This window comes from Cohnella sp., from assembly GCF_041641335.1.
GTDB lineage: Bacteria > Bacillota > Bacilli > Paenibacillales > Paenibacillaceae > Cohnella.
This window is the reverse complement of the sequence record NZ_JBEPYQ010000032.1, coordinates 1-57671: the sequence shown is the minus strand read 5'-3', so window position 1 is coordinate 57671 and position 57671 is coordinate 1. Positions and strand designations below refer to the sequence as shown.

Here is a 57671-nt window from a genome sequence, read left to right as displayed (position 1 = left end):
ACATGGAACGGAGGCACTCCGGCGTATAATGGCAGCCAACCCGGCACGTATGTTTTTGCGGGTACGCTGACGGTTCCTGAAGGTTCGAGTAATCCGGATGGTATAACGGCGAGCATTACTGTCGTCGTAGAAGACCCGATAATCACCTCGGTTGACCCATTGTCGGACATTCATGTTCCGTACGGAACAGAGCTGGAAGACGTTGAACTACCGACGACAGTGAACGTGACCCTGAGCAGCGGGGATACCGAGCAAGCAACGGTAACGTGGAACGGAGGCGTTCCGGCGTACAACGGCACTCTACCCGGCACTTACACGTTCTCGGGTACGTTAACGGCCCCCGTTGGCTCGACGAATCCGAATGGTATAACGGCGAGCGTCAATGTCATCGTAGAAGACCCAACAGTCATCTCGGTTGACGCGTTATCGGATATTCATGTTCCGTACGGAACAGAGCTGGAAGACGTTGGACTGCCGCCAACGGTAGACGTGACCCTGAGCAGCGGGGATACCGAGCAAGCAACGGTAACGTGGAACGGGAGTGTTCCAGCTTATAATGGCGATCAACCCGGCACTTACTCGTTCACAGGTACGTTGACAACTCCTGCAGGCTCGACGAACCCGGGGGGTCTAACAGCGAGCATTAATGTCGTCGTGGAAGATCCAATAGTCACCTCGGTTGATGCGTTATCGGATATTCATGTTCCGTACGGCACAGAACTAGGAGACGTCGGACTGCCGCCAACGGTAGACGTAACCCTGAGCAGCGGGGATACCGAGCAAGCAACGGTAACGTGGAACGGAGGCGTTCCGGCGTACAACGGCACTCTACCCGGCACTTACACGTTCTCGGGTACGTTAACGGCCTCCGTTGGCTCGACGAATCCGAATGGTATAACGGCGAGCATTACTGTCGTCGTAGAAGACCCAACAGTCATCTCGGTTGACGCGTTATCGGACATTCATGTTCCGTACGGAACAGAGCTGGAAGACGTTGGACTACCGACGACAGTGAACGTGACCCTGAGCAGCGGGGATACCGAGCAAGCAACGGTAACGTGGAACGGAGGCACTCCGGTGTACACCGGCAATCAGCCCGGTAAATATATGTTCACAGGTACGTTAACGGCCCCCGTTGGCTCGACGAATCCGAATGGTATAACGGCAAGCATTACTGTCGTCGTAGAAGACCCAACAGTCATCTCGGTTGACGCGTTATCGGATATTCATGTTCCGTACGGAACAGAGCTGGAAGACGTCGGACTGCCGCCAACGGTAGACGTGACCCTGAGCAGCGGGGATACCGAGCAAGCAACGGTAACGTGGAACGGAGGCGTTCCGGCGTATAACGGTACTCTACCCGGCACTTTCACGTTCACGGGTACGTTGACGGCCCCCGTCGGCTCGACGAATCCGAATGGTATAACGGCGAGTATTACTGTCGTCGTGGAAGACCCAACAGTCATCTCGGTTGACCCATTATCGGACATACGTGTTACGTACGGCACGAGGTTAGATAACGTCAAGCTGCCGACTACGGTGGAAGTGACCCTGAGCAGCGGGGATAAGCAGGAGGCGTCCATCGCATGGGATGGAGGAGATCCGGCCTACAACGGAACGAAGTCCGGCAAATACACATTCACCGGAATGCTGACACCTTCGGCCGGAGCGGCCAATCCGGACAACATGACAGCGAGTGTGAACGTCATCGTGGACAGCGCCCGGAGTTCGGAGACAGCCCCGGCCACGGGACCTCTTGCCACAAGTAAAAGGATCTATTGCGAAACTGGAGGCTGCACGATAAGTCTGGGTGACCAGATTGAGGTGTCTGTTCCGCCCAAGGCGGCGAATCTCCCCTTCTATCTAACGTTAGAGATGCTTGAGACGGATGAGGTGCAACTGCCCGATGGAGCGCAATGGCTGAGTCAGGTTTTCCGTCTGAGCAGGAATGTCGAAGATCAACCGCTCCAACTGCCGATGACTCTGCTCATCAGGCTCGAATCCACGAAGATCGGGGAAGGCCGCAGAGCCGCTCTGTTCGCTTACGATGAGTCGACTGGCAAGTGGACGGAGGTAATCGGCAGTCTTGCGGGAGAGGTCTTCACGGCTCAGACGGATAAATTTGCCGAATTCGCCGTTCTTTCCGTCGCCAAGCAGACGCCGCCGTCCCAACCGCAACCGGAAGAACCCGGCATCCTTCTTAGCGATATAACCGGACATTGGGCGGAGGCGGAGATCAAGGCAGCGGTTGCCAAAGGGATCGTGACGGGGTATCAAGACGGTACTTTCCGTCCGAATCAACAGGTGTCGCGCGTAGAGTTTGCGGCGCTGCTAAACCGTGCGCTTAAGCTGATCGGCAGCGAAGGCGCGAGCGAGAATCCGCAATCGGAGTTCACCGATGCGGCAAGCATTCCGACGTGGGCGCGTTCGTCCGTTACGGAAGCGACGGCGCAAGGACTGATCCGGGGGTTCGCGGACGGAACGTTCCGGCCGGGCGAGCTCATAAGCCGGACGGAAATGGCGGTGATCGCGGCGCGTGCGCTGCATCTGTCGGAAGCGCCGGATTCGAAGCTCGCTTTCGTGGATGCGAATGAAATTCCGGTGTGGGCGAGGGATGCCGTGGCGGCCGTGCAGCGAGCCGGGCTTATCAACGGGAAGAATGGGAACCGTTTTGACCCCCGTGCTCCCGTAACACGGGCAGAGGCGGCCGGCCTGATTATCAGGATGATGGAACAGGATTGACCGCATCACCGCTAAACCTCAAGAGGAAGAAGCGACATTAAGTTGCCGCTTCTTCTTTTCTTTTATCATAGGCGATACGCGTTTCTCGTCCGGACGTTTCAAAATCGGGTGAAGAGCGCAGCTTGCATTGGATTCGGCCGCTTCAAGGAACGCGGTTTTCCAATCTGGAGCAGAGCAAGCAGTCGGATCGATTTCATTCCCGGTCGGCCGCAATTCCAAACAGCATATGAACGCCCTGGAAAACAAAGCGCTAGCTCATCCCTTTAATATTCTAAATCCCATTGTAGCGAAAGGTGTCGGCCTGACGGCTATTTTCTCGCCATGATTTGCATGCAAAATATGGTTAAGCAGCGTCGTCTTTCCCGCCCCCAGAAAACCGGTCAGCACCGTAACGGGGATTAAGGCGCCATTTTTTTCAACCTTCATGCTTGTTTCCTCCTCCTAGGGGAATAAATCCTGAATTGAATGTAATTATTACGATTAATTATCGTACCGAATGAATATTATTGTCATCGAATCGTTGAATTTTAATTGCTTTATTGACAGTTCATAGCCCGATTGAGCTATATCTCGAATTATTCTCGCCCTATATAATCAAGTCGTAATCATTCCTGTAATGGCAATTACGCTTGAAGAAGAATCGGCTTGCTCTATAAGGATGAACATATTTGGGAGGAAAATAAACAGATGCAAATTGTAGTCAGGTCCAAAAAATGGGGATATCTTATTGTAGCGCTTGTCGTCATGGCGCTCGCTTTAGGAGCGTGCGCTTCCCCCGATCCCCAGTCAAGCAAAGAGCAGTCGGCTTCCCCAAGCAGCAGTACGACGCCTGCAAGTGCGAACGATTCGGAGCAGGCGAAGCGCGTAACGATAATTCATAGTCTTCCAGTCGACACTATGGATCCTCATATTGGCTGGATTGCCTTACGCGCAGGCGTTACAGAAACGCTTGTTCGATTGGACGAGAATATGCAGGTGCAACCATGGCTGGCAGCGGAATGGGAGCAACCCGGACCTACGACATGGGTATTTACACTGCGGGACAATATTCATTTTCAGGATGGTTCGATGCTGGACGCGCAAGCGGCGAAATTATCGTTTGAACGGGGGATCGCGGATAGTGCCTCCTTGGCCGCTTCGCTTAAGCTTGCCTCCATTGAAGCGGACGGACAGCGTCTGACATTCACAACCACTGAGCCGCATCCTGCATTTCCGACCGAGCTTGTGCATCCGACGGCGAGCCTGATTAGTGTCGCTGCGGAAGAAGAATTGGGCAAGGACAGATTTAATCTTGCTCCGGTGGGCACGGGCCCCTTCAAGGTAACCTCTTTCGTTCCAGGCAAGGAGATTAACCTATCCCGTTTTGACGAATATTGGGACGGTGCAGCGTTGTTGTCCGAGGTCGTCATTCAGTTCAACTCGGATGCGAATGTGCGTACATTGGCCTTTCAATCCAAACAGGCCGATATTGTGTATCACCTGGCGCCGGAAGCGCTGGAGGTGATCGACAAGGATGCGGAGCTTTCAGTCGAATCGGTAACCAGCATGAGAACTCACTATTTTACGTATAATCCAATGAGCGCTCAAGTGAACGACGCGAGAGTTCGCCAAGCCTTGGACAAGCTCATAGACCGTGACGCGATTGTGAAGGAAGTTATGCTGGGACACGCGCTTCCGGCAGCAGGCCCCTTTAATCCGCTTCTTCCATTCGGCAGCGAGCGCGACGCGCAATCACTGGATGTCGAGGGAGCTGTGGCTTTGCTGGCTGAGGCCGGTTATGTGAAAGGCAATGATGGCAAGTTGGCGAAAGACGGACAGCCATTATCGCTTAAATTGATTGCATTTTCCGGCATCAATCCTGAACTGCCGCTCATTCCGTTGGTTGTGCAGTCCGAGGCGGCCAAGGCGGGGATTGCCATTGACATCATTTCCGTCGAGTATCCGGAAACCTATATTAAAGAATCAACGGATTGGGATCTGTCGACGGCTACCTATTTGACAGCGCCCAGAGGGGATGGCGGTTCTTTCTTGAATGCGGCGTATATGCCGGGCGGCGCATACAATTCAGCCAATATTGAAGTCGAGGGCTTGGCCGAGGTTGTGGAGGAATTGAACGCAACTGATGAAACGTCCGAGCGGTACGCATTAACTAGAAGAGCAGTGGATACGATCAACGAGGCCCTTCCTCATTCCTATATCATTCATCCAAATATTCTCGTCGGTGTCCATAAAAGCATACAAAATTGGAAACCGGGTGCGGAGGAGTTTTATATTGTAACCAATAAGCTGGATGTGAACTAAAATGATGAAGCGTTTAGCTGGCCTGATCGGCCAGCTTTTCCTCCTTTTATTTGTGATTAGCGGGATCACTTTTTATTTGTTAAAGCTGGCGCCGGGCGATCCGGTGTTAGCTATTTTAGCTGCAAACGACAGTTCTCTCACTCAGTTGGCGCAGGAGCGATTGCGTGATGACATGGGACTAAACCTGCCAGTGCATGAGCAGTTTGCCAAATGGCTGACGCAAATGGCCAAGTTGGATTGGGGCAAGTCGATTGCCAGCAATCGTGATGTGCTGGGGCTGCTTCTAGAGCGGCTACCGGCTACAATTGTACTGACCTGCGGCTCTCTTATTGTACTGCTGCTCGTTACAGTGCCGCTTGGGGTCTTGGCGGCAGTATATCCCGGAAAGGGAATGGATGTAATTAGCCGCGGGGTTGCATTGCTCGGAGCCTCCATACCGAGCTTTTGGTTAGCGCTGCTGCTCATATATGCGTTTTCTTACCACCTTCAATGGTTGCCGACGATGGGGAGCGGAAGCTGGCGACATCTTGTTTTACCTTCCTTGACTCTCGGATTTGTGATGACGCCGGATTATATCCGTTTGCTTCGCGCAGGCTTGCTGGATGCCCTATCCCAGGATTATATCAGGGCCGCGCGAGCCAGAGGCGTCTCGGAATGGCGCATCACCTTTCGACATGCTGTTCGTGGAGCGCTCGTGCCTATTGTCTCGCTTTCCGGGATTCAGGTTGGCGCTTTGCTGGCGGGTTCCGTCGTGACGGAAACGCTGTTCGGCTGGCCGGGACTCGGAAGCTTGGCAATGGAGGCGATTCGCCTGCGGGACTATCCGGTTGTTCAGGGATATGTGGTGTTTTGCGGGCTGTTTTTTGTTGGCGCCAATTTCCTCGCAGATTTCACTGCAGCAGCATTGGATCCGCGTATACGTTCATGGAAGGGGCGGATGAGATGAACATTCTGACAGGGCTGCGAACTCGCCTGAGGGCGTTTCTAACGTATCCAATGCAGGTAGCCGGCGTTGCCATGCTATTGTTGTTTCTGGCGATTGCCTTGTTCGGCAAGGAATGGGCTCCCCACGATCCATTGCTCATTGACATGGGAAATCGGTTGCAGGCGCCTGATTGGAACTATCCGCTTGGGACGGATCATCTGGGGCGCTGCCTATTGTCCAGATTGCTTGTCGGCGCACAAGCGACGTTAGGCTTGTCGGCGGTTGTCATTATACTGGTTGCCATGATCGGAGTGCCAATCGGCGTATGGGCTGGCTATACAGGCGGTCGATGGGATGCGCTCTTGATGCGAATCGTGGATGGCGCTGGCGCACTGCCGGAGTTTCTGGTCGCAGTTGCAATCGCCGGCTTCTTGGGCCCGGGTCTCTCTCATGTGATGCTGGCTATTGCATGTGTGAAATGGATTGGCTATGCACGGCTGGCGCGCGGCATTGTTCAGGCTGAACGAACTAAGGAGTATATCGCAGCAGCAGTTGTTTCAGGCAGCACAGATCCTGCGATTATTCGTCGGCATGTGCTTCGTCATCTCGTTTCGCCGCTTGCGATTGTGGCGGCCGGAGACATCGGACGGACGATCTTGCTGATTTCTGCGCTTTCTTATCTGGGTCTCGGCGCGCAGCCGCCCGCTCCAGAGTGGGGGGCTATGCTCAATGACGGAAGATCGTATTTTCAGAAGGCGCCCGAGCTGATGCTGTATCCCGGATTGTGTATTTTGGCGGTTGTGTTGGCTTGCAACATGATCAGCGACTCTTTGCGTGACAGGCTGGATGTACGAAACAGAGCTAAGTTATCCGAAGCCGGAAGGTGAGAGAAGATGCAGGAGAGCCCCCTCCATAAAAAACAACAATCGTTATTGGAAATTCGGCAGTTGCAAATTGAAACAGCAGACGGAAGTAAGCTGGTTCATGACGTCAGTCTGACCATCGATCAGGAAGAAATGCTGGTGTTGGCAGGCGAAAGCGGCAGCGGCAAGAGCTTGACGGCCGCAGCGATAGCAGGGCTGCTTCCGAGGGGGATGCGAGCGAGCGGAAGGATCATGCTGAAAGGCAGAAATTTGCTGGAGCTGGCGTCCGCGCAACGAAGAAGTTTGAGGGGAAAGGAAATCGGATGGGTTTTTCAGGATTATCATGGCAGCTTTTCTCCATATTTGCGAATGGGGCCGCAATTGTTAGAGGTTCTTCGCTCACATATAAAGCTATCTCGACAAGAGGCGAAGGAGAGGGTGCTCATTTGGTTGGAAAAGGTAGGTTTGCCTGCCGAACGGGTGTATGACAGCTATCCCTTTCAGCTTAGCGGAGGACAGCGGCAGCGGGCGGCGATTGCTGCGGCGCTGCTTCCCGAACCGTCATTGCTGCTTGCCGATGAACCGACTACGGCACTGGATGTGCTGACAGGGGAAAGGGTAATGGAGTTGATGATGCATCTGCAAAGAAGCACAGGCTGCGCCATGCTCTGGATTACTCACGATTTGAGGCAAGTGTGGAAAAGAGCGAATCGAATGGCCGTTATGCATCGGGGAACCCTTGTGGAAACGGGAGGAATCGGGAGCATTCGAACCGCTGCTTCGCATCCCTATACGCGGGAGTTGCTTGCGTCCTGTCCAGTGCTGGACGTAACGGCTCATCTATCATTCAGATTGCGAGGAAGGAGGCATACATGATGAAGGAGGCGGTAAAGGTTGTCAATCTGTCCAAATCATATCCTAGTAAAAGCGCTAAGGAAAAGGGAAATGGAATTCATCGGCTTTCCTTTACTATTCGTCAAGGCGAATGCGTGGGTCTGGTAGGCGAGAGCGGCTGTGGAAAGAGTACGCTTGTCCGGCAATTACTGGCGCTGGAAACGCCCGATGAAGGGGAGGTTTACTGGCTGAGCCAGCGTCTTGCTAATCTGAGCAGATCGCGTCTTCGTCTCCTTCGACAGCATGTGCAGGCTGTTTTTCAGGATGCTGCGGCTGCGTTGAACGATCGATTGCCGATATGGCGATCGGTGATAGAGCCGCTCGATAATTATCCAGATGTGAAATCAACTATTTTTGAACGACAGGATCTGGAGCGAAGAGAGAGGGCTCAGTTTTTACTGGCATTGGTCGGGTTGTCCGGCGAGCACTTGGATCGATATCCACATGAACTAAGCGGCGGTCAAAGACAGCGAGTATGCATTGCCCGCGCCGTCAGCCTGTGTCCGCAGGTATTAATATGCGATGAGCCGACATCGGGACTGGACCCGACGATACAGCGGCAAATCCTGGAGCTATTGCTGAGATTACAGCGGGAATTGAAAATGTCCATGCTGTTTATTTCGCATGACATGGCCGTTATCGCTCAATTGTGTCAGCGGGTTATGGTGATGAAGAAAGGATTGATCGTCGATCAATTTGGGGTTGATCAGATGAATGAGGAAGCTCGACACGAGTATACAAAATTGTTAATAGCTGCGGCGCAGTAGCACATTTGCGGTAGTTAGAAGGGTTTCTTGCGAAGCGGCGGTTTCATAAGCGGATGTTGCTTACAGCTATTGACGTATCACCAGAGTATGGATACTATTAGATAGTAAATTTTACGAACTGAGTGGAGGCAGAGAAATAGATAGAGTCCAAAGGAGAAAAATCCAAGGAGGGGCACATGTGTGAAAGGTGCAATGTCATGGCCTTTTATGAGGCTGTATTTATTAACGCTTTCCTATTTTAGCGCGAATTCTATATTAAATGTAATTATCCCTCTGCAGGGAAAATCGTTTGGAGCTACTAATAGCACGATCGGCATCGTTATGGGCGCGTATTTGTTTACCGCGATGTTTTTTCGGCCATGGGCAGGACAGATGATCAAGAAATATGGGCCAATCCGGGTGCTGCGTACCATTCTGGTCATCAATGGGATTGCGCTGCTGCTATACACATTCGTAGGAATGGAAGGGTATGTGGTCGCCCGCATTCTACAGGGCATATGCACGGCGTTTTTCTCAATGGCCCTGCAGCTTGGTATCATTGACGCCTTACCGGATAAGGAGCGATCCCAAGGAATTTCCTTATATTCTTTATGCGCTTATATGCCGGGAATTGTAGGTCCGTTGCTGGCGTTAGGCATCTGGCAAGGAGGCGACATGAATTATTTCGCCATTACAATGATTTTACTTGCTGTGTTCACAGGCATGATCGGTTTTAGCGCGAAGATGGACAACATACCGGATGCCTCAATCACATCTGAAAAAGATGGAGAGGGAACGAGCATGTTCAAAAATCTGGGGCAGCTCATTCACAGTCCCCATTTATTCACATGCAGTCTCTTAATGCTATCGGCCTCTATTGTATTTGGTTCAGTGACGACCTTTATCCCGCTATATGCCGAAGAAGTTCATGGGGGACATGTCGGGTTATATCTGATGCTGCAAGCCGGCACTCTCGTTCTTTCACGATTTGCGTTACGGAAGAAGATTCCATCCGATGGCAGATGGCACTCTTCGTTTATTATGGGAATTATGCTTATGGTAGCTGTAGCAGCGTTATGTATAACCTTATCAGCTTCGGCTGGCGCTGTCTTGCTTTATACCGGGGCTGTTCTGATGGGATGCGCGCAGGCTTTGCTTTACCCCACGTTGACGACCTATTTGTCCTTTGTTTTACCGCAAGCGAGTCGTAATATGTCTATCGGACTGTTTATTGCCATGGCTGATTTAGGCGTATCGTTGGGCGGGGTTGTGATGGGACCTGTCGCGGATCTTGTGTCTTATTCTACAATGTATATGATTTGCGCTTTGTTGGGCGCTTCCATGATTCTGTTTACATATATTCGTCGATCGAAGCTGGTAGAAGCAGGCTCGGCGGCGTAATAGAGTAAAAGGAATAAAAGATAAAAAGGGATTGACATACTTGGTTGTAATAATTACTATTAATCGAGAGTGATAATCGTAATCATTACATATAATGAGGTGGAAACAAGGTGTTGAAATTTAATTCGTATACGTTGATCCTATGTGCCATATTTGTTTTTGTGTTGGCGGGCTGTGCAGGAGAAAAAAAGGGCGCATCAGAGAATGAAGCGCAGCAGAGCAAGCTGGTTGTAGCGGTATCAAAGGATATTAATGATATGAATCCCCATCTGTATCCAGGTTCAATGTTTGCGCAGGGAATGGTCTATGAATCGCTGGTGGAGAATACGACGCAAGGCATTCAGCCGCTATTGGCCGAGTCGTGGGACATATCGGAGGATGGAACAGTATATACGTTTCGTCTGCGCAAGGATGTTGTTTTTCATGATGGAGAACCGTTTAATGCTGAAGCGGTCAAGCTGAATATGGAAGCGGTGCAGCGCAACGGGGAACGGCATGCCTGGATTAAGTTGTCAACCAAGCTGAAGGAAATTGTGGCAGAGGACGAATACACGCTGAGGCTGGTTCTATCCGAGCCGTATTATCCGACGTTGTTGGAGCTTTCCATGACTCGACCGTACGTGTTTCTATCGCCGAAGGATTTCGTGAACGGTGAAACGAAGGACGGGGTGGCAGGACATCATGGCACTGGGCCCTATCAGCTCAAAGAACACGTGACGGAACAATATGCGGTATTTACTGCGAATGAGCGTTACTGGGGCGGTGCGCCGACAATCAAGGAGATCACGACCAAGGTGATGCCCGCCGGCGAAACGACGCTGCTTGCCTTGCAAAAAGGCGAGATCGATTTGATTTTTACGGATGATCGCGGGGCGGACAGCATTGATGTTGAATCCATGCAACGCTTGGCGGACGAGGGAGATTATCAAATCGTACGAAGCGAACCGATGAACACGAAGATGATTGTGGCCAATAGCGGCAATGCAGATAGTCCGATCAGCGAGTTGGCCGTTCGACAGGCGCTTTGGCATCTTATAGATCGGGAACTCATCAGCAACAGTATTTTTCAAGGAACCGAATCGCCGGCCGAGACACTGTTCTCCGCAAATGTCAATTATGCCAATGTGTCGCTGGATAAAAGAGGCTACGATCCTGCGAAGGCGGTTGAGTTGTTGCGAGGCGCCGGATGGCAGGCGGAGGGAGACGCTTTGCGCAAGAAAAATGATCGTTCGCTGGCGATGAAGCTATACTATGATGCCAATTCGCCGACACAGAAGACACAGGCAGAATGGCTGCAAAGCGAGGCGCGCAAGGTCGGCATGCAGTTGGATTTGATTGGGGAAGAATCCAGTTCCATTGCCAGTCGTCGTTCGACCGGGGAGTACGAGCTGATGTTTAATCAGACCTGGGGATTGGCTTATGATCCGCAAAGCACCGTTTCTGCCTTTGCTGCCGGTTCCTCGTATCTGAACGCGACCAAGGGAATTGCGGATGCGCAGCAGCTCTATGATTGGATTGAGGCGGTTATGGTATCCAGAGACGAGGAAAGCAGACAGGATCTATATTCCAGTATTTTCAGAAAGGTGCATGAAGAAGCGATTTTTATACCGCTTACGAATGGACGTGTAACCGTATTGGCGCCTTCAGCTTTAAGCGGGATTTCGTTCAAGCAGACGCAATTCGAGTTGCCGTTTGAACGAATGCAACTGTTGGCAAGCGCCGAGGGGAAGTAGGTCGTATGCGATGACGATCTATGCGCTGCGCAGATTGCTGCTGGTTGTTCCGTTGTTGATTGTCATTTCCTTTTTGACGTTTATTCTTAATCACCTATCCCCGATGAATCCGGCGGAGGCGGTGCTGCGCGCGCAGGAGGTGCCAGTTATTACCGATGAGCTTCTGGCGCAAGCAAGCGAGGAAATGGGTTTTAACCGTCCTTTTCTGGAACGCTATGCAGACTGGCTCGGCGCCAGCTTACGGTTGGATTTCGGGGACTCGTATGTGACGGGGAAACCGGTCTGGTCCCTGCTCGGCCCGGCACTCCTTAATACGATCAAGCTGACGCTTGTATCTTCTCTGCTTGTCATTTTGTTATCCATTGGGATTGGCGCGGCCTGTGCATTACGGGAAGGCAGGCTGTTCGACGTATCAGCAAGAGGGTTGGCTTTTATGTTGACGGCGATGCCTCATTTCTGGCTGGCTGCTCTCTTAATTTGGTTGTTCTCGGTAAAGCTGGATTGGCTGCCGACAAGCGGCATGGATGGGGCAAGCAGTTACGTGTTGCCTGTGGCGGTCATAGTAATCGGTTATGCGGGTATTTACTTTCGCGTGATTCGCAGTTCCATGCTGGGTCAGCTTCATGACGATCATGTGCTTTATGCACGAGCCTGCGGCTTGTCTAAAGGTCGAATTGTCCGGCGCGTGCTGCGCAACTCGCTGCAGGTTGCGGTATCTGTGCTTGGGATGGCTATTCCGATTATTCTTGGCAGTACCGTGGTAGTAGAGAATGTATTCGCTTGGCCGGGGATCGGCAGTCTGATGGTGAAATCGATTCTGAGTCGGGACTTCCCTATGATACAGGCGTATGTGCTGGTGCTCGCCGCATGCTTTGTCATTTGTAACATGGCGGCGGATCTGGTTCAGGCGTTGCTAAGCCCTAAGGTCAGGAGGTCGATGTAGATGGGCAATCGCCTGGCGTGGATGAAGCGGGATAAGTTGGGCGCGGCTTCTTTGCTTCTGGTGCTCGGCACGCTTCTTGCAGGCGTGTGCGCACCGCTGCTTGCGCCCCATGACCCGAACGAGGTGCATATGGAGCTGCGGTTTGCTGAGGCTTCATCGACGTATTGGCTCGGCAACGATCATTTGGGTCGCTGTGTGCTCTCTCGTTTGATTTACGGCATACGTCCCAGTGTGCTTTGGGTGCTGGGAGCGCTTGGAGCATCAGTTGGAATTGGCGCTGCGCTGGGCTTTATCTCGGGCTACTTTCGCGGACGCGTCGATGCGATGATGATGCGCGTCTGCGATATTATGCTTTCCTTTCCCGGTTATGTGATGACATTGGCAGTGGTCGGTATGCTGGGGGCGGGGCTGACGAATATTTTGTTGGCTTTTGTCATGATGAAATGGGCTTGGTTTGCCCGTCTCATTCGTACGACGGTCATGGTTTATGCCGACGCCGATTATGTGCGTTTTGCCCGTACTCTGGGAGCCGGACATCTGCGAATTATGGCGCGGCATGTCGCACCGGTAGCGTTGCCGGAAATCGCAGTTTTGGCCAGCAGCTCCTTTGGCTCGATGATTTTACAAGTATCGGGTTTGAGTTTCCTTGGTCTAGGCATCCAGGCGCCGAATGCAGAATGGGGGATGATGCTGAGCGAAGCGAGATCGGTTATGTTTTCGCGTCCGGAGCTGATGCTGGCCCCAGGACTGGCCATTATGCTGGTGGTCGGCGCAGTCAACTTTCTCTCCGATTCTCTGCAGACCGCTCTTGATCCTAAGCTGCTGACCGCACGCGAGCGAAAAGCGTCTGTAATCGGTTGGGGCTGGCTTAAGACAAGGCAAAGGAAAAAGGAGGCGGCCTGACAGGTGGGAACGATACTGGAGGTTGAAGACTTGCAGGTGCGAGAGCAAGCAAGCGGTCGTCTGTTGGTAGCGGACAGCTCCTTTTCACTATCTGCTGGCAGCTGCCTTGCCATTGTGGGAGAGAGCGGCAGCGGCAAGTCATTGACTTGCCGCGCCTTGATGCGTCTGAGACAGCCGGGATTGGCGCAAAGCGGCAAAATTATGCTGAACGGCTCAGAGATCAGCGGCTTGCCCGAGCGGGAGCTGAACAAGCTGCGCGGGCGCCGCATGTGCATGATTATGCAGAATGGCATGCGTGCGTTTGATCCTGGCAGCACACTTGGCCGTCAGCTTCGAGCTATTGCGCAGCGTCATTACGGTTGGGGAAGGACGGATACGGATCATCGTATGCGTCAAGCGCTATCCGCTGTCGGGCTGTCGGATCCGGCAGCCGTGCTGCGCAGCTATGCCCATGAGTTGTCCGGCGGCATGCTGCAGCGGGTTATGATTGCGGTGGCGCTGGTATTGGAGCCGGATGTGATTCTGGCGGACGAACCGACAACGGCGCTTGATGCGGTCGTACAATACGAGGTGGTGCAGCAGCTCAAGAAGCTGCGCGCCCGCACTGGCTGTGCGATGATTATCGTGTCGCATGATTTAGCTGTGGTGCGGCATCTGGCGGATGAAATGTTGGTCATGAAAAATGGACGTATTGTGGAAAGCGGGGAGACCTCGCAGCTGTTTGCGCATGCGAAGCACCCGTATACGCGTGAATTGATCGAAGCTAAGGAACCGCTCACTCTTCGCTTTCATCAATTGCTGAAGGGGGAGGGCGTGTGTTAAAGGTAGAAGGGGTAAGCAAAACATACAAGCAGGGTCTCTGGCCGAAGCAAACACGCAAGCAGGCGCTGGACGACGTGACTTTGGTTTGGCGCGCTGGCGAGAGCATAGGCATTATTGGCGAGAGCGGCAGTGGGAAATCTACGTTGGGTCGCTTGATTCTCGGGATTGAGCGTCCCGATAGGGGCACAGTTACGCTGAACGGGGAGCCGACCGCACGGGCTGCTTCCCGCCGAGGCAAACTAAGCGCCGTATTTCAGGATTATACTTCTTCGATGAATCCTTTCCACACCGTAGAGCAGGTTCTGATGGAGCCGGTGGAACTGATGGGTCTACAGGACGATTCCGGAGGAAACGGCAGGCGGGTCGCGCGGGATAACAGGCGAAAGAAATTGACGAGGATGTTGGAGCAGGTCGGGTTGGATGCTTCCTTTCTGTCACGGTACCCGCATGAGTTGTCCGGCGGACAGGCGCAGCGCGTCTGCATTGCGCGCGCACTTATCACCAAGCCGGCTTGCATGCTTCTGGACGAGGCGATCAGCGCGCTGGATGGTACAGTGCAGATGCAGGTGCTGCATCTGCTTGCGAGTCTGAGGGCTGACTATGATCTTGGCTATATTTTTATTACGCATGACATTCAGGCAGCCGTTTTTTTGTGCGATCGGCTGGCAGTTATTCGCAACGGTCGAATCGTTGAGCATATTGAAGTTGCCCGACTTGGCGAAGCCAAGGAACCGTATGTGCGCGAACTGCTGGAGAAAACGCTGGGCTAAGAGGGAATAGGTACTGCCCAGAGCTTCGATGCCGAGCCAGCTGGCCAAGGAGTTAAATCCAGTCGAAAGCTGATAACGATTCTCACTTGGGTACGCGTTCGGGCAGCTAAAAACAATTGCAAACTCGGAAATCTTCTGCTATATTGATTGTAATTATTACGAATTATAGGAAGGGAGGGGTTTCTATGGCCAAAAAGTCGAAAGTGATCCGGGAATTGAAGAGGCAGGCCACCGTTGCCCGATACGCGGAGCTCAGAAAACAGCTTAAAGCGAACAAGGATTACGAGGCGCTGAGCAAATTACCGCGGGACGCTTCGCCGACCCGGCTTCACAATCGTTGCGAAGTGTCGGGAAGACCGAGAGGCTACTTGAGCAAGTTCAAAGTATCGCGCATCGTGTTCCGCGAGCTGGCTCATCAGGGTCAAATTCCCGGCGTGAAAAAGGCAAGCTGGTAGCCAGGCGTTTATGAATTCTCCAGCCCGACTCGTGAGTCGGGCTTTTGTCTCCTTATGTTGGTTTCTATCGCAAAGCTGTCGATTAATATCGTAATAATTACGAATAATGGAGGGACAATGTGGCACATCTGTTAATGATCGAAAGCTGGGTCGGGGCGAGCGGCAACCTGCTTCCCCCGCTCTTGAAGTCGCTCGGACATACGTACACCTTCGTCGCCCGCAAACCGGAGCATTACCAAAGCGCTCACAGCACGGAGAAGCATCCGGTGCTTCGCCATGCCGATTCGGTTCTCGTGACGGAGACGAACGACGTTCCCGGGCTGATCGAGTTTTTGCGTCCTTATCGTTTCGACGGCGTCCTTACGGTATGCGATTACTACATAGAGACGGTCAGAGAGGTGGCGCAAGCGTTCGGGCTTCCTTGTCCGTTCCCCGCTCAGGTGAAGACCGTGCGGCAGAAGCATCTGATGCGCCTCGCGCTCGATCGGGCCGGCTTGGCCAACCCGGGCTACCGGCTGGCGCGCACGAGGGAGGAGGTCGCGGAGGCTGCGGCCGCCATCGGTTACCCGCTTGTGCTGAAGCCGGTGGATCTGGCATCCAGCGCGTTCGTCAGCCTGATCTCGAACGACAGCGAGCTGGAGGCGGCTTACCAGGCGCTCGAAGCGTTCCCGCTTAATTTCAGAGAGCAGGAGCGGGATCGGACGTATCTGCTCGAAGCTTATATGGCCGGCGACGAGGTCAGCGTGGAAAGCGTCAGCTATCAGGGGGAGACCGAGATTCTGGGCATTACGGACAAGTCGGTGACGGGAACTCCTTACTTTATCGAGGACGGCCATATGTTCCCGGCCGACTTGACGGAAGAGACCCGCGCCCGGACGGAGGAATTCGTGCGCGACGCGCTGCGGGCCGTCGGGTTCGATCACGGCATCGCGCACACGGAGGTGAAGCTGACGGCGGATGGACCGCGCGTCGTCGAGATCAATCCGCGCACGGCGGGAAATTACATCGTCGAGCTGATCGAGCGCGTGACGGGAGTCGATCTGCTGCGCGCGTTCGTGGATCTGTCTCTCGGCAAGCGGCCGGTCGTCGCTTCTGAGCATCGCGGCGTCGCCAGCGCGGCCGTCTCGTTTCTAGTCCCGCCACAAGGGGGCGTCGTCGAGAGCGTTCGGGGAGTCGAGACGCTGGAAGCGGACGAACGCATCGTCCGCTACAAGCTGGACGATTGCGCCGGCAAGCGGATTGAGCCTCCGATCGACAACGCCTGCTACTTGGGATACGTGATCGCGCAGGACGCGGAAGGGCTTCATGCCAGACGTTACGCGGAGGAAGCGCTTGGCCGGATCGCGCTGAGCTTCGCTCCTTCGGAGCAGCGGGGGAGAATCCGATGAGTGCGCCTTCGCTGCGCGGGATCGCCGATCTGAAGGAAGCTATTCTGCGGGGAGAGCTGGGGCCGTGGCCTGATTCCCTGTCGATCACCGGAGCCTCTTCGATCTATCAGACGACGCAGTTTCCGTCTTCAACGGTCAAGTATCATAACTATTATTTGCTGCTGCGGGTAGAGTCTTATTTCGGCGCTTGCTCGCATACGGCCGAGCAATTAACGGCCGGCGCGGCGGCGCAATGGTCCGGGAGCAGTCTGGAAGAGGCGCTGAGGGACGAGAGCTTGGCGGTGCAGATCGCGGCGATGGACGCTTATCTCGGCTGCGTCTATCCGCATCGGGAGCATTGCGGCCAGGCGACGGCGATTCCGTCCGGCACGCCGCTGCAGAAAGCCGAGCTTCGCGACGCGCTTATCGCGGATACGGCGGACATCCGGTCCGGGCAGCGGGTGGCGCTGATCGGCGTAGTCAATCCGCTCGTCGAGGCTATCGTGCGGCGAGGGGGAACTTGCCTGCCCTGCGATCTGCAGCTTGAACGGACCCAAGGGGGAGTGCCGGTCGAGAAGGATATGGAGAAGGTGTTGGACCGGGCGGACAGCGTCATCTGCACGGCGATGACGCTGAGCAATGGCACGTTCGACCGGATTGTGGAGAGAGCGCGCGAGAGGGACATTCCGCTGACGGTCTACGCGCAGACGGGAAGCGCGATCGCGGCCCGATTCGTCGGGCAGGGCGTGACGGCGCTGGTCGCGGAGCCGTTTCCTTTTACGCAGTTCAGCGCATCCGATACGCCGCTGTACTGCTATGCCGCCGGAAGGGAGCGTAGGGGAACGCATGCCGTATAAAACGGACACGGACAACTTCCTGCATACGAATCCGTCGTTGTATTTGGCGTTTCACGACGACGACGAGCTGAGCATGGCGCGATTCGTGCACCGGCTGCTGGTCGAATACAAGGCGGGCAGCCGCGTGCTGGACGTCGGCTCGGGTCCCGGGCGAGAGGTCGCCTACCTGCATCGCGCCGGATACGAAGCCGCAGGCCTCGACAATTCGCAGGAAATGCTGAGCTGGGCAAGAGCGCTGTATCCCGGACTTACGTTCGAATACGGCTCGCAATCGGATTTTGATCTGGGCCGACAGTTTGATGCGCTGATCTGCGTAGGAAGCACTTTTTTATACAATTTCACGAATGCCGAGGTGTTGGCCAGCCTGCGCTGCTTCCGCCAACATCTTCCCGAGGGCGGCTTGCTTTATTTGGACATGAGAAATGCCGCCTTCTTCCTGACGGGGGAGGGACGACGCTGGCTGACCGAGGAGCTGACGGAGCGGCGCGCGATCAATGGGGAAACCGTAACGATGACGACGCGCTTCGGCATCGATTCCGCCCGTCAATTGCTGGATAGAAATTATTGCTGGACGTTCGAAGGGCATAAGCCCGTTCGCGAGCATTTGCAGCACCGGCTGCTGTTTCCCCAGGAGCTTGCCCTGTACCTGGAATTAAGCGGGTTCCGCCTTGTCCGGCTTTTCGACAAGCCGGCGCCCCATGTGGCGCGATTCGAGCCCGGGCAGCCGCTGGCGTTCGGCGACGAGATGACGGGAACGCGCATGCAGGCGATCGCCGTGGCTGTATAAGCGGATAAAAATCGATATCGATATGGAGTGGAGACAAGAATGAAGAAGCTATGGTCTGTTGTCCTATTAGGATTGAGTTTGGCGATCGCCGGCTGCAGCGGCGGCAATTCGAATACCGGGAACGGCTCGCCCGAGAGTTCATCTCCGGCCGGAAGCGCGACGCAGAGCGAAGCCTCGCCCAGCCCGGAGGCAAGCGGCGCCGAGCCGCAGGAGCTGGTCGTCATCGGCCAGGAAATCAACGCCAGTCTGGATCCGGTCAAGCCGCTGACCTCGAGCTATTTGAGAAACATCGGAGCGGGGGAAGCGCTGTTCAAGGTAAATGCGGGCGGCGAAGTCGAGCCGTCCCTCGCGGAGAGCGCAACGGAGGTCGATCCGACGACCTGGGAGATCAAGCTGAGACCGGAGGTCCGCTTCTGGAGCGGCAAGGCGGTTAACGCAGACGCCGTCATCGCTTCGCTGGAGCGTTCCAAATCGCTGGACCTGCAGGCCCAGCCGTTCCTGAATGATCTAACGATTACCAAGCTCGACGATTATACGCTGCAGGTGAAAACCAATCGCGAGCATCTGCCCGTACCGCTGAATCTGTCTTATTATCAGACGATTATTCATAACGCCGAGGCTTCCCACGAGGATGTTGCCACGATGGATCTTACCGGGATGTACAAAGTCACGGAGTTCGCTCCGAAGCAGAAAATGGTTTTGGCGATCAACGAAGATTATTGGGGACGGAAGCCCACGATTCCAACCGTCGTGTTCGAGGAAATCAGCGACGAGCAGACGAGGGTGCTGTCTGCCCTGAGCGGACGCAGCCACGTGACGCTTAACGTGCCCGTCTCCAGTCTGACCCAGTTCAAGGACAATAAAGAAGTGTATCTGTCCGCGGCTCCGGCCGCCTCGACGCAGACGATCTATCTGAACTTGAGCCAGCCGCAGCTTCAGGATGTCCGCGTCCGGCAGGCGCTCTCCTGGGGCGCGGATCGCGACGAACTGGTCATTCTGGCCGCCGAAGGGCAGAGCGCGCCGGTGACGACCTGGTTAGGAAGCAATCCGGCCTACGCCGAGGCGAAAAACGCGGTATACAGCCAGTTCGATGCGGATAAAGCGGCCGGGCTTCTGGACGAGGCGGGCTGGCTCAAGGAGTCCGACGGCATTCGCTACAAGGACGGAAATCCGTTAACGGTGCGCTTGATGACCTGGGGCGGCGACAAGGCGCTGGGAGAAGCGCTGCAAAGCCAATGGACCCGAATCGGCGTGAAGGCGGAAGTGCAGCACGGCGACTACAGCCTGATCGAGACGGCTCGCGAGTCCGGAGACTGGGACGCTTCGATAGAAGCCTGGAGTACCTTCGGCGAAGAATACGCCGTGCTGTCGGGACAGTATTCGTCCGAAGGAGGAGCCAACTACGGCGGCTACAAAGACGAGGAAACGAGCCGGCTTCTGGAGGAGCTGAAGAAGGCCGGAGATCAGAAATCGAGACATGACCTGGCCCTGCAGATTAACGAGCGGGTCGCCCAGCTGGCGCCGGTCATCAGCCTGTTCCCGCGTCCGCAGGTGACGGCGGTGAGCGGTTCGCTGCAAGGCTTCGAGGAGCATTTCAGACAGTTCGAGAACGTCGTGAACGCGAACTTGACGCTGACAGCCCAATAATCGACCGCCATGCATACCGTGCTATTGCGCAAACTGCTGGAGGCGCTGCTTACGCTGTTTTTTGCCACGCTGATCATTTTCGCCCTGATCCGTCTGGCTCCGGGCGACCCGGTGCGGCTGATGTTGGGGCATCCCGGCGAAATCGCCGCGAAGGGAACGAGCGCCTACGACGAGAAGGTGGCGGAGCTGCGCGCGGAATTGGGGCTGGATCGAAACATCGCCGTACAGTATGTTTCGTGGCTAGGCCGGCTGGCGCAAGGGGATCTGGGCACGTCGATCTTTACAGGCAAGCAGGTCGGCTCGGAAATCGCGGCCAGGCTGCCGGCTACCGTTACGCTATCATTGTCGGCGCTGCTCGTCCAGATCGCGCTGGGACTGTTCTTCGGAATGGTCGCGGCGCTCCGGTCGGGCAAGCTGGCCGACCAGCTCATTCGCGTCGCTTGCGTCGCGCTGGCGTCCACGCCGGCTTTTGTCGTCGGCCTGGTCGCGCTGGCCTTGTTCGCCGTGAAATACGGCGTCTACGAAATCAGCAGCGACTTCAGCGCGGCCAGGCTGTGGCTGCCGGCGCTCACCTTGGGCGTTCTCGGCGCTCCGCAGCTGGTTCGCATCATGAGAGCCAATCTGTTGACCGAATTCGGCAAAATCTATGTGTCATCCGCCCAGTCGCGGGGACTGGACCGCAAGCGCGTCGTCCGGCATGCCGCAAGGAACGCGCTCATTCCTCTGGTCACGATGGTCGCGCTGAGCTTTGCCGGCCTGATCGGCGGAGCCGTCGTCATCGAAAGCATCTTCTCTTGGCCGGGCATCGGCAAGTATGCCCTGGACAGCATTCTGGTCAAAGATTATCCGGTCATCCAGGGCTACGCGCTCGTGGCGGTATTGATGGTCGTTCTGATTCATTTTCTTGTGGATGTCGTTTACAGCGCGCTTGACCCGCGAATCCATCACAAAGGGGAGGCAGGCCGTGAAGAGAAGGCTTAATTCCAAAAATCCGGCAAGCCTGATTATCGGCCTTGTCGTGCTGGCGATCCTCGCGATTGCCATCCTTGGCGCGCCTTTGCTGGCTCCTTACGACCCCGTGGCGCAAAACGCGGCCGAGCGTCTGGAGAAGCCGAGCGACAAGCATTGGCTCGGCACGGACCGCTTCGGCCGGGATATTCTGTCCCGCACGCTGCACGGCGGGCAGACGACGCTGCTGTCGTCGCTGCTGGCGCTGTGCGCGGCTTTGGCGATCGGGCTGCTCGTCGGCATGGCGGCGGGGATGTTTCACGGCTCGGCGCTCGACCACATTCTGATGCGAATCATCGACGTGCTGTTGGCTTTTCCCTTCATGGTGTTCGCCATGGTCATCGCCGGATTGTTCGGCACGGGGCTGGTTCATTTGCTGCTGGCAGTCGTATCGGTATGGTGGGTGAGCTTCGCCCGTCTGACCCGCAGCGTCGTCCTGCACGCCAAAAACGAAACGTCCTATGCGGCGGCCAAAGTGCTGGGCGCCTCGAATTTGGCGATCATGCGCAAGGAGCTGCTTCCCAAAGCGATCAGCCCAGTGCTGATTCTGGCCACCTTCGAGCTGGGCACGCTCATTCTGTCCATCGCGGCGCTGTCCTTCCTCGGCTTGGGCGCGCAGCCGCCCGCGCCGGAATGGGGCAGCATGCTGGCGGACGGCCGCGCCCATTTCTTCCAGGCACCGCATATTCTGATCGGCCCGGCGGCTTTTATCGTCGCGACCGTACTGGCCTTTAACCTGATCGGGGAAGGACTGCGCGACCGGCTGGACCCTTATGAAAAACTGGAGCTATAGGAGGCTCGACATGTCGTGCGATAATCACGCCGAGGCATTGGAAGTGAAAGGCTTGCAGGTCGCCTACGAGCAGAACGGACGAAGGACGACCGTTCTGAATTCGCTGGATTTCAAGCTGGGAAAAGGCGAGATTCTCGTTCTGTTGGGGGAAAGCGGGTCGGGGAAATCGACGATTGCCAAAGCCGTTAGCGGCATGCTGCCTCCGTCGGCCCGCATCGGAGGAGGATCTTTGCGGGTCGGAGCCGAGCGGATTTCCGACTTGGGCAAGCCCGGGATTCCCTGGGAGCGAATTCGCGGGAGAGGCATAGCGATGCTTTTCCAGGACGCCCAATCGGCGCTTAATCCCGTTATGAAAATCAAGGACCATTTCAAGGAAAGCCTGCTCTTTCACGGCTTGGCCTCCCCGGAGGAAGCGGCGGCGATCAGCGCCGCCATGCTGGAAAGGCTGAATTTCAAGGATGTCCGGCACATTCTGGAATGCTATCCGTTCCAATTGAGCGGAGGGATGTGCCAACGGATTTGCCTGGCGTTGGCGCTGTGTCTCGAGCCTGCCGTGCTCATCGCGGACGAACCGACGTCCGCGCTCGATACCGTAAGTCAGAAAGAAGTGCTGGATCTGCTGCGGAGGCTGCAGCGGGAGATGGGCTTGACCGTACTGCTGATTACCCACGACATTGCCGTGGCCAATGCCGTCGGCAGTCGGGTCATCGTTCTGAACAAGGGGGTTATTGAGGAGGAGGGGGATACGAGGACCGTGTTGACCAGGCCGGCGTCTGCCTACACGCGCGAGTTGCTCGCGGCGCGAAACCGGATTGCCAGGCCGGCGCGCGGTTTGTCGCCTGCAGCCGGAAAACCCGTGCTGGAAATTGTTCGGCTAAGCAAAACGTTCGGCGGAAAAAAACGCGTGCTGCGGCAGGTCGACTTGACGTTGAATGAGCGGGAAATTCTCGGCATTCTGGGACAGAGCGGCTGCGGCAAGTCCACGCTGGCCAAGTGTGTCGCCGGTCTGGAGCGGCCAAGCGAAGGGAGCATTTTGCTTCGAGGCGCGGAGATCGGGTATTTGAAGGGGAAGGCCAGGCGCGAGACGAGCAAGCGGATCCAGCTCGTCTTCCAGGATGCCCGGGCGAGCCTGAATCCCGGGCGCACCGCGCTCCAGCTCGTGCAGGAGCCGCTGCAATATTTGCGGATCGGCGGCAAGGAAGAGCGGGAGGCGCTCGCCGCTTATTACCTGAGCGAAGTGGGCATTGCCGACGAAGCGCAGACGAGGCGGCCTCCGCAGCTCAGCACGGGCCAATGTCAGCGCATCGCGATTGCCCGGGCGCTGGTGCTCCGACCGGACATTCTCATCTGCGACGAAGCGGTGTCCGCGTTGGATATGAGCGTCCAGGCGCAGATTTTGGAGCTGCTGCAGCGTCTGCAGAGGCAATTCGGTTTTTCCATTCTGATGATCTCGCATGACATTCGGGTGCTGCGCGCGTTCTGTCACCATATCGCGGTGATGAGCAACGGGAGCTTCGGAGAGCGAAAGCAGGAGAGCGGGCGGCTTCACGAAAGCCGTCAGCCGCACACCCAATTGCTGCTCAAATGCGCCGGCGATATGGAGGACGGTCTTGTCTAAAGGAAGGGAAGGATGAGCGTGATCGCCAATATTTTGGAAACCGTCGGCAAGACTCCACTTCTCACATCTCCTAACAGCAATCAAGCGGACGAGGGTCAGCTTTTATTCAAATACGAGCGTTACAATCCGGGCGGCAGCATCAAGGATCGGGCCGCGCTGTTCATCGTCGAACAAGCCGAGCGCAGGGGCTGGCTGAAGCCCGGAGGCACGATTATCGAGTCGTCCAGCGGCAATTTCGGCATTTCGCTGGCGATGATCGGGGCGGCCAAAGGCTATCGGGTCGTCATCCTGGTCGATCCCAAGACGACAAGCGCCAATCTGGCGCTGCTGAAGGGCTTCGGCGCGGAAGTGATCGTCGTGACGGAGCAGGACGATTCCGGCAGCTATCACAAAACAAGAATCTCGCTGGCCAACCGGCTGGCCAGGGAAATCGAGAATAGCTACCGGCCGGACCAATGCTTTAACCTGCTTAACAGCGAGGCGCATTTCCGCACGACGGCCCGCGAGATGGTGGAGGCCTGCTCTGGGAGGCTTGAGGCCTTCGTTACCGCGGTAAGCACGGGCGGACAGCTGGGCGGAATTTCCCGATATTTGAAAACCTATGCGCCCGAGACGAAGGTCGTCGGCGTCGATGCCGTCGGCTCCACGATTTTCGGAGGAGACGCGGAGGCTTATCGCATTCCCGGAATCGGGCTCAGTTGGACGCCGGACAATCTGGACGTGAATCATGTGGACAGCGTATATAAAGTTGCCGACGAGCAGGCTTTTCTGGCGGCGAGGGCGTTCGCACGCAACGAAGGCATCCTGATGGGCCCTTCGAGCGGGGCCTGCGCCCTGGTCGCGCTCAAAATCGCCCAGGAGCTGAAGCCCGGGCAGCGCGTCGTGTGCATGGTTTCGGACGGCGGGGACCGTTACATCCAGACGCTGTTTAACGACGAATGGATGGAGAGCCAGGGCTTCGCCGTGCATGCGGACGTCGCCGAGATCCGGGAGGCGGCACGGCAGCTGCGACCGTGGAGCGGCAAGCCTGCCGGCAATTACAGGCCGGAGCTAATCGGAAAGCTCGATGTTCCGGAGTCGACGCTTCTCCTGAACGCGGAGCTGCGAAACTCCAGGCACGGCCTCGGGATGGTCGTCCCCGAATAAACTGCACCGGAAGGCGGAGATTGCCGCAATGCCGTTTAGCAACGCCCTATCCAGGCCGCTGTGGATCTGCTGCCTGCTGATGCTGTTCGTTTCCGTCGTATTCGGCTGAACATACTGATCGGATGGTGCGCAGGCATAGCCTGGGGTGCGAACCGGAAGTCTAGAGGCGCAGACGGAGCCGCTGCAAGCGCATGAAAAGGAGAAGTTGATTAGTGAAGTCATCTGCGGAATATCGAATTGCGGTTGCAGGTCCGGAGAGGAGGAGCGACATAACGGAGTTTGTTCTGGCGCTGATGCGGGACTTGTATCCGAAAGGCGCTTACGAGGAAAATCCGCGGGATTTGCTTTTCTTCGAAGAAGTCTACGCGCGTCCGGAGAACGCCGTCTTCCTGATCGCGGAGGATGCGGACGGAGCGCTGCTCGGCACAGCGGCCGTTCGACCGTATGACAGGCGGTTCCCGGAGGTGGAGCCGACGATCGGCGACGGTCCGGTCTGCGAAATCGTCAAATTCTACATCCGTCCCGATCGGCGCAGAAGCGGCCTCGGGAGCCGGATGTATGCCGAGGCCGAGAGATTCGCCAGAGAGGCCGGCTATACGGAAAGCTACCTGCATACGTCTTTGCATTTGCCGGGAGGCTACCCGTTCTGGCAGTCCCGGGGATACCAGGAACGCTATTGGGAGTCGGATCGGATCGCGCATATGAGCAAAAAACTCGACGAGAGCTGAACTCCAGGGGTGTCTAGGGGACATTGTAGCGTAAGGAGATACATCCCCGGTACATGTTCATCGATCGATTAAACGGTTGCCCTCCTTAGGAGACAACCCGCCCCTCATGTCGAGCCATATGACAAAATCCATCGTTCTTGGTAAAATACGAAGGAAAGACAATGTCCGCTGCGAAATCTGCAAATTACGGGCGAAGGGAACGGTTGGGGCGGAAATGGCGAACGACAAAGTAAAAAACATGCTGGAGACGATGTCCAGGAACGGCTGGAGAGTGACCGAGCAGAGAAAGACGCTGGCCGGCATTTTCGCGAATTACGATGGGTATCTGTCCCCCAAAGACGTCTACGACCAGATGGTCGTTCAATATCCGAGCGTAAGCTTCGATACCGTCTATCGGAATCTCCGCATGCTTAGCGAGATGGGGGTTCTGGAGCATTTTTATTTTATGGAGGGCGGATTGAAGTTCAGGGAGAACTGCATTTCCCACCACCATCATCATTTGATTTGCGTCAACTGCGAGAAGACGCTCCCCTTCGAATATTGCCCCATGGAGCAAAACGTGAACCTGCCCGGCAACTACAAAGTTTTGCGACACCGTTTTGAAGTATACGGACTGTGCGAGGAGTGCCAGCTTCAATAAAAGCGAACCCGCGAACGGCTCCGGCATGCGGTCTCCGGCCGCTTGCATTCGGGGCCTTTTTCTCCAAGTTCTTTTACAGCTTTGCCGACTAGACGTTGACAGACCGGTCTTTAGGCGCTATGCTTTCTATATGCGTAATAATTACTATTAAATACGAACGAAGGAGGTGAGCGTAATGAGAGTGATCGTCACGCTGGCTTGCACGGAAACGGGAGATCGCAACTACACGACCTCGAAAAACAAAAGAACGCACCCCAACCGTCTGGAGCTCCGCAAATATAGTCCTCGTCTCAAGAAATATACGCTTCACCGGGAAACTCGATAATTTCCCGCAAGCATGGCCGGGCGCGGCTTGGCCATGCTTGGAACGCTTTTTTTATGACTGAAGATCGTAATAATTACGCAATTTGAAAAAGATCCGGAGCAGAACGGTCGAAGCGGTGACGGACGGAAGGAAGGGGGAGCGCGCTTATGCGAATGGTATCGCTGCGAAACGTAAATTTCGGTTACGGGGACGTCCCGTGTTTGGAGCAGGCGAACGTCGATATTTTTTTCGGAGAGTTCGTGACGATCTCGGGTCAGAACGGGGCCGCCAAAACAACGATGCTTAAGCTGATGCTGGGGCTGCTGAAGCCATGGAGCGGCACGGTGGAATTGGCCAGGCGCAATGCCGGAGGGGGCAAGCTGACGATCGGTTACGTACCGCAGCAGATCGCCGCTTTTAACGGCGCGTTCCCGAGCACGGTTACGGAATTCGTCCGTTCCGGAAGACATGCCAGAGGTTCCTGGCTGCGCAGGCTCGATCAGGAGGACCGCCGGATGACGGAGGATGCGATTCGGCAGGTGGGAATGTGGGAGTTTCGCCATCGCAAGATCGGCGAGCTGTCCGGCGGACAGAAGCAGAAGGTGTGCATCGCCAGGGCGCTTGCCCAGGAGCCGGACCTGCTCGTGCTGGACGAGCCGACGACCGGCATGGACCAGGAAAGCCGGCTCGGATTTTATCGCCTGCTGCAGGCCCAGGTCAAGGATTACGGACGGACCGTAGTGATGGTCACGCACAACCTGACGGAGATGGCGGAGTATCTCGATCGCTGCATCACCTTGGAACGCAAAGAAGATGGAGGCTGGAAATGCTGCACTACGACTTCATGCAGCGGGCATTTTGCGCCGGCGGGATAATCGCGCTCATCGCTTCGGCTTTGGGAGTTTATCTGATGCTTCGCAGGCAGGCGTTAATGGCGGATATGCTTTCGCACGTATCGCTCGCCGGCGTAGCTGCGGGAATATATCTTCATATCGACCCGACCTTGACGGGGTTTATTGCTGCCGTCGCGGGGGCCGTCGCGGTGGAGTACGTGCGAAGAGCCTACAAAACCTACAGCGAGATGTCCGTCGCCATTATTATGGTCGGCGGACTGTCAACCGCGGTGATCTTGATGAGCCTTGCCCGCGCGACCAACAAAAGCTTCACTTCTTACTTATTCGGTTCCGTCGTGGCCGTAAACCGGACCGAGCTGCTTCTCATGGGCGCGGTAGCCTTGGTTGGAGGCGCGTTTTTTTATTTCATGCGCAGACCGCTGTACCAGATAACGTTCGATGAGGAGACGGCGAAGACGAACGGGCTCCCGGTCAAGTGGATCTCCCTCGGCTTCAGCGTCATTACCGGGATGATCGTCGCGGCCAGCATTCCGATCGTCGGAGTGCTTCTCGTCTCTTCCCTTATTGTGCTTCCCGCAGCGCTGGCGATTCGGATCGCGCCCAGCTTCGCCGCGGCATTGCTCATCTCCATGGGCATCGGATTGGCGGGCGTATTTTCCGGCCTCGCGGCCTCTTATCAGTTGAGCACGCCTCCTGGGGGAACGATCGCTTTCGTACTGTTGGTGCTGCTTATTGCGGGAATCGGAATAAGGAAAGCGACCTATCGCATCAAGAAACTTCTATGAATAGCGGATTTCGGGAGGGAATTACGGTGAAAAAAGGATTTAAGGCATCGATAATATTGATAGCGGGATTGGCTTTGGCGCTGGCGGGCTGCGGCAAGAACGACCAGCCGACCGGCACGGCGTCGGGCAGCGCGGAACCTTCGGGCAGCGCGAGCGCCGCGGAAGCCGCCAGGCTGAAAGTCGTCACGACTTTTTATCCCATGTACGAGTTCAGCAAGCAGGTGGGAGGGGAATACGCCGACGTCGTCGCGCTCGTTCCTCCCGGAACGGAGCCGCACGATTGGGAGCCTTCGCCGCAGGACATGGTCAAAGTGAAGGAAGCCGATATTTTCGTGTACAACGGCCTCGTAGAGGAGTGGGTCGAAGACGCGCTGGCAAGCGCGGCGAGCGACAAGCGAATCATTGTGAAGGCGAGCGAGGGCATCGAGCTGATGGAAGGCTTGCCGCACGAGCACGGACATGAAGACGAGCATGCGGACGAAGAAGAACACGCAGATGAACATGCGGACGAAGACGAGCATGCCGACGAGCATGGGGACGAACACGCGGATGAACACGAGCATGTGCTCGATCCGCACGTATGGCTCGATCCGGTGCTGGCCCAGCAGCAGGTCGCCGCCATCGCCGACGCCTTCGCGAAGGCCGATCCGGACCGCAAGGACGATTACAAGAAAAACGCCGACGCGTATATCGCCAAGCTGCAGGAGCTGGACGAGGCGTTCAAGGCGGAGCTGGGCGGCGCCAAACGCAAGGAGTTCGTGACGCAGCACGCGGCATTCGGCTATCTCGCCAAGCGCTACGGACTTACGCAGCTTCCGATTTCGGGGCTTTCTCCCGACCAGGAGCCGTCCCCGAATGAAATGGCGGAAATCGTGGAATTCGCCAAGGAGCACCAAGTCAAGACGATCTTCTTCGAGACGCTGGTCGATCCGAAGGTGGCGCAGACGGTGGCGGACGAGCTCGGCGCCCGAACGGATGTGCTTAATCCGCTCGAAGGGCTGACGGAAGAGGAAATCGGCAACAACCAGGATTATATCGCAATTATGAGAAGCAATCTGGAAGCTTTGAAGAAGGCGCTGAACGAGTAGGACGCGGTCGCCGCATGCCGAATCGGTCGTCTTAATAAGACGCCGTTTCGGCATTGCGGATTTGTATCCGCACATGACGAGGTGAAGAGGGATGGATCCGTTTACGATCCGAAGACTCGAGAAGCTTTTGGATGGATATATCGATTTGAAGGTCCCTCGGGAGGTACGTGCGTACGTTCGCTTAAAATACGAATGGAACGGCAATCGGCTCACCTTGTCGGAGGAACGCCCGGATTACTTCAACCGGCAATGGACCCGTACGGCAATCGCGCAATTTCGTCTCGAGCGGGGCATATGGAGCGTCTATGCGCTGGATGACGACGGCCAGTGGAGCCTGGTTCCTTCGATAACGCCGTGTCCCGACTTCGAACATCAACTGGAGCGGGTAGAACTGGACCGGGAAGGGGTTTTCTGGACTTCCCCGGCATTGATTAATTAAGGAGCTTCTCAAGAATGAGCAAAAACAAAGCAAATTTGCGCCTCCCCCGGTCCAAAGGCATTGACATGGGCACCTACTACGAGGTTAAAGAATGCGCAAGGAAGGTCAAACGCATGGTTCTGCCGCCGGTTAACCGGCAAATCGTCGAGGAGTTTATTACGATTCTCGGCATGAAGGACAAATTCGAGCAATACGATGTGCCGATTCCCAACAAAGTCGTCATGTTCGGCCCGCCGGGCACAGGCAAGACGCTGACCGCCTTCTATCTGGCAGCCCGGCTTGAGCTGCCGCTCATTTTGGTTCGGCTCGACGCGATCATTCACAGCCATCTGGGAGAGACGGGGAGCAACATTCGCAAAATATTCGATTATGCCAAAGGCTCGCCCTGCGTACTGTTTCTGGATGAGTTCGACGCGGTGGCCAGGACCCGGGAGAACAACGACGAAGTCAAGGAAATGGCCAGAGCCGTCAACACGTTATTGCAGTGTCTGGACGAATTCGAAGGGGACAGCGTTTTCGTAGCCGCGACGAATTTGGAGGAGGAGCTGGATCATGCCGTCTGGCGCCGTTTCGATACGAAAATGACGTACGGCATGCCGGAGGAAGCCAGCCGCAACGAGTTTATTTCGCTGTTGATCGGAGATTTCGAGAGCCGGGGAACCGTCCATCAAGCGGCTTCGGAGCTGCTCGCCGGGTGCAGCTTTGCGGATATGGAGCAGATTATCCTTAAAGCCAAGCGCAAAGCGATCATCGAGGACGGTCCGCTGCTTCAGGCGCATATTGAGACCGCCTTTACCGAATACAAGCCCAAAGCGACCGGCAGCAGAGAGAACGCGAAAGTCGGAGCGCCGTAAGAGAATCGCCAGAGGAGGAACAGCGCATGATGAAAGCGACAGGCATCGTCCGCAAAGTCGACGAATTGGGGAGAATCGTCCTCCCGATCGAATTGCGCCGTACGATGGGCATCGGGGAGAAGGATCCGATTGAAATCTTCGTGGACGGGGAGAGGATCATGCTCCGCAAGTATGAACCTACGTGTATTTTCACCGGGAGCTCGGAAAATCTAGTTTATTTTCGAGGAAAAATGGTGAGCCGGAACTGTATCGAAGAGATGAAGCAACAGTTTTCTTGAACAATATTCGTAAAAATTACGTATAAATCCAGAGGTTGGCGGGCGCAAGCGATGAACCTCTCTCGACTCCATTTGCATCATTATGCTGTTCCCGCAGGCAGGTGAAATCATTTGAATAGAGACGCGCTGCTGAACGAGATGCTCCAGCAAGGGTTTCGCATTACCGCGCAAAGGAAAGCAATGGTCGACTTAGTTCTCAACTACAAACGTCCGTTCACGGCTGTTGAGTTGTATCGGGAGATGGCGAAGAGATTCCGCGGCGTAAGCTATGGCACGATCTACAAAAATCTGAAAATTTTCGGCGCGATGCGGGTTATCGAAACGTTCGCCATGGCCAACGAAATCCGTTATCGAGTCATCGACCGGGCGCAGCCGCAGCTTCACTTTATTTGTATGGATTGCGAAAAAACGATTTCTGTCGACTTCAATCCGGCACAAGTCCAGCTTGCGCTGCCTATGCGGTTTCATACGGTTAATTATCAACTTGACGTATTCGGATACTGCGCGGATTGCAGCGTTGCGGGAAACAAGAAAACGAGATGAATCCCGCCCGATCCGACGATTCGCCTATGAAGGAGCGGAAAAAGATGAGCGTATTGACGAAGGAAGACGAGCAAAAAATCCCGGTTACGGTGCTGAGCGGCTATCTGGGCGCGGGCAAGACGACGATTTTGAACTATGTGCTCAATAACAGGGAAGGTCTGAAGGTCGCGGTCATCGTCAACGATCTGAGCGAGGTCAATATCGATGCCGATCTCGTTCGGGACGGGGGAGGACTGAGCCGAACGGACGAGAAGCTGGTGGAAATGTCGAACGGTTGCATCTGCTGCACGCTGCGCGACGACCTGCTTCAGGAAGTGGAGCGGCTGGCGAGGGAGAAACGGTTCGATTACATTCTGATCGAATCGACCGGAGTCGGAGAACCGCTGCCGGTCGCTCAAACCTTCACTTACGTCGACGAAGAGCAGGGCATCGATTTATCCAAGCTTACTCGTCTCGACTGCATGGTAACGGTAGTGGACGCGTATCACTTCTGGCAGGATTTCAACACTCGGGATACGCTCAGAGACCGGAATCAGGAAGCCGGAGAGGGCGATACGAGAGGCGTCGTGCACCTGCTGACCGATCAGGTCGAATTTTGCGACGTGCTCGTCATCAACAAATGCGATATGGTCGGAGAAGCCGAGCTCGATCAATTGGAGACGGCGCTGAGAGGACTTCAGCCGCGGGCGCGGATCATCCGTACGAGCCACGGCAGAATCGATCCTAAGGACATTCTCAATACGCATCTGTTCGATTTCGAAGAGGCCAGCCGCTCCGCCGGATGGATTCAGGAGCTGCAGAAGGACCACCATACGCCGGAAACCGAGGAATACGGGATCTCGTCGTTCGTATACTCGCGCAAAATCCCGTTTCATCCTGAACGTTTGCTGAAATGGCTCGGCGACTGGCCTAAAGAGGTCGTACGGTCGAAAGGCATCATGTGGGTAGCTACCCGCAACAGCATGGCGATCTCGTTCAGCCAAGCCGGGGTATCCCGCCAGCTGTCTCCCGCCGGATTATGGGTGGCCGCGCTGAGCGACGAAGAGAAGCGCCTGTATTTCGGCAGCGAGCATGATTTCCCCAAATCTCCCGACTGGGACGACGAGTGGGGAGATCGCGTGACTAAGCTGGTGTTGATCGGCGTCGGACTGGACAGGGAGAAAATTACGCGCAGCCTGGATGGGGCGCTGTTGACGGAATCCGAGATGAAGGGCAACTGGCGTTTGTTCGACGATCCGCTGCCTAAATTTCAATAAAACGAAACAAGGACATGCGCCGCAGGCTGCCTCATTACCTGCGTCGCTCGCTTGTCCGGAGAGGGGGGGAGGCTCAGTGGCCTACGTCGTCGGCATCGACAATGATGCGGAAAAGGTGATCAGCGTTCATTCGGCGGAAAGCTGGCAGAGAAGGGAAACGGAGCTGGCAGGCTGGCTGCGGCGAACCAAGCCGCGAAGGCGGGCCAAGCAAACGGCGCATTTGGGAAATACCGAAGTGGATGTCGAGCTTCTCGGCACGTTAACGCTGCTGAAGAGGATGAACGTCCAAACCGAGTTTTCCTGCGCCGGGGTCAGCGTTCTCGACGAGCCGGAGGACCACTCGCTTTACGCATACATTACGCTGTTCGCATCGGAGCAAGCGGATCGATTCGTGCGTCATGCGATGCGGCAAATGCGGCACCGTCTGCTGGTCACGTTCGAGGCCTCGCGCAGCCGGTACGATTTGTCCTCCTTCTACATCGGTCATAACCGTTCGTTTTGCTTGCTGCTGCAGCGGGCCGCCGAACGGTTCTATCAAAGAAAAGGGTGGTAAAAATGACTCCAAACAAAATTCCGGTAACCGTCCTGAGCGGGTATCTGGGCTCGGGAAAAACGACCGTGCTCAACCATGTGCTGAACCATCGGCACGGGCTGAAAATCGCCGTCATCGTCAATGATCTAAGCGAAGTCAATATCGACGCTTCGCTGATTAAAGAGGGGGGCGGACTGTCGCGTATCGACGAGAAGCTCGTGGAGATGTCCAATGGGTGCATCTGCTGCACGCTGCGCGAGGATTTGCTGGTCGAGGTGGAGAAGTTGGCTAAGGAAAATCGCTTCGATTATATTCTGATCGAATCGACGGGCGTGGGCGAGCCCGTGCCTGTCGCGCAGACGTTCGCCTATATGGACGAAGAACAAGGGATCGATCTGTCGCAGCTGTGTCGGCTCGATTGCATGGTTACGGTCGTCGACGCCTATCGTTTCTGGCATGACTTCTCGTCCGGAGAATCGCTGCTGGAACGCAATCAGGCTGTAGGGGAGGACGATACGCGGGATGTGGTCGATCTGCTCATCGATCAAATCGAATTTTGCGACGTGCTGCTGCTGAATAAATGCGATATGCTCGCCGACGACGAGCTGGATCAGCTGGAAGGCGTGCTTCGCAAGCTGCAGCCGAGGGCGAAGCTGGTTCGAACCGTCAACGGGAACGTCGATCCCCGGGAAATCCTGAATACCGGTCTGTTCGATTACGAAGAGGCCAGCCGATCCGCGGGCTGGATCAAGGAAATGGAGAAGCCCGTCCATACGCCGGAAACCGAAGAATACGGCATCTCCTCTTTCGTGTATGAGCGGCTTAAGCCGTTTCATCCCGACCGGTTGGCGAGCTGGATGGAGGAATGGCCGCCCGAAATCGTTCGCGCCAAGGGCATGATCTGGCTGGCCTCCCGCAACGACATTGGACAAAGCCTCAGCCAGGCCGGCCCTTCCATCCAATTCGGGCCTTCGGGGTATTGGATCGCGGCGCTGCCGCAAGAGGAACGCGAAGCTCTTCTGAGCGAGGAGCCGGAAGCGGCCGAGAACTGGGACCCCCGCTACGGAGACCGCATCAATAAAGTGGTGTTTATCGGCATAGACCTGGAACGGGAACGGCTGATCGCGGATTTGGACGCTTGCTTGCTGACCGATGGGGAAATGCTACGAGATTGGAGCCTGTTTCCCGACCGCTTGCCGGGGGCCGAACGAGTGTAGCGGGAGAGGGTCGTTCACTTCGTAGAAAAGTTCAGAGCTCCGGCGGTTCCTACATCGGCAAACGGGTCGTGAAGACGGTTTTGTCCTTGCGGCTGGACGCGGCGATCGTTCCCCCGTGGACTTCGATGATGCTCTTCGTAATGGCAAGCCCGAGGCCGGTCCCTCCGGTTTCTTGGGAGCGAGACCGCTCGACGCGGTAGAAGCGGTCGAATACGAACGGCAAATCCCGCTCGGGGATCGGGTCTCCGTAGTTGGCGACCTCCACGATCGCCTCCTCGCCGGACCGGCGCACGGCAATGTCGATATACGAAGTAGTCCGGCCGTAGCGGATCGCGTTGGAGATCAGATTGCCGAAGCTGCGGACGAGCAGGTCGCCGTCCGCCGAGACGGTCAGCGTTGCGGCATCGGTATCGATTCTGCACGTCATTCCGGCTTCCTCCAGCTGGGGGACGAACTCCTCGGCCAACTGCCGCATAAATCCGACCAAATCCAGCTCGACGGCATTGAGCGGCATGCCGTTGTTGATCCGGGTGAACTCGAACAGGTCGTCGATCAGCTTCTTGAGACTGATCGCCTTGTGGTAGGCGATGTCGGTGTAGTGACGAAGCTCGACTTCGTCCCGGTAACGGTCCTGATTGATGACCTCGAGGAAGCCGAGAATCGAGGTGAGCGGGGTTCGCAGGTCGTGCGAGACGCCGGTAATGAGATCGTTCTTCGTCTGCTCGGCGTTGCGTTCGTCGAGGATGGAGCGGTGCAGCTTGGCCGCCATCGCGTTAATGCTGTGCGCGACTTCGGCAAGCTCTCCGGAGGCTTCCGCCGTCTCGATAGGCCGATCGAATTTGCCGTCGGCGATTTCCTGCAGGCCGGCCGTAATGCGCTTCAGATCGCGGCTGAGCTGTCTGCTTAACCGTCCGATAATCTCCTGGATACGGCCGATCTCATCGGCGGGACGGGAGGGCGCGGCCGGCTCCTCGAAGTTGCCTTCCTCCATGCGCTGCAAGACGGCGTACAGGTTGTCCAGCCTGCGCAACGTTTCGCGGGTAAGCAGGAAAAAGCTGAAAACGTACAGACCGATTCCGGCCGCGATGAAGACGGGCAGGGAGCCGATATGGTTGATGACGTAGGCAAACGGCGCGCGAAGCGACGATTGCAGCAGCAGAGCGACGAGAAAGTCGGCGACGAACAGCGCCGCAGCCGTTATGGCGAGGCTGATCAAGCTGTGGAAAAGCAGCTTCCAGCGAAGCGAATAGATCCCGTTTAAGCTCAATCGTTTCTCCCCCTCACGTGGCCGATTCCATTTTGTAGCCGATGCCCCATACCGTTTTTATAATCCGGGGGTTTTGCGGGTCTTTCTCGATTTTCTCGCGGATTTTGCGAATATGGACCATGACCGTGTTTTTCGACTCCATAAAAGGCTCGTTCCAAGCTTTCTCGTAGATCGCGTCCATGCTCAGCACCGCGCCGCGATTGACGGCCAGCAGCCGCAGGATGGCGAATTCGCGTGGAGTCAGCTTGACCTCCTTGCCGTCCACGATGACCGTATAATTGATGAAGTTGATAACGAGATCGTCGATCTCGATGACGCTGCCATCGTTGTGGATCTGGCGCTTGAACCGGTCGTAGCGCCGCAGCTGGGACTTCACGCGCGCCATCAGCTCCAGAGGATTAAACGGCTTCGTCACATAGTCGTCCGCCCCGATGCTGAGGCCGGATATTTTATCGATGTCCTGGCTTTTGGCGGACAGGAAAATGATCGGCACGTCATACAGCTCGCGGATTTTGATGCAGGTCTCGATCCCGTTCAGATGCGGCATCATCACGTCCAGGACGACCAAGTCCACCGGATTGGCGGCCATCAGCGCGAGCGCCTCCAGGCCGTCTCCCGCCTTAAGCAGCTTGTACCCCTCGTTAAGGAGATAAATCTCCATCAGCTTAATGATTTCTTTCTCGTCGTCCACCAGCAAGATCGTCGTACTCGAAGACATTCCCATCACCTGCATGTTCATTGTGCTTTCCTACGTAAATATAGCATAACCCGGGCTTAGGCGGATCTTAAGTCTTGTTAAGGAATAGAGCGCATGTCGGCCGTTTGGCATTCAGGAGGACATTCGGGAGGCCTGGGCCATGGACGGCGTCATCGCCTTGCGCGAGCATTTGAGGAATGGATTAAAACGGGGGGAATCGAAGGCTCTTATTTTCATAACCTTTTCTTGCTATGATGAGAATACAAACTTAATAGCCGTGCCTTGTTCGTTGTTTGTCGGCTAAGGGAAGGGGACGTGGGAATGAACGAAAAAGTCTGTATGGTCACCGGCGCCAATTCCGGCATCGGATTTGCCGCCGCCAAAGGGCTCGCGGCGCAAGGGGCCGCTATCGTCATGGTATGCCGCAATCGGGAACGCGGCGAGGAGGCGCGTAAGGAGATCGTCAGGCAGACAGGCAACGAACGGATCGAGCTGCTTCTCTGCGATCTGTCTTCCTTGCGGTCCGTTCGCGATTTATCGGAAGCCTTCCGTTCCCGATGGGACAGGCTGGACGTGCTCGTCAACAACGCCGGCGGATTGTTCGACCGTCCGCAGACAAGCGCCGATGGGTTCGAGATGACGTTCGCCGTCAATTATTTGGCTCCTTTCCTGCTAACCCATCTGCTTCTGGACAAGCTGCAAGCCTCCAATAACGGCCGCATCGTTAACGTAGCTTCCGTCATGCAGGCCAAGGCTCTGGATCTGGATGCGGCCATAGCGCCGCAGGCTTCCTACTCAAGCTTTAAGGCTTACCGAACAGCCAAGCTTGCGGTAATTTTGATGACGTATTTCATGGCCGAACGGTTGTCAGACACCGGAATTGCCGTCAACGCGCTTCACCCCGGAGTCGTCTATACGCCGCAATCGACGAGAGGCGTACCCGGATTTCTTCGTCCGCTGGCCAAGCTGTTCATGAGCTCTCCCGAACAGGGAGCCCGTCTCATTCTGCATCTGGCCGCGTCGCCGGAAGCGGGCGCGTCGAGCGGGAAGTATTACGCGGGCAGCCGCGCCGTATCCACGGTTCCGCTATCTTACGATTCGCAGCTGCAGCGGAAGCTCTATGAACGAAGCCTGCATTGGACCGGCCTGCCCGAGAACGCTTTTCCCATAGACTGAGTCGGGAGCCCCCGCTTAGTCCGCCCCGGGATACCTCTCGCGCAGCTCCTGCTGCAGCCGGAAAGCGGGAGATTGCGGATAATCCTCCGAGCGCTTGAATGCCAACCGGGACGCTGGACGATGTGTTCATAAGAAGTATTCTACGGCATGCAGCATTCGTATCGGGATTCATCTACTGATTGAACTCCCGATATTGCTGAGGGGTCATATGGGTCGCTCTTTTGAACAAGCGGATGAAATAAGCGGCCGATTCAAGACCGATTGCTTTCGTAATTTCCTGGACCTGCATGTCGGTCTCGCGCAGCAACCGCGTCGCTTCGTTCATTCGGACCTGCATAATATATTCGGTTAAGTTCATGCCGGAATATTGCTTAAATATGCGCGACAAGTAACTGGCGTTGAAGAAGGCGACTTCTCCGAGACGGGTCAAGGAGAGATCGTCCGAAATATGACTGTCGATGTAATCCTTCAGCCTGGCGATCAATTCGTCGTTATGCCGCTGCAGCCTTGTCCGATGATGCTCGAAGATCGCGTCGGCAAGCTTGGTCAAATAATCGAGCCGATCTTCCCAGGTTTCATGCGCGTCGTATTTGTAGAGTCGCGACAAGTCCGTTCGTTCGCTTACGACTTGAAATAAATTGCCGCTGCTCAGATCGCTCATCAGGATGACGACCAATTGATAATAAGCGGCGATTCTGCCCGTCTCCGGTCCATTCACGAGGGCGGGATCGAGCATGTATTCATGAAGCGTTCGTTCGAAGAGCTGCTGCTTCCCGCCTTCGAGCAGGGATGCGAGCGCAGCTGATTTCAGGGACGAATCGCGGACGGAGAGTCCCTTCAAGGTCTGCATATTCTGCTCGGACTCCGCGCTTTCCCTCAGCAGCAAATCGTCTCCCATGCCGAAGCTGCGACGGAACGTTAGGTTTAACGCTTCCATCTGCTCGGGAAGCTTCTCCCATGCCGTCTCTTTAGCCCCCATGACGAAGGAGACGGAAAGACGAAGCAGCTCGCGGCAAGTCGCCTGAATCGATTCCAGGTTCCCGAAGGCAAAGCTCTGCAATCTCCGCCAGGCGGCTTCGTTTTCCCCGTTGTCGCCGGTCGCAGACGGCTTGATCTGCAGAAGCCACACGATACGTTCCTGCTCGATGCCCAGCGAGATCAACTCCGCGCCCGGCTCCCAATATTCGTTAGCGATATTGCGAATCGCATACGTCATCAGCGTCCGGTCCGACGAATTCATCTGCTCGGGCCAATTCAGAACGCGGCCTTGCACCGCCAGCACCTCTGCGTCCGCGCTTAGAGGAATCTGCAGCCGCGTCAACTGGTCCGCAAGCGCCGTTCGCGACGCCGCAGGCGACCGCAGAAGTTCCTGGATATATTCCTTCTGCAGCAACGGCAAGGCGCTGCGCATCTGCGCTTGCGCGGACTCCAAGAAGGACTCGCGAACGGATTGTTCCTTCACTTGATCCATCGTTCTGCGAATCGTATCGAGAATGGTCTCGTCCCCGTCGGTCTTAAGGATGTAATCGGAAGCGCCGTATCGCAGCGCTTCCTTGGCGTATTCAAATTCGTTGTGCCCGGTGAGGAAGACGACTTTGCAGCGAGGCCATTGCTGCAAGATTCGCTTCTGCAGCTCCAAACCGTTCATGCCGGGCATGTGGATGTCGGAGAGCACGATGTCCACCTTCGTCACCGCCATCCATTCGAGTGCCTCTCCGGAGGAGATCGCCCCGCGAATTTCCGTCTCCGGCAGTTCCGCTTCCTCCAGCAAACCTACCATGCCTTCCACGATGTAAGGCTCGTCATCGACGATCAGAATCCGAATCAAGCAAGTTCCCTCCTTATTCCTTCACGCTGCCCAGCACAATGCCCTTGACGAAGTAACGCTGCAGGAACGGATATACGCATAAGATCGGCAAGGCTCCAAGGAAAATCTGGGCGGCTTTGGCCGTTCGGTCCGATACGGCCGCAAGCTCCTTCGCCTGATCGGAGGTCAGCGAGGACATGTTGATTTTGGTCAGGATGGTCTGCAAATAAGTGGATAACGGATAATGATCCGGCGAATTCATCAAGATCAGACCGTCGAACCAGGCGTTCCAATGGCCGACGACGGTGAACAGAGCGACCGTTGCCAGCGAGGCTTTCGAGAGCGGAATATAAATCCGCCATAGCGCTCCCCAATAGCCGGATCCGTCGATAAAGGCGGATTCCTCCAGTTCTTTCGGCAATCCGCGGAAGAAGTTCAGCATTAGGATAACATTGAATACCGGTACGGCGCCAGGAAGCACCAACGCCCACAACGTATCCATAATTCCGGTTGCCTTGATCGTCATATACCACGGGATCAGGCCCCCGCTGAGCAAAATCGTAAACACGAAATACCAGGCGTAAACCGTGCGATAGCGGAAAACGCGGGCTTCTTTGGACAGCGGGTAGGCCACGAGCACGGTAAGCAGCATGTTAAGGACTGTCCCAAGCGCTACGCGCTGCAGCGCAACGCCGAATGAACGGATAAAGGCGGGTTCCTCCAAAATGTATTGATAAGATTTCGTCGTGAAGTCCACGGGCCAGAAGGTGACGAGGCCTGCGGTCGCCGCGCTGCTGGAACTGAATGAGATCGCCAGCACATGGATAAGCGGAAACAGACAAGTCAGCGATAGCAGGATCAGAAACGTGTAATTGGCGAACTGGAACGTTTTTCTGCCGACGGTATTGGCATACATCCATGCCGCCCCCTTTCTCTAGAAGATGCGATAATTGGCGAATCGGTAGGCTGCCCAATAAGAGAAGGAGATCAGGACCAGCGATATCGCGGATTTGAATACGCCGACGATTGTCGCAACGCCGTATTGCATGTCGACGAGGCCTGTCCGATAGACGAGCGTATCGATAATATCGCCGCTCTCGTAAACGGCCGGACTGTACAGGTTGAATACTTGGTCGAAGCCGGCATTCAGCACGTTGCCCAGGCTGAGCGTGGCCAGCAGCACGATGATCGGCAACATGCCGGGGAGCGTAACGTACCAGGTTTGTTTCCATCGACCTGCGCCGTCTATATAGGCCGCTTCGTAGAGAGCGGGATTGATGGACGTCAGCGCGGCCAAGTAAACGATGGTGTTGAAGCCGAATTCTTTCCAAATATCGCTGGCGACGAGCGTAAACGGAAACCAGTCGTTGTTGCCGAGAAAATAGATCGGTTTGATGCCGAACAGGCCGAGGATCTGATTTACGATACCATGCCCCGGCGACAGGATGTCGACGAGAATGCCGCCCAGAATGATCCAGGACAGAAAGTGGGGGAGGTAAATTAAAGTTTGAAACGTTTTTTTGATTCGATGAGCCGCGATTTCATTCAACAGTAACGCTATGACAATCGGAACGAGCAGTCCGAACAGGATTTTCAAGCTGGAAATATAGAACGTGTTCCAGACGACCTGGCCGATTCCCGGCATGTTCAACATATAGTGGAGATTATCGAGTCCGGTCCACTTGGAGCCGAATAAGCCTTTCGAAGGCATAAACTTCTGAAATCCGATGGCGATCCCCGCAAGCGGAAGATAGCTGTAGATGAATACCAGGATAACTCCGGGCAGCAGCATCAGATGCAGCGGCATATCGCGAAATCGTCTTAATCTGAGCATCGTTGTTCCTCCTGCGCTGCAGATGCAAACGCAAGAAGGGACAAGCAGGGTCGTTCACTTATCCCTTCGGTGCGTTCTCTGCTGTTATTCGCTCCTCGGTATTACTGGAGAGCCTTCCATTCATTGACTTCTTTAGCGATATCGTCTCCGCCGAGCTTCTTATAATCGCTCACATATTTGTCGAAAGCATCGAGGCTCGCGGCGCCCATAATGATTTTAGTGAAAGTCTCCAATTGCATTTTGCCGAGAGCTGCCGATTTCTCGCCCATCGCTTCGGTCGGCGCTCCGTAAAATTCGTTGTCGTAAATTTGGCCGTTATTGACATAGTTGTTGATGACCTCGAAGGAGCCGCGTTTGCCGAATACCCGATCCCATCCCCATCCGACAAGATCTCCTTTTTCCAAGTAATCCTTGATCATGTTGTATTTATCGTTCTCTTCCACGTTCAGCTTGGAAAGATCGCCCGTTTCGAACGCTTCGACGACTTTCTGATGGATCGTCAGGTTGCGCCGGCTAGGCTCCGCCTCGGGATAGATCGAGTATTTGCGGAATTCGATGGAGCCTTTGTCGCCGAAGTATTTGTCCGGATCGTACATAGACCCCCAGTGACGCTCCAGATCCAGATTAAGCAGCTTGATCGCCGCTTCCGGATGCTCATAGCCCTTCCTGACGGCAAAGTATTTGGTTACAGGGAACGCGGCGGATACTTTAGGCGCTTCGTTGCCCATGGCAGGGACGGGATAGGCTTGCCACTCCATGTCCGGATTTTGGTTTTTGCCGTCTTGCAGAGGCCACAGCGGCGTCCACATGGCGCCGAAATACATGCCCAGCTTGCCGCTCGTAGCGGCTTCGGCGATTTTCCCTCCGTCCTTGGAGGCGAATTCCGGATCGATCTGTCCGTCCTTATACAGTTCGGCAAGCTTGCCGAGTGCATCCTTGACTTCAGGCTGAATGGAGCCGTAGGTCAGCGCTCCGTCGTCGCCTTTCACCCAGATGCTCGGAAAAGCGCCGTACATATTGAAGAAGCCTTCAAGTCCGGGCATACCGCCCCATAATTCCTTGCTTACGCCGAAGCCGTAGGTATCTGGTTTGCCGTTGTTGTCCGGATCCTGCTTGGAGAACGCTTCCGCCAGCTTGAGGAAATCATCGAACGTTTTCGGCTCCGGCAGATTCAACTTTTGGCGCCAATCTTCGCGGACCCACAAAATCGGCGTGGAATCGATGTTCGACCCCGTTTGCGGAATGGCCAGCAGCTTGCCTCCGAACGTCGCTGATTTCAGAGCGTTGCCGCCATCCTGAGTCATGACGTCTTTGGCGTAAGGGGAACCGTACTTTTCGAGCAAAGGTCCCAGATCCTGCACCAGATCGGCTTCCACCAATTGCTTCAATTGCTGCGCGTTCACGTACATCAGATCAGGCAGGTCGTTCGAGGCGATTACCACGTTCATCTTCTGCTCGTACTGCTCTCCGGTGCCTTTTACGACCCAGGCGTTCTTGACATCGATATTCAGCATCTCTTTGTATTCACGGATAATGAGATTATCGTCAATCGTGTCGTCGTTCAGAAATTTGACTTCCTGGCCTTGATAGCGGCTGAACGTCAGCTTGACCGTTTCCGGGTACGGAGCGAACGGCTCGGTCGGGATGCCCGGGTCTTCGTTTGCGCTCGCGGAAGACGATGAACTGCTTCCAGGAGCCGGCGAAGCAGGTTGGCTCTCTCCGTTGTTCCCGTTGCCGCCGCTGCATGCGGCCAGCAGCATGGAGAGAGTGACGGCAATCGCGAGCGGTTTCATTGGTTTAGGTATAGCTCTCATGTGTGTTCCCCCTTATCAAGTGTTGAGGATCTTCCCTCAGCATTCATTATGGGACGGAGGGATACCGTCCTCAATAATCGAACGTTTACTTGGATTGACCGATTTTTACAACCTGTTCCTGAAGGGGAAGGGCTAATTGGACGCGGAGACCCCCGAGCGCGCTCCGCGAGAGAGTAATGCCGTAGGCGCTGCCGTAACGGAGCTGAACCCGCCGATGAACGTTAAGCAACCCGGTCGTTTCCTTGTCGTCGAACCTATCCGACAGCTTATCTTGCAAGGCGACAAGCGCTCCATCGCTTAACTCGTCCCCGTTGTCCTCAACGGTGAACAGCAAAACTCCGTTTTCCGGCAGATGGTTGTCAATGCGGCAGCTGTGGGATTCGACCGCGGCAATGCGGATGAGTCCGCCCTCGAGCTTTTCCTTCAGTCCATGCTGGTAGGCATTCTCGACCATCGGTTGCAGCAGCAGCCGGGGTACGGGCACCGCTTTCAGAGATTCGGGCAGCGGCTCGACGGTCGGCGTGATCCGGTTGTGGAATCGGAGCGACTGCAGCTCGATATAGGCTGCGATGTGCCGGTATTCCATCTCCAGAGGAACGATCTCCTGAGCGTTGCGCGTAATATGTTGAAAGTAGACGCCTAAATATTCGGTTGCCCTAATGACTTGTTCTATCTTCATCGCCTTGGCCATGCGATGTACAAGAAAATAAGTGTTATAGAGAAAATGCGGGTTGATTTGCGATTGCAGCTGCTTCAGTTCCGACCGCTGCAGGGCAATGCGATTTTCGTAAACTTCTTCGATCAGGTGTTTCAGTTGTTCCGCCGTCGTATTGAACTGTTTATACAGGTATTGGAATTCATCCTGTCTGCGCATGTCGATGCGCGCGTTCATATCGCCGCGTTCCAGCTTGCGGAAAGCGGTCACCATGCTGCGAAGCGGCTTGTGAATGACGCGGTAGATGGAGGAAGAGAACAACAGCACGGTCAGCAAAGACAGGCCGGACAATCCCCAGAACCATTCCCGGTAACGACTCAGCGGACCGATGACCTTATCCTCCCGCAAAGTCAACAGCAGGGAACACTGCAAGGCTTCGGAATAGGTGTACGCGACGAGATAACGGTGTCCGTTGTACGTCATTCGAGTGTCCCCGGAATGCAGGCCGGAGTCGAGCCGCTCGTTCGCCAAAGCGACGGTCCGTGCTCTCAGCTCGGCGTCCGCCATGCTCGATATCGTCCAGCTCTGGGATCGGTTGATCAATACGGCGCCGCTCTCCGAATCGGCGGCCAATTGATCCAACTCCTCCAGAATACGGGCTGCGGAAATATCCGTTTGCATAATGAAGGCGGTCTTCTCCGGCGCCACCTGAGGGTTGGGGGAAATATGCTGGATGACCATCCGTTCTCCCAGCTTAACGAGCGGCCTAGGCTGGCTCAGGGCGGCCCGTTTGGCCGCCTCGATCCGATCCGGGGTCATCTCTCCTTCGTCGGAGGCGGACAAAATCGTCTTGCCGATCATGGGCAAATAGATGCGGGATTCCAGCACGTAAGGACTTGAGATCGTCATCAGCATCATTTTGTCCTGAATGCGCCGCTCCGCCATCGCGCGTTCGAACAAGCTCATGGATGGCGCAATATTGGCGAGCTTCTGGATATCCTCGTCGATGACATATTGACGCTGCAGACGGGTAATGCCGTCGACGGCGGTTTGCAAGGAATTCAAATAATAGGTGACGCGCGAGTTCATCGAATCCCGAACTTGCTGCATCACGCTGTCCGAGCCCATGCGATTCAGCTGCAGACTGACTAAGTACATAGGCGTCAGAGCCAATAAGAAAGTGGCGATCATCTTGGCGGTGATGGATCTGAGCTTGTCTAGATCGAACAAGCGGAACATGTCCGTCTCTCCTCTGCGGGGATATATAGAGCTTGACGATATTATCGGCAGCAACTATTATCTAACTTAGATCTAAGATGTATTTCTTAAAAGACGGGGGAAGGAAAAATGAAATCGCCCGTAAAATTGAGCGCGGGACCGCTGCAAGCCTTTTTCGAGGAAGGCGGTTTGCGAACGATCGCATACGACGGTTTGGAGATCGTTCGCGGCATCTATGCGGCGGTGAGAGACCGCAATTGGGGAACGGTGGCGCCCAGGCTGAAAATCAAGCGCATTCAATCGCTTCACGACCAAGCGATCGTGGAATTCCATTGCCGTCATGCGCAGGATGAGATCGATTTCGAATGGAACGGTTTAATTCGAATGACCCCCGACAGCATTCGATTCGATTTCGACGGTATCGCCCGTGCCTCGTTCCAGAAAAATCGGATCGGGTTCTGCGTGCTGCATCCGATGGATTTTGCCGGGTTGCCGCTTGAGGTCGATACGGAAGAAGGGATCGCGCGAGGCGCATTTCCCGAACGAATCGCTCCTCATCAACCGTTCAAGGGCGTTCGGGCAATGACGTACGAACCCGCGCTCGGCTGCCGCGTGCGAACGATTTTCTCGGGCGACTTGTTCGAAATGGAAGATCAGCGGAATTGGACCGACGCTTCCTACAAGACGTACTGTACCCCGTTGTCCGTGCCTTATCCGGCTTCGGTCCAAGCGGGGGAAAGAATTGCGCAGTCGGTGTTAATCGAAATCGAAGGGCCGACTGCGGAAGAGGTCGGCTTGGGGCGGGGCGGCGCCTACGACGGCGCACGGCGAGAGGCGGTTCGAATCGCCTTACGGCGGGAATCCCGCTGCTCTTTGCCGAGCATCGGCATTGCGATAGGAATGAACGTAATCGACTCCCGGGCGGCCGAGCGGCTGTCGCGCCTCAAGCCTTCGCATCTGCGCGGCACGCTTGACTTGTCTCGCGACGAGTGGCCGATTCGTCTGAAGGAGGTCGTCGATGCCGCCGATCGGGTCGGCTGCGGCTTGGAACTCGAAGTGCTGCTGGATGAAGGAGGCCGCCGGGCGGCGGAGCTGGCCAAGAAACTGGCTGCGTCGGGGGTCGGTCAAGAAGCGCGCGGCCGCGGCATGTGGCTGATTCCCTATTCGGCAGGGGCGATCGTTACCGATGAAGCCGCGCTTCGCGTCATGCGCAGCGCCATGCGGGCCGGCGGCCTGGAGCTTCCGGTCGGAGGAGGAACCCGGGCCTATTATGCGGAGTTCAACCGTTCAACGCTGCCGGTGGCGGGGATGGACTTCGCTGCCTATTCGATCAACCCGCAAGTGCATGCCTTCGACGACCGGTCTCTGATGGAGACGTTGGCCGCCCAGAGGACGACGGCCGACGATGCCGCCTTCAAGTCCGGCAAGCCGCTTAGCATCGGGCCGATCACCTTTAAGCCGAGGTTGAATCCGAATGCGACTTCCGGGGACGGCAGTATTCCGATTGCCGATCAGATAGACGACCGGCAAGGAGAGAAATTCGGCGCAGCCTGGACGTTGGGCAGCTTGGCGGCGTTATGCACGCCGGAAACTCGCCGGCTTACCTATTATGAAGCGTCCGGACCGCTCGGAGTGACGCCGGATGGCGCGCCGATTCCGTTGTACTTCCTGCTGAAAGATGTCATGGCCGAGCCGGCTGCCCGCGTTCTTGCGGTGCAATGCTCTTCCGGACGGGCGGCGGCGCTGGCGCTTCGGCATCCCGAAGGCCGCTTGCGGCTGATGGTCGCCAACCTGGAGAACGAAGCGTTGGAGGTCGACATCGATCTCGGAGCGGATTCGAATTATTCTGTCGCAACGAATTTCGTCGACGGGGAATCCGAGGAACGGGAGACGGAACAGCTGTCCGCCCAGGCTGGCCGCCGGGTCATTTTAACGCTTCCACCCTACGGCTGCATTCGCTTGGATTGTCGCGAAACCGATGCAACGGACGCCGCCGAGTCAACCGAGAACGCGCATGAGAAAGGATTGTGAAACGATGGCGAAACCATCCGTTGTTCGCGCCGCTTATTGGATCGAGACCCCGTATGAGCCCGCCCGCGCCGCCGAGGCGATGGCCGGAGAGCAATCGACCGGAACGTTCATTGCCGTCCCCGGAGAGACGGACGAGGTCCGGGAACGCAGCGCTGCCCGAATCGTCTCCGTCCGGCAGACGGAAGTCGTCCGACAGCCGTCGCTGCCCGGCGCGGCGACGCCAAGAGGCCATGACGGGAACTATCGTCGCTGCGAAGTCGTGTTGGAATTTCCGTACGCGAATTTCGGGCCGTCCATTCCGAATCTGTTGGCGACGGTCGCCGGCAATTTATACGAGCTGCAGGAATTTTCCGGGATTCGTCTGATGGATCTGGATTTGCCCGATGAATTCGCCGCCGCCTACGCCGGACCGAAGTTCGGGGTGGCGGGTACGCGCAGGCTGGCCGGCGTCCAGGACCGCCCGATCATCGGCACGATCGTCAAGCCGAGCGTGGGCCTGACCATCGAAGAGCTGCGTGCGGCCGTAAGAGGATTGGCCGAAGCGGGACTGGACTTCATCAAGGATGACGAATTGAACGCGAGCCCCCTGTTTGCGCCGTTCGAGCATAAGGTCAAGGCCGTGATGGAAGAAATCGAGCGTGCCAGCGAACGGACCGGACGCAAGACGATGTACGCGTTCAACATCACGGGGGAGATCGACGAGCTGAAGCGCCGCCACGATCTGGTCGTGGAGTCGGGCGGAACGTGCGTCATGGTCAGCATGCAAAGCATCGGATTGGCGGGGCTGGCGCATCTGAACCGTTACAGCGAGCTTCCGATCCACGGTCATCGCAATCAGTGGGGAATGATGACGCGCTGTCCGATGCTTGGCATGTCGTTCACCGCTTATCAGAAGCTATGCCGACTGGCCGGCGCCGATCATCTGCATGTCAATGCGCTCAACAGCAAGTTCTACGAGAGCAACGAATCGGTCATTCGCTCGGTGCGGGCCATTCGCGAGCCGTTGCTTGGCGGGTATGAGGCCATGCCGGTTCTGTCGAGCGGGCAATCGGCGGCTATGGTGGAGGATACGTACCGCGAGCTCGGCACCTGCGACTTGCTGCATGTGGCGGGCGGCGGCATTATGGCGCATCCGGACGGGCCGGTCGCCGGCGTTCTCAGCATGAAGCAGGCATGGGAAGCGGCGAAGCTCGGGGTGAGCGCGGAGGCCTATGCGGAGTCGCATCCGGAGCTGCGACGGGCATTGGAGAAGTTCGGCGGCGGGCAGCTAGGAGGGAAATAGGATGGAACGCGATTCGAGGTTGCTGCTGTCGTTCTACGGCGACGATTTTACAGGGTCGACCGATGTGATGGAGGCGCTAGCGCTAAGCGGCGTGCCGACCGTGCTGTTTCTGCAGCCTCCGACCGCTGAGCTGCTCGCGGACAAGTTTGCGAACATTCGGGCCTTCGGAGTGGCGGGAGTGAGCAGATCCTTGGCAACTGACGAGTTGGAGCGGGAGCTGCGGCCGGTATTAGAGCGATTGCGGGACATCCCGACCCCAATCGTGCATTACAAGATCTGCTCCACCTTCGACTCTTCGCCCAAGATCGGAAGCATCGGCCGGGCCATCGATCTGGCAGCTGGCGTCTGGCCCGGGCAGCGGTACGTGCCGCTGCTTGTCGGCGTCCCGCAATTGCGGCGCTACACGGTGTTCGGAAACCATTATGCCTACGCCGACGATGCGATACATCGGCTGGATCGGCATCCGACGATGTTACGCCACCCGGTTACCCCGATGGATGAAGCTGATTTGCGCGTCCATCTGTCCCGACAGACGAACAAATCCATCGGGGTGATGGATATCCTCGACCTGTCGGGCGATCTTCATCGCGTCAGGGAGCGGCTGGAGGCGAGAATGTCCGGCTCGCCGGACGTGCTGCTGTACGATGTGCTGGACGAGGAACGACTGAAGCGGGCGGGCGAATTGATATGGGAAGCGGCCGATCGGGGAGAAACCCGGTTTGTCGTCGGTTCTTCGGGTGTCGAGTACGCGCTGGCCGCTCACTGGCGGGAGCTCGGACTGACGGGGGCGGCTCCGCAGAACGAGCTGGAGCCAAGAGGCCCCGTCGACCGGCTGCTCGCCGTGTCGGGCAGCTGTTCTCCGGTGACCGAATCGCAGATCAGGCATGCGATCGAGTGCGGCTTCGTCGGCGTTCCCGTACGTGCGGAGAGACTGGTCGACCGAGCGGAAGCGGAGCGGGAGCGAAGCAGGCTGGCGGAACGGGCGAACGAGATTTTGCGGCACAATCGCAGCCCGCTCTTGTATACGGCGCTGGGTTCGGAGGACATCGCAATTCGGGAGACCAGACAGCGGCTCGAATCGGACGGAATCGACCGTGCTCCCGCGGCGAACGCGGGACAGCTTATAGGCGAACAGCTCGGGCGGCTTGCGCGAGAGGTCGCGACAGCGAACAATCTGACTCGCGTGCTGGTGGCCGGAGGCGATACGTCGGGGTACGTGACGCGCGAGTTGGGCATCTATGCGCTGGAGACCGCGATGCCGCTGGATCCGGGAGGGCCGTTATGCCGCGCCTATTCCGAAGATCCGGCCTTCGACGGGATCGAGATCGCGCTTAAGGGCGGACAAGTCGGGCAGACGGATTATTTCACGCGCGTATTGGAAGGGCGATAACAAGCGAGGTCGGCGAACAGCTGCCCCGCACTCTACAAAATAAGGAGCGAATGACGATGGCGATCGTTGCGCTAATCGGCGCCGGCGGCAAAATGGGCTGCAGAATTACCGACAATTTGCGGAAAACGTCTTATGACATGAAATACGTGGAAGTCAGCGATCGGGGCTTGGAACAGTTACGGCAGCGCGGCTTATCGGCAACTTCTCAGACGGAGGCGGTCCAATCCGCGGACGCGGTCATACTGGCCGTTCCGGACGTCGTAATCGGGCAAGTGTCGCATGAGATCGTCCCGATCATGAAGCCGGGAGCGATGCTGATCGTGCTCGATCCCGCCGCCGCGTATATGGGACACTTGCCGCCGCGCGACGATGTCGTCTATTTCGTGGCGCATCCCTGCCACCCGCCGATCTTCAACGACGAGACGGAGCCGGCCGCGCGCCGGGACTACTTCGGCGGCATTCATGCGAAACAGGCCGTTGTATGCGCCTTGATGCAAGGACCGGTAGCGGACTATGAAGCGGGGGAAAGCCTCGTTCGCGCCATGTACGCGCCGGTCATGCGCATCCATCGCATAACCGTGGAGCAGATGGCGATCCTGGAGCCGACGATGGCCGAGACGATCGGCGCGGCAACCGCCATGTTCCTGAGGCAGGCGATGGAAGAAGCGGTTCGGCGCGGGGTTCCGTCCGAAGCGGCCAGAGATTTCATGCTGGGACATCTCCAGATCGAGCTGGCGATCGCTTTCGGCGAGGCGAGCAACCCGTTCTCGGACGCCTGTCTCGTCGCGATGGAATACGGTCGCCGTTATTGGCTGAAGGAAGGCTGGGAGCGCTTGTTCGATCCGGACAGCGTCCGCGAGCAGATCGAGGTCATGCTGCATCCGGCAAAGCTGAATGCGGACAAGGGCTAACGAGAGGCGGCGATGAACATGTGGAAAGTCGGATTGATCGGCACCGGGTATTGGTCGGTTAACCATCTGAATGCTTGGAGAAGGATCCCGGGCGTAGAAATTGCCGCCTTATGCAACAGGAGCCGCGGCAAGCTGGAGCAGCGGGGGCGGGAATTCGACATCCCCCCGGAACATCTGTATACGGATGCGGAAGCCTTCTTCGCGAGAGACGACCTGCATATTATCGACATCGCCACCGGGCCGGAGACGCATCTGGAGCTTGTCACCCGGGCGGCGCGGGCGGGCAAGCATATTTTATGCCAGAAGCCGTTCGCCGTCTCGCCGGAAGAGGCCGAAGAAATGGTGAGAGTGGCCCGGGAATGCGACGTCAGGCTGATGGTGACCGAAAACTGGCGATGGCTGCAGCCGAATCAGATGATCAAGCGAGTGCTCGACGAGGGGACGCTCGGCCGGATCAGGGTCGGCCGTTATATCCACACGGACTACTATACGCCGCGAATGGCGCCGGGTACGCCGCTGCCGCAGCCGTTCTTCCGCGAGATGCCTCGCCTGCTTTTCTACGAGATGGGCGCGCACTGGTTCGATACGATGCGGTTTTTCTTCGGCGATCCGGAGCGTTTGTACGCAGAGACGCTGCGCGTCAGCCCGTATATTGCCGGCGAAGACTCCGGGATCGTCACGCTCGGATATGAGGACGCCTACGTCGTCATGGACATGAGCTGGGCGACTCGCCGCGAACTGTACGGACCGCCCGATCGGCAAGTCCAGGCCGAGCATCGGGAGCAAATCGCGATCGAGGGAGATCGGGGCACGCTGAAATTATATGCCAGCGGGAGAATTTCGCTGATCGACGCCGGCGGCGCGGAGACGACGCTTGCCGAGCGAACGGAGCTCGATCATGCGGAGAGCCATTACCGGCTGCAGTCGCACTTCATCGACTGCTTGAACGCCGATAGGCCGTTTCAGACAAGCGGCGAAGACAATTTGAAGACGATGAATCTGATTTTCTCGGTGTACAGGAGCGCGGAGCGCCGGGAGGTCGTGTACGACCCTGTCGGCAGGCTTTCCGTCGATGCGCCTTGAAGTTGCTCCGACGATTCCCTAGAATGAAACATCATATCGCTGAAGAATGGATGATACCGAGTGCGCACTAAGACGTCGCAGCCGCCCGAATTATTGAAAGAAAAAGCCTATCGTCTCATTCACGAGGCGATTCTGAACGAAACATTCGAGCCGGGGCAATTTTTGTCGGAGAGCAAGCTGATCGATTTTTTGGGCATGAGCAAAACGCCGATCAAATCCGCGCTGGACCGGTTGGAGGCCGAGGGATTCGTTCAAGTGTCCCCCAAGCAAGGAATTATCGTCAAGGAGCTGTCGCACGACAAAGTAAGGGATATTTTCGAATTGCGCGTTGCGCTGGAATTGTACGTCTGCGATCAAATTGCCGGCCGATTGAAGAAGAGCGATATCGAAATGCTCGAACGCAATTTGGCGGAGCAGAAGCTATTGGCCGACGAAGGGAACGAGCCGGGGTTTACGAAAGCGGATTCCGATTTTCATCTGCTGCTGAGCCGATTTTCCGGGAACGCCGAGATTCATTCCGTCATGACGATGTACCAGGCGCACCTTTATCGATTCGCTCTCCGCGTCATACGCCGGGTGCCGAACCGGATGAGCGCCGCGTACGAGGATCATCGGGAGATCGCGCGCTCCCTGATCGAGGGGGACATCGAAACGTGCAAGAGGCTGATTCAGGAGCATTTGGCATTCGGAAAAGGCATTCTGACGACTTAGGAGGAAACGGAATGAGCGAAATCATGCTGCGGCTGCGGGTAAACGCCAATCGGCGGGGATTGGAGAAGGAGGACGGAACTCCGTTCTTCTGGCTCGGCGATACCGCATGGGAGTTGTTTCACAAGCTGAACCGCGAGGATGCCGAGTGGTACTTGCGGATGCGGGCTGAGCAGTCGTTTAATGTGGTGCAGGCTGTCGCCTTGGCCGAATTCGATTGCATGACGACGGGCAACGTATACGGCCGCAAACCGCTCGCGATTCAACCGGACGGCCGCATCGACCCGGCGTCGCCGGACACGACCGGCGATTATTCCTATTGGGATCATGTCGATTACATCGTGCGGACGGCCGCGGAAGTCGGCATCTACGTCGCGCTGCTTCCTACATGGGGGGATAAGTTCAACCGGATGTGGGGCAAGGGACCGGAAATATTTACTCCGGACAACGCTTACGCTTACGGCAAGTGGCTAGGGTCTCGATACAAGAATGACGCCAACGTCGTCTGGGTGCTGGGCGGAGACCGCCCCTTGCACAATCGGCTTCATTTTGAAATCACGAATGAACTGGCGCGCGGATTAAAAGAAGGGGATGAAGGCCGACATCTGATGACCTTCCACCCTAACGGCGGAGTGTCGTCTTCGCTGCACGTGCATCAAGAGCCGTGGCTGGACTTCAATATGATCCAATCCTCGCACAGCTTGGGGGAAAGGACGAACTATAAGCTGGTGCAGGAGGATTACGCCAAGCTGCCCGCAAAGCCGACGCTGGACTCCGAGCCTTGTTATGAGGATATTCCGCGGGGCTTCGATAGCAATAACGGCTACTTCGACGAAGCCGACGTACGCAAAGCCGCCTATTATGCGGTCCTGGCCGGCGGGTTCGGCCACACGTACGGGCATCATTCGGTCTGGTTCATGTACGACGAAACGAATGGGACCGATGAATTCGCCGGATCGGGAGAATCCTTCATTATGAGCTGGAAAGATGCGCTGGGACGCCCCGGAGCCGAGCAAATGCGCCATCTGCGATCGCTGTTCGAATCCAGAGACATGAACGGAAGAGAGCCGGATCAGGAGCTTATCGCGAATCCGTATACCGGCTCCAACTATATGACTGCCGCCAGAGGTCCGGGCTACGGAATCGTCTATTGCCCGAACGGGCTACCGGTCGAAGCGAATTTGGCGCGGGTCGGCGCCGAACGCCTGCTTGCGAGCTGGTATTGCCCGCGCACAGGCGCGTCTCGGCCGATCGGGGAGATCGAGGGCAGCGGAGTTCGGCGTTTCCAGCCACCGTCCAGCGGAAGGGGATGCGATTGGCTGCTTTGCCTGGATCAGGCGTGAACGATCGTTCACTGGCTTCGTTCGTGCGTCTTGTCGCAGGCCGCCACCCGGCGCTATTCGATGCGGTTAAAGAAGCGCCGCAGCAATCCGTACAGCAGCAGCGAACGAACGGCAAGCCCCGCCCCGAATAGAAGCGCCTGCCGCTGCCAGCCTGCACCTGCGGCAAGCTCGAAGCTCAGCTTGGCAGGCCAATAGGTCGGGAGAAACCCGGCGACCCATTGCCAAGGTTCGGCGACGTAACAAGCGCTTGCCGGACCGAGCAGCGTCAGGGCGATCAGCTTGGACAGCGCCAAGCCCTCGACCTTATTGGCCGCGAAGGCGACGAGAAACAGGGCGAATAACGGCGCTTCTATCACGAACAGAAGAAGCGGAAGCGTCCGGCCGCCAGGCGGCCCGGAAATGCCGGAGAAGGAAACGAACAGCAGCGACATGACAGAGCAGACCAGCACCGGAAGAACGAGACGATAGACGACATACCCGCTTTTGCGAAGCGGAGTAACGGCATAATAATCGACGATGCGTTCGTCCCTTTCATCCAGCATCAGCAATCCGGCCGCGACGCCGATCAGTTGCGCGATCAGCGCCTGCATGAGCACGGAGATGAAGGCGGAATGCTCCAGCAAGTCGAAGCCGCTTTCGGACGCGAGCCATTCCGAAACCGGAGGCAAGCCCAACCTAACAAACAAGACAAGCAGCAGCGGCCCGACCAGAATCAGCAAGAGCATCGGGTCCTTGGCTAAGTTTCTCATATCGCCGGAGAGCAGCGTTCTATACTTATTCATCGCGATGCCCTCCATCTACGTGTCTTACCGTCCGGTTTAACAGACGCACCGTGAAGAATCCGGCGAGCCCGACCCAGACGACCAGCACGGCGATGGCGTATCCCGCTTCCCCTGGCGAAGGAGAGCGAAGAGAGCCGGACAGCAGCAGCAGGGAGCCCTGGGAAGGGAGAAGCCGGTAGAGCGGCGTATCGAATACGTTCAAATAGCCCAGAATCGGAAGCACGAAAACCAGAGAGTAAGCCTGCGACCGGATCAGGAAGCCGTTGATCGTTTGGCTGGGGAGAGAGGCGGCCATTCCGACCAGGGTAAAAAAACACGAGGTCAGCAAAACCCCGAGACAAAAATAGACGGGAGACGCGGGCCACCCGCTTGCCGGCAGATGAATCGCGAATGCCGCAATCAACGACAACAGGCCCAGTGAAAGACACTTAGCCAGCAAATATTCTCCCAGCTTAACAGGCGTTGCGAACAGGCTGCTCCAGATGCCCAGATCCCGTTCGAGCAAAACGATCCCTCCCGCGAACAGCAGGCCAAGGGCAGACGGGTCCGAGAACGTAAGCAATACCAGCGCTGTGTCGATATGCGTTTCCGGTATGAGATGAAAGAGGCCGATGTAAACCGTGCATATAAACGCATATACGAAATAAAACCGCTGTTTCCACTGAAACCGCACGTCGAATAAAAACAGCTTCCACGCTCTCATCGGAGAGTTCTCCCCGTGACCGTCATAAAGACATCCTCCAAGGACGCCTCCAGCGTATGCATGGTCACGATGCGGCAAGAACGAATCAATGACACAAAACGCTCATCGGTCCCGATGCCTTCCAGCTGAAAATCCTCGGTCAATCTCGCGTTTCCTTGCTCGTATTCGACGCGTACCTTTCGTTCCCCGCCTAAAAGCTTCAAGTTGCGCGGAGTGTCGATCAGCCGGATTTCCCCGTCTACGATGAAGGCGACCCGGTCGCACAGCTGTTCGGCCGCCTGCATGTTATGCGTCGTAAGCAGGACGGTTGTGCCGGCGGCCCGCCGGGCTTGAATGAGCCGCTTCAGCAGGTCGGCATGCGCCGGATCCAGGCCGGAGGTCGGTTCGTCGAGAAAGAGCAGGTCCGGATCGTTCAGCACGGAACGGCAGTAGTTCAACCGCATTTTCATCCCTTTGGAAAATTGTTCGACCTTCTTGTGGGCGGCTTCCTGTAGTCCGACCTGCTCCAGCAGCCGCATCGGATCGGCGCGCCGGCTTCGATACAGAGAGCTGAAATGGTTCAAATTCTCCAGTGCCGTAAATCGGCTGTAGAAATGGGGAAATTCGAAGGCGACGCCGATTCTTTCGTAATAATCCGTCCCGGCGGAGCGAATTTCCTTCCCCAGTACGCGTACGGAACCGCCGTATTTCCGGAGCTTGCCGATGAGCACGTTCTGCGTCGTGCTCTTGCCAGCGCCGGAGGGACCCAGGAAACCGAAGATTTCGCCTCGTCCGATGCGAAAGTCGAGTCCGCGCAGCGCGTGTTGCGGCGAGGACGGGTAAGCATACGTCAATCCGCTAACCTCGATCATGCGGTCGGCCTCCCTTTGTCTCAACGGACAGCCCGTCGGCGACGGCGCCGATCAGAGCCTCCATCGTTGCCTCGTAGACGGACTCTCCGATCGTATGCTTATGAAGCGAGAGCAGCAGAAGAGAACGCAGCATGCTGACGATGATCTCGGGGCTCATGTCCGCGCGCAATGCGCCGTCTTCTTGCCACCGCCGGATCAGCGGCGACAGCTTCCGGACATCCATGGCGTAATTGCGTTCCACTTTTTCCGGGGGCAGCTTGCGCACGACGGCCTCCAATTGTTCGGGAAGAAGAACCTCGCGGATAATCGGACTTTCCGTCATCAATCGAAAGCCCTCCTTGAATAGGAGACGAATCGCATCCTTGCTCTCCGAAGCGTTCTCAAGCCGTGCGAGAACCGATTGCTGGATGCTTCGCTCCTCCTCTTCCATCAGCTCGAAGAACAGCTCCTCTTTGGAACGGTAAAATAAATAGAACGTGCCCGAGGCGATTCCCGCGGCTTGCGCCAGCTCGCCTACATTCGTTTTTTTGAAGCCGTATTTCGCAAAGAGAGACCGTCCGGCTTCGAGCAATTTTCGTTGAATCCGCGACTTTTCGTCCGGATCGAATTTGCGGGGCATTTTCATCACCCACCAGTGAATGTATGAATAAAATTATAATTCATTCACCATAAAAACGCAACAAACCCGAACCTCTGCGATCGGTCGGGCCGCTGAACAACGCTCATTTTTTTATTCGGACGTACTCTCTCGGCATAAAGGGCTCGGAAGGCGCGCGGACGGACTGCGCGGAATAGGTTGACGGATCCGTCTCGTTCCGTTCGAGTCCCGGATCGTCGTTCAGGCGAGAGTCGAGGTAGAAAGCGGCGATCAGCAGAGATACAAAGAGGAGCAGGCTGACCGCGATTTGACGCAAAGGCATCGAGAATTCCCTCCATTGAACCGCCAGAACTTCGCTTGTTCGGACGGCAGGCCTATAGAATCAGTGTTTCCCAGGCCTGCGGAGCGATATACGTGGATCGTATTTCGGAGGAGCCTGCCACAAGCGGATTCTTCTTATTTTCGTTCAAGTCAGTTGGAGAAAATTAGGAAACAATCAAGCGCAATTTGCGCCGCGAGTCGCCGGAGAGCTGGCTGGCGATCGCCGGGCAAGACGGCATGTGCTGCGAAGAGCGCGAGGGTAAGCGCATTTATTTGGGATCGATGGTCTGGGAGGACAAAAAGCTTGTCCGTCCGATTCGCGTTGTTTACCAAGTGATCGAGCGCATGATTGAGGCCGACGGTCAGATCCTGCTGACGCCAAGTGAGCAATTCCATAGCGAGCTCAAAACGGATTTGAATCTGGAGCGACGCACGGCGGGGCTGATCATATATTGGACCCCAAGGGATCGGTCAACTTTCTTTTTCTATCCTCCGCTTCACTTCTTTGACAATGATAATCGATCTCAATTATAATCGGCTTACATCTGGGAATGTCGAACCGATGACAAGCCTCCATGGGCATAGCGCTGCAGGGGTCGGCCTTGCGAAGGAGCGAGTGGAATTGATTGAGAGAAACCCGGTTGACAGAATGCAAGACAAGGAAGCGCTGGCCGAGGCGGTTCAAGTGTGGCTGCAATCTTCCATTACGATAGCGGATATCCGCTACTGGGCGGTCGAGGCCGGAGAGCCGATTAACGAGTACCGGATGCCGAGCAGCATGTTTGTCTGTTCGTACAGCGGCCCGGCGGAAGCGAGGCTTAACGACTCGCTATACAGCGTGGAGCGATTCGGCCTCTTCCACGGCGGCAAGGGGACGCGGCTGTCCATCCGGCCTACCGGCGAGAGCTGCGACTGCTACGCGCTCTATTACAAGGCGGAGGAGCCGCCGTTCTACAAGACG

At 56.4% G+C, this 57671-nt stretch carries 55 protein-coding genes and 3 pseudogenes (1 of these 58 running past the window's edge); 45 read left to right on the top strand and 13 right to left on the bottom strand.

The genetic code is table 11. The features are described 5' to 3' along the window. On the top strand, window positions 1-2742 hold the 3' portion of the coding sequence (locus ACESLM_RS12785; protein WP_372631955.1) for an Ig-like domain-containing protein. 1281 nt of this gene lie to the left of the window's left edge; 2742 of the gene's 4023 nt are visible here — the last part of the coding sequence; its start codon lies off the left edge, out of view; the stop codon is at window positions 2740-2742. 303 nt (window positions 2743-3045) lie between these two features. Here ACESLM_RS12785 and ACESLM_RS12780 read toward each other — a convergent pair. Continuing rightward, window positions 3046-3168, bottom strand: a pseudogene (locus ACESLM_RS12780) (GTP-binding protein); the annotation flags it as partial. A 261-nt stretch (window positions 3169-3429) separates the two neighbouring features. On the opposite strand from ACESLM_RS12780, the gene nikA reads away from it, so the two are divergent. From nikA to ACESLM_RS12615, 33 genes are all read left to right on the top strand, one after another. Next, the gene (gene nikA, locus ACESLM_RS12775) at window positions 3430-5043 is read left to right on the top strand and encodes a nickel ABC transporter substrate-binding protein (protein ID WP_372631954.1); all 1614 of its coding nucleotides are present in this window, start codon (window positions 3430-3432) and stop codon (window positions 5041-5043) included. 1 nt (window position 5044) lies between these two features. Further along, window positions 5045-5989: a nickel ABC transporter permease gene (nikB, locus tag ACESLM_RS12770; protein ID WP_372631953.1), complete on the top strand. Its 945-nt coding sequence runs from the start codon at window positions 5045-5047 to the stop codon at window positions 5987-5989. Beyond that, complete coding sequence (gene nikC / locus ACESLM_RS12765; RefSeq protein ID WP_372631952.1) at window positions 5986-6855, top strand: nickel transporter permease; 870 nt, start codon at window positions 5986-5988, stop codon at window positions 6853-6855. Before nikB ends, nikC begins: the two co-directional genes overlap by 4 nt. Window positions 6856-6861: 6 nt before the next feature. Next, entirely contained in the window at window positions 6862-7707 is an 846-nt protein-coding gene (locus tag ACESLM_RS12760; protein WP_372631951.1) for an ABC transporter ATP-binding protein, read from the top strand. Then, window positions 7704-8492, top strand: coding sequence for an ABC transporter ATP-binding protein (locus tag ACESLM_RS12755; RefSeq protein ID WP_372631950.1), 789 nt, complete (start codon window positions 7704-7706; stop codon window positions 8490-8492). The genes ACESLM_RS12760 and ACESLM_RS12755 overlap by 4 nt, the downstream gene beginning before the upstream one ends. Before the next feature lie 180 nt (window positions 8493-8672). Next, window positions 8673-9872, top strand: a complete 1200-nt coding sequence (gene cntE, locus ACESLM_RS12750) for a staphylopine family metallophore export MFS transporter CntE (RefSeq protein WP_372631948.1) — start codon at window positions 8673-8675, stop codon at window positions 9870-9872. 110 nt (window positions 9873-9982) lie between these two features. Then, window positions 9983-11605 carry a staphylopine-dependent metal ABC transporter substrate-binding lipoprotein gene (gene cntA / locus ACESLM_RS12745; protein ID WP_483862599.1) on the top strand — a complete coding sequence of 541 codons (1623 nt, stop codon included), beginning with the start codon at window positions 9983-9985 and terminating at the stop codon, window positions 11603-11605. Between the two features lie 10 nt (window positions 11606-11615). Further along, a complete protein-coding gene (opp1B, locus tag ACESLM_RS12740; RefSeq protein WP_372631947.1) occupies window positions 11616-12548 on the top strand; it encodes a nickel/cobalt ABC transporter permease in 933 nt (310 codons plus the stop codon). Beyond that, entirely contained in the window at window positions 12549-13451 is a 903-nt protein-coding gene (gene cntC / locus ACESLM_RS12735; RefSeq protein ID WP_372631946.1) for a staphylopine uptake ABC transporter permease subunit CntC, read from the top strand. It abuts the gene before it with no gap. 3 nt (window positions 13452-13454) lie between these two features. Then, complete coding sequence (cntD, locus tag ACESLM_RS12730; protein WP_372631945.1) at window positions 13455-14273, top strand: staphylopine uptake ABC transporter ATP-binding protein CntD; 819 nt, start codon at window positions 13455-13457, stop codon at window positions 14271-14273. Beyond that, on the top strand, window positions 14267-15043 hold the full coding sequence (locus ACESLM_RS12725) for an ABC transporter ATP-binding protein (protein ID WP_372631944.1): 777 nt from the start codon (window positions 14267-14269) through the stop codon (window positions 15041-15043). Before cntD ends, ACESLM_RS12725 begins: the two co-directional genes overlap by 7 nt. Window positions 15044-15228: 185 nt before the next feature. Then, complete coding sequence (rpsN, locus tag ACESLM_RS12720; protein WP_372631943.1) at window positions 15229-15498, top strand: 30S ribosomal protein S14; 270 nt, start codon at window positions 15229-15231, stop codon at window positions 15496-15498. A gap of 119 nt (window positions 15499-15617) precedes the next feature. Next, the gene (locus tag ACESLM_RS12715) at window positions 15618-16886 is read left to right on the top strand and encodes an ATP-grasp domain-containing protein (protein ID WP_372631942.1); all 1269 of its coding nucleotides are present in this window, start codon (window positions 15618-15620) and stop codon (window positions 16884-16886) included. Beyond that, window positions 16883-17722, top strand: a complete 840-nt coding sequence (locus ACESLM_RS12710) for a Rossmann-like domain-containing protein (protein WP_372631941.1) — start codon at window positions 16883-16885, stop codon at window positions 17720-17722. The genes ACESLM_RS12715 and ACESLM_RS12710 overlap by 4 nt, the downstream gene beginning before the upstream one ends. Further along, window positions 17712-18509 carry a class I SAM-dependent methyltransferase gene (locus ACESLM_RS12705; RefSeq protein ID WP_372631940.1) on the top strand — a complete coding sequence of 266 codons (798 nt, stop codon included), beginning with the start codon at window positions 17712-17714 and terminating at the stop codon, window positions 18507-18509. Before ACESLM_RS12710 ends, ACESLM_RS12705 begins: the two co-directional genes overlap by 11 nt. Window positions 18510-18548: 39 nt before the next feature. Then, a complete protein-coding gene (locus ACESLM_RS12700) occupies window positions 18549-20156 on the top strand; it encodes an ABC transporter substrate-binding protein (protein ID WP_372631939.1) in 1608 nt (535 codons plus the stop codon). 9 nt (window positions 20157-20165) lie between these two features. Beyond that, window positions 20166-21137: an ABC transporter permease gene (locus tag ACESLM_RS12695; RefSeq protein ID WP_372631938.1), complete on the top strand. Its 972-nt coding sequence runs from the start codon at window positions 20166-20168 to the stop codon at window positions 21135-21137. Continuing rightward, window positions 21121-21957 carry an ABC transporter permease gene (locus tag ACESLM_RS12690; protein ID WP_372631937.1) on the top strand — a complete coding sequence of 279 codons (837 nt, stop codon included), beginning with the start codon at window positions 21121-21123 and terminating at the stop codon, window positions 21955-21957. The genes ACESLM_RS12695 and ACESLM_RS12690 overlap by 17 nt, the downstream gene beginning before the upstream one ends. Window positions 21958-21967: 10 nt before the next feature. Next, complete coding sequence (locus ACESLM_RS12685; protein WP_372631936.1) at window positions 21968-23575, top strand: ABC transporter ATP-binding protein; 1608 nt, start codon at window positions 21968-21970, stop codon at window positions 23573-23575. A 12-nt stretch (window positions 23576-23587) separates the two neighbouring features. Beyond that, entirely contained in the window at window positions 23588-24721 is a 1134-nt protein-coding gene (locus ACESLM_RS12680; RefSeq protein ID WP_372631935.1) for a PLP-dependent cysteine synthase family protein, read from the top strand. Window positions 24722-24933: 212 nt separating this feature from the next. Beyond that, window positions 24934-25449 (top strand): GNAT family N-acetyltransferase, encoded by a 516-nt coding sequence (locus ACESLM_RS12675; RefSeq protein WP_372631934.1) that lies wholly within the window; start codon window positions 24934-24936, stop codon window positions 25447-25449. A 214-nt stretch (window positions 25450-25663) separates the two neighbouring features. Further along, the gene (locus ACESLM_RS12670; protein WP_372631933.1) at window positions 25664-26089 is read left to right on the top strand and encodes a Fur family transcriptional regulator; all 426 of its coding nucleotides are present in this window, start codon (window positions 25664-25666) and stop codon (window positions 26087-26089) included. A gap of 175 nt (window positions 26090-26264) precedes the next feature. After that, window positions 26265-26414, top strand: coding sequence for a 50S ribosomal protein L33 (gene rpmG / locus ACESLM_RS12665; protein ID WP_094049528.1), 150 nt, complete (start codon window positions 26265-26267; stop codon window positions 26412-26414). Window positions 26415-26560: 146 nt separating this feature from the next. Next, a complete protein-coding gene (locus tag ACESLM_RS12660; protein WP_372631932.1) occupies window positions 26561-27268 on the top strand; it encodes a metal ABC transporter ATP-binding protein in 708 nt (235 codons plus the stop codon). Next, window positions 27214-28032, top strand: coding sequence for a metal ABC transporter permease (locus tag ACESLM_RS12655; RefSeq protein WP_372631958.1), 819 nt, complete (start codon window positions 27214-27216; stop codon window positions 28030-28032). The genes ACESLM_RS12660 and ACESLM_RS12655 overlap by 55 nt, the downstream gene beginning before the upstream one ends. A gap of 26 nt (window positions 28033-28058) precedes the next feature. Continuing rightward, complete coding sequence (locus tag ACESLM_RS12650; RefSeq protein ID WP_372631931.1) at window positions 28059-29120, top strand: metal ABC transporter substrate-binding protein; 1062 nt, start codon at window positions 28059-28061, stop codon at window positions 29118-29120. A 91-nt stretch (window positions 29121-29211) separates the two neighbouring features. Beyond that, window positions 29212-29559, top strand: a complete 348-nt coding sequence (locus ACESLM_RS12645) for a DUF3024 domain-containing protein (protein WP_372631930.1) — start codon at window positions 29212-29214, stop codon at window positions 29557-29559. A gap of 14 nt (window positions 29560-29573) precedes the next feature. Beyond that, window positions 29574-30413 (top strand): AAA family ATPase, encoded by an 840-nt coding sequence (locus tag ACESLM_RS12640; protein WP_372631929.1) that lies wholly within the window; start codon window positions 29574-29576, stop codon window positions 30411-30413. A 26-nt stretch (window positions 30414-30439) separates the two neighbouring features. Next, complete coding sequence (locus ACESLM_RS12635; RefSeq protein WP_372631928.1) at window positions 30440-30691, top strand: AbrB/MazE/SpoVT family DNA-binding domain-containing protein; 252 nt, start codon at window positions 30440-30442, stop codon at window positions 30689-30691. Window positions 30692-30802: 111 nt separating this feature from the next. Beyond that, on the top strand, window positions 30803-31234 hold the full coding sequence (locus ACESLM_RS12630; protein WP_372631927.1) for a Fur family transcriptional regulator: 432 nt from the start codon (window positions 30803-30805) through the stop codon (window positions 31232-31234). Between the two features lie 44 nt (window positions 31235-31278). After that, a complete protein-coding gene (locus ACESLM_RS12625) occupies window positions 31279-32490 on the top strand; it encodes a GTP-binding protein (RefSeq protein WP_372631926.1) in 1212 nt (403 codons plus the stop codon). Window positions 32491-32566: 76 nt separating this feature from the next. Further along, window positions 32567-33043 (top strand): hypothetical protein, encoded by a 477-nt coding sequence (locus tag ACESLM_RS12620; RefSeq protein WP_372631925.1) that lies wholly within the window; start codon window positions 32567-32569, stop codon window positions 33041-33043. Between the two features lie 2 nt (window positions 33044-33045). Beyond that, on the top strand, window positions 33046-34239 hold the full coding sequence (locus ACESLM_RS12615; RefSeq protein ID WP_372631924.1) for a GTP-binding protein: 1194 nt from the start codon (window positions 33046-33048) through the stop codon (window positions 34237-34239). 49 nt (window positions 34240-34288) lie between these two features. On the opposite strand, the gene ACESLM_RS12610 is transcribed toward ACESLM_RS12615, so the two are convergent. Both ACESLM_RS12610 and ACESLM_RS12605 read right to left on the bottom strand, forming a co-directional pair. Continuing rightward, the gene (locus ACESLM_RS12610; protein ID WP_372631923.1) at window positions 34289-35506 is read right to left on the bottom strand and encodes a sensor histidine kinase; all 1218 of its coding nucleotides are present in this window, start codon (window positions 35504-35506) and stop codon (window positions 34289-34291) included. 13 nt (window positions 35507-35519) lie between these two features. Then, window positions 35520-36224, bottom strand: a complete 705-nt coding sequence (locus ACESLM_RS12605; RefSeq protein ID WP_372631922.1) for a response regulator transcription factor — start codon at window positions 36222-36224, stop codon at window positions 35520-35522. A gap of 139 nt (window positions 36225-36363) precedes the next feature. Here ACESLM_RS12605 and ACESLM_RS12600 point away from each other — a divergent pair, with 139 nt between their 5' ends. Both ACESLM_RS12600 and ACESLM_RS12595 read left to right on the top strand, forming a co-directional pair. Further along, window positions 36364-36507 (top strand): hypothetical protein, encoded by a 144-nt coding sequence (locus ACESLM_RS12600; protein ID WP_372631921.1) that lies wholly within the window; start codon window positions 36364-36366, stop codon window positions 36505-36507. A gap of 17 nt (window positions 36508-36524) precedes the next feature. After that, window positions 36525-37379 carry an SDR family oxidoreductase gene (locus tag ACESLM_RS12595; protein WP_372631920.1) on the top strand — a complete coding sequence of 285 codons (855 nt, stop codon included), beginning with the start codon at window positions 36525-36527 and terminating at the stop codon, window positions 37377-37379. 172 nt (window positions 37380-37551) lie between these two features. On the opposite strand, the gene ACESLM_RS12590 is transcribed toward ACESLM_RS12595, so the two are convergent. From ACESLM_RS12590 to ACESLM_RS12570, 5 genes are all read right to left on the bottom strand, one after another. Then, window positions 37552-39207 carry a response regulator gene (locus ACESLM_RS12590; protein WP_372631919.1) on the bottom strand — a complete coding sequence of 552 codons (1656 nt, stop codon included), beginning with the start codon at window positions 39205-39207 and terminating at the stop codon, window positions 37552-37554. A gap of 13 nt (window positions 39208-39220) precedes the next feature. After that, window positions 39221-40102 (bottom strand): carbohydrate ABC transporter permease, encoded by an 882-nt coding sequence (locus ACESLM_RS12585; protein ID WP_094049512.1) that lies wholly within the window; start codon window positions 40100-40102, stop codon window positions 39221-39223. Between the two features lie 18 nt (window positions 40103-40120). Further along, entirely contained in the window at window positions 40121-41020 is a 900-nt protein-coding gene (locus tag ACESLM_RS12580) for an ABC transporter permease (RefSeq protein ID WP_372631918.1), read from the bottom strand. 101 nt (window positions 41021-41121) lie between these two features. Continuing rightward, window positions 41122-42834, bottom strand: coding sequence for an extracellular solute-binding protein (locus tag ACESLM_RS12575; RefSeq protein ID WP_372631917.1), 1713 nt, complete (start codon window positions 42832-42834; stop codon window positions 41122-41124). An 85-nt stretch (window positions 42835-42919) separates the two neighbouring features. Continuing rightward, on the bottom strand, window positions 42920-44728 hold the full coding sequence (locus tag ACESLM_RS12570; RefSeq protein WP_372631916.1) for a sensor histidine kinase: 1809 nt from the start codon (window positions 44726-44728) through the stop codon (window positions 42920-42922). A gap of 108 nt (window positions 44729-44836) precedes the next feature. On the opposite strand from ACESLM_RS12570, the gene ACESLM_RS12565 reads away from it, so the two are divergent. From ACESLM_RS12565 to ACESLM_RS12535, 7 genes are read left to right on the top strand one after another with little or no spacing between them, the layout of a single operon-like run. Then, complete coding sequence (locus tag ACESLM_RS12565) at window positions 44837-46738, top strand: D-apionate lactonase family protein (protein ID WP_372631915.1); 1902 nt, start codon at window positions 44837-44839, stop codon at window positions 46736-46738. Window positions 46739-46742: 4 nt separating this feature from the next. After that, window positions 46743-48020 (top strand): ribulose-bisphosphate carboxylase large subunit family protein, encoded by a 1278-nt coding sequence (locus ACESLM_RS12560; RefSeq protein WP_372631914.1) that lies wholly within the window; start codon window positions 46743-46745, stop codon window positions 48018-48020. A 1-nt stretch (window position 48021) separates the two neighbouring features. Then, window positions 48022-49410 (top strand): four-carbon acid sugar kinase family protein, encoded by a 1389-nt coding sequence (locus ACESLM_RS12555; protein WP_372631913.1) that lies wholly within the window; start codon window positions 48022-48024, stop codon window positions 49408-49410. Between the two features lie 56 nt (window positions 49411-49466). Next, a complete protein-coding gene (locus ACESLM_RS12550; protein ID WP_372631912.1) occupies window positions 49467-50321 on the top strand; it encodes a phosphogluconate dehydrogenase C-terminal domain-containing protein in 855 nt (284 codons plus the stop codon). A 12-nt stretch (window positions 50322-50333) separates the two neighbouring features. After that, window positions 50334-51404 (top strand): Gfo/Idh/MocA family protein, encoded by a 1071-nt coding sequence (locus tag ACESLM_RS12545; protein WP_372631911.1) that lies wholly within the window; start codon window positions 50334-50336, stop codon window positions 51402-51404. 60 nt (window positions 51405-51464) lie between these two features. After that, window positions 51465-52115: a GntR family transcriptional regulator gene (locus ACESLM_RS12540; protein WP_372631910.1), complete on the top strand. Its 651-nt coding sequence runs from the start codon at window positions 51465-51467 to the stop codon at window positions 52113-52115. Between the two features lie 11 nt (window positions 52116-52126). Next, entirely contained in the window at window positions 52127-53455 is a 1329-nt protein-coding gene (locus tag ACESLM_RS12535; RefSeq protein WP_372631909.1) for a glycoside hydrolase family 140 protein, read from the top strand. Window positions 53456-53508: 53 nt separating this feature from the next. On the opposite strand, the gene ACESLM_RS12530 is transcribed toward ACESLM_RS12535, so the two are convergent. The 5 genes from ACESLM_RS12530 to ACESLM_RS12510 all read right to left on the bottom strand — a co-directional run bounded on the left by ACESLM_RS12530 (window position 53509) and on the right by ACESLM_RS12510 (window position 56711). Continuing rightward, the gene (locus ACESLM_RS12530; protein WP_372631908.1) at window positions 53509-54237 is read right to left on the bottom strand and encodes an ABC transporter permease; all 729 of its coding nucleotides are present in this window, start codon (window positions 54235-54237) and stop codon (window positions 53509-53511) included. Further along, window positions 54230-54940 (bottom strand): fluoroquinolone export ABC transporter permease subunit, encoded by a 711-nt coding sequence (locus ACESLM_RS12525; protein ID WP_372631907.1) that lies wholly within the window; start codon window positions 54938-54940, stop codon window positions 54230-54232. The genes ACESLM_RS12530 and ACESLM_RS12525 overlap by 8 nt, the downstream gene beginning before the upstream one ends. Further along, window positions 54937-55791 (bottom strand): ABC transporter ATP-binding protein, encoded by an 855-nt coding sequence (locus ACESLM_RS12520; RefSeq protein ID WP_372631906.1) that lies wholly within the window; start codon window positions 55789-55791, stop codon window positions 54937-54939. Before ACESLM_RS12520 ends, ACESLM_RS12525 begins: the two co-directional genes overlap by 4 nt. Further along, window positions 55778-56410, bottom strand: coding sequence for a TetR/AcrR family transcriptional regulator (locus tag ACESLM_RS12515; protein ID WP_372631905.1), 633 nt, complete (start codon window positions 56408-56410; stop codon window positions 55778-55780). The genes ACESLM_RS12520 and ACESLM_RS12515 overlap by 14 nt, the downstream gene beginning before the upstream one ends. Window positions 56411-56513: 103 nt before the next feature. Further along, window positions 56514-56711, bottom strand: a complete 198-nt coding sequence (locus tag ACESLM_RS12510; RefSeq protein WP_372631904.1) for a hypothetical protein — start codon at window positions 56709-56711, stop codon at window positions 56514-56516. 173 nt (window positions 56712-56884) lie between these two features. On the opposite strand from ACESLM_RS12510, the pseudogene ACESLM_RS12505 reads away from it, so the two are divergent. Together ACESLM_RS12505 and ACESLM_RS12500 are read left to right on the top strand one after the other, a co-directional pair. Beyond that, window positions 56885-57151, top strand: a pseudogene (locus ACESLM_RS12505) (IS1380 family transposase); the annotation flags it as partial. A gap of 181 nt (window positions 57152-57332) precedes the next feature. Then, window positions 57333-57671 (top strand): annotated as a pseudogene (locus ACESLM_RS12500) (hypothetical protein); the annotation flags it as partial.

What these genes read in the sequence shown, in the direction of transcription:
- rpmG (WP_094049528.1), top strand. Translation starts at nt 26,265, where the DNA reads ATGAGAGTGATCGTCACGCTGGCTTGCACGGAAACGGGAGATCGCAAC.
- ACESLM_RS12660 (WP_372631932.1), top strand. Translation starts at nt 26,561, where the DNA reads ATGCGAATGGTATCGCTGCGAAACGTAAATTTCGGTTACGGGGACGTC.
- ACESLM_RS12755 (WP_372631950.1), top strand. Translation starts at nt 7,704, where the DNA reads ATGATGAAGGAGGCGGTAAAGGTTGTCAATCTGTCCAAATCATATCCT.
- ACESLM_RS12685 (WP_372631936.1), top strand. Translation starts at nt 21,968, where the DNA reads ATGTCGTGCGATAATCACGCCGAGGCATTGGAAGTGAAAGGCTTGCAG.
- ACESLM_RS12615 (WP_372631924.1), top strand. Translation starts at nt 33,046, where the DNA reads ATGACTCCAAACAAAATTCCGGTAACCGTCCTGAGCGGGTATCTGGGC.
- ACESLM_RS12580 (WP_372631918.1), bottom strand. Translation starts at nt 41,020, where the DNA reads ATGCTCAGATTAAGACGATTTCGCGATATGCCGCTGCATCTGATGCTG.
- ACESLM_RS12550 (WP_372631912.1), top strand. Translation starts at nt 49,467, where the DNA reads ATGGCGATCGTTGCGCTAATCGGCGCCGGCGGCAAAATGGGCTGCAGA.
- ACESLM_RS12545 (WP_372631911.1), top strand. Translation starts at nt 50,334, where the DNA reads ATGAACATGTGGAAAGTCGGATTGATCGGCACCGGGTATTGGTCGGTT.
- nikB (WP_372631953.1), top strand. Translation starts at nt 5,045, where the DNA reads ATGATGAAGCGTTTAGCTGGCCTGATCGGCCAGCTTTTCCTCCTTTTA.
- ACESLM_RS12565 (WP_372631915.1), top strand. Translation starts at nt 44,837, where the DNA reads ATGAAATCGCCCGTAAAATTGAGCGCGGGACCGCTGCAAGCCTTTTTC.
- ACESLM_RS12555 (WP_372631913.1), top strand. Translation starts at nt 48,022, where the DNA reads ATGGAACGCGATTCGAGGTTGCTGCTGTCGTTCTACGGCGACGATTTT.
- ACESLM_RS12515 (WP_372631905.1), bottom strand. Translation starts at nt 56,410, where the DNA reads ATGCCCCGCAAATTCGATCCGGACGAAAAGTCGCGGATTCAACGAAAA.
- ACESLM_RS12595 (WP_372631920.1), top strand. Translation starts at nt 36,525, where the DNA reads ATGAACGAAAAAGTCTGTATGGTCACCGGCGCCAATTCCGGCATCGGA.
- ACESLM_RS12670 (WP_372631933.1), top strand. Translation starts at nt 25,664, where the DNA reads ATGGCGAACGACAAAGTAAAAAACATGCTGGAGACGATGTCCAGGAAC.
- ACESLM_RS12635 (WP_372631928.1), top strand. Translation starts at nt 30,440, where the DNA reads ATGATGAAAGCGACAGGCATCGTCCGCAAAGTCGACGAATTGGGGAGA.
- ACESLM_RS12530 (WP_372631908.1), bottom strand. Translation starts at nt 54,237, where the DNA reads ATGAATAAGTATAGAACGCTGCTCTCCGGCGATATGAGAAACTTAGCC.
- ACESLM_RS12510 (WP_372631904.1), bottom strand. Translation starts at nt 56,711, where the DNA reads ATGCCTTTGCGTCAAATCGCGGTCAGCCTGCTCCTCTTTGTATCTCTG.
- ACESLM_RS12535 (WP_372631909.1), top strand. Translation starts at nt 52,127, where the DNA reads ATGAGCGAAATCATGCTGCGGCTGCGGGTAAACGCCAATCGGCGGGGA.
- nikA (WP_372631954.1), top strand. Translation starts at nt 3,430, where the DNA reads ATGCAAATTGTAGTCAGGTCCAAAAAATGGGGATATCTTATTGTAGCG.
- ACESLM_RS12625 (WP_372631926.1), top strand. Translation starts at nt 31,279, where the DNA reads ATGAGCGTATTGACGAAGGAAGACGAGCAAAAAATCCCGGTTACGGTG.
- ACESLM_RS12560 (WP_372631914.1), top strand. Translation starts at nt 46,743, where the DNA reads ATGGCGAAACCATCCGTTGTTCGCGCCGCTTATTGGATCGAGACCCCG.
- ACESLM_RS12570 (WP_372631916.1), bottom strand. Translation starts at nt 44,728, where the DNA reads ATGTTCCGCTTGTTCGATCTAGACAAGCTCAGATCCATCACCGCCAAG.
- nikC (WP_372631952.1), top strand. Translation starts at nt 5,986, where the DNA reads ATGAACATTCTGACAGGGCTGCGAACTCGCCTGAGGGCGTTTCTAACG.
- ACESLM_RS12645 (WP_372631930.1), top strand. Translation starts at nt 29,212, where the DNA reads ATGGATCCGTTTACGATCCGAAGACTCGAGAAGCTTTTGGATGGATAT.
- ACESLM_RS12695 (WP_372631938.1), top strand. Translation starts at nt 20,166, where the DNA reads ATGCATACCGTGCTATTGCGCAAACTGCTGGAGGCGCTGCTTACGCTG.
- ACESLM_RS12710 (WP_372631941.1), top strand. Translation starts at nt 16,883, where the DNA reads ATGAGTGCGCCTTCGCTGCGCGGGATCGCCGATCTGAAGGAAGCTATT.
- ACESLM_RS12520 (WP_372631906.1), bottom strand. Translation starts at nt 55,791, where the DNA reads ATGATCGAGGTTAGCGGATTGACGTATGCTTACCCGTCCTCGCCGCAA.
- ACESLM_RS12640 (WP_372631929.1), top strand. Translation starts at nt 29,574, where the DNA reads ATGAGCAAAAACAAAGCAAATTTGCGCCTCCCCCGGTCCAAAGGCATT.
- opp1B (WP_372631947.1), top strand. Translation starts at nt 11,616, where the DNA reads ATGACGATCTATGCGCTGCGCAGATTGCTGCTGGTTGTTCCGTTGTTG.
- ACESLM_RS12575 (WP_372631917.1), bottom strand. Translation starts at nt 42,834, where the DNA reads ATGAGAGCTATACCTAAACCAATGAAACCGCTCGCGATTGCCGTCACT.
- ACESLM_RS12760 (WP_372631951.1), top strand. Translation starts at nt 6,862, where the DNA reads ATGCAGGAGAGCCCCCTCCATAAAAAACAACAATCGTTATTGGAAATT.
- ACESLM_RS12605 (WP_372631922.1), bottom strand. Translation starts at nt 36,224, where the DNA reads ATGTCTTCGAGTACGACGATCTTGCTGGTGGACGACGAGAAAGAAATC.
- ACESLM_RS12700 (WP_372631939.1), top strand. Translation starts at nt 18,549, where the DNA reads ATGAAGAAGCTATGGTCTGTTGTCCTATTAGGATTGAGTTTGGCGATC.
- ACESLM_RS12585 (WP_094049512.1), bottom strand. Translation starts at nt 40,102, where the DNA reads ATGTATGCCAATACCGTCGGCAGAAAAACGTTCCAGTTCGCCAATTAC.
- rpsN (WP_372631943.1), top strand. Translation starts at nt 15,229, where the DNA reads ATGGCCAAAAAGTCGAAAGTGATCCGGGAATTGAAGAGGCAGGCCACC.
- ACESLM_RS12525 (WP_372631907.1), bottom strand. Translation starts at nt 54,940, where the DNA reads ATGAGAGCGTGGAAGCTGTTTTTATTCGACGTGCGGTTTCAGTGGAAA.
- cntC (WP_372631946.1), top strand. Translation starts at nt 12,549, where the DNA reads ATGGGCAATCGCCTGGCGTGGATGAAGCGGGATAAGTTGGGCGCGGCT.
- ACESLM_RS12680 (WP_372631935.1), top strand. Translation starts at nt 23,588, where the DNA reads ATGAGCGTGATCGCCAATATTTTGGAAACCGTCGGCAAGACTCCACTT.
- ACESLM_RS12705 (WP_372631940.1), top strand. Translation starts at nt 17,712, where the DNA reads ATGCCGTATAAAACGGACACGGACAACTTCCTGCATACGAATCCGTCG.
- ACESLM_RS12600 (WP_372631921.1), top strand. Translation starts at nt 36,364, where the DNA reads ATGGACGGCGTCATCGCCTTGCGCGAGCATTTGAGGAATGGATTAAAA.